We start from the raw sequence: 56482 nt of genomic DNA on the forward strand, positions 1-56482 counted from the left end.
CCCGGTGGCGCCGCCGGGACCGCGCAGGCGAAGCCATGCAGTGGGTTACCGCGGTGCGCCGTCTGGCGGCCCTGCTGCAGGCCGGCCGCTCGCCCTCCTCGGTGTTCGGGGAACTCGTGACGACCTCCCCGACGGCTGATCCCACGGGCCGTTGGATTGCGCGCCTGTGCCGCGACGTGCACGCCGCCGCCCGCGTGGGCGTTCCCGTCTCCACGGGCCTCGCCAGGTTCTCACACGGCTCCGTTCCCGTGGGGGACCGCCAGCTCGCCGGGACCGCCCGCTCGGTGTGCGCTCAGCTCACGGCCTGCTGGGAGATCTCGGAACGCTCCGGGGCTCCCCTGGGACAGACCCTCGGGGGAGTCGCCCGTTCCCTCGAGTCCCAGCTCGACGCCCAAGCCGCCCGGGACAGCGCCCTCGCCGGTCCCCGCGTCACGGTGCGAACCCTCTCGTGGCTGCCGGTTCTCGCGCTGGGTCTCGGGATGCTCATGGGCACCGACCCGGCGAGCACGCTGCTGACCACCACGTGGGGCAGGCTCGCGCTCGCTGCCGGGGCCGCCCTGAGCATCGCGGGGCGGCTGTGGACACGCGCCCTGCTGCACCGTGCCGAGTCGGTGACGGGAGCGTGATCGCCGCGCTGCTCGCCGGTGCCCTGGGCGCGTGCGGGATGCTGCTGTGGCTCTCTCCCGGGACACGGGTGCCGGGCCTCCGGGCGCGACGCCGCCCGGGTGGGTTCCTGCCGGTGCCGCGTGGTACTCGTCTCGTCGGCTCCACGGAGAGAACTGTCCTGGCAGGAGCACAGCGCTCGGCCCAGAGGTCTCACGGGCTGGCCGCGACCCCTGGGCAGAGACCGGAAACCGGTCACGGAAGTGCGTCCTCGCTCGGTGGGGTCACACCCGGAAACACCGGATCGGAATCTTCCCCGAGCGAGGCGCCTGCGCTGCCCGCCGCAGCCCTCGTGGAACTCACCGCCTGTCAGCTGGACGCTGGGTTGCCGCTCTCGGAGGCCGTCGGCATCCTCTCCGAGGGCTGCGCTGGCACCGCCCATCCGGGGCTCGCCCGGGTCACGGCCGCCCTGCGTCTTGGCCTGCCCTGGGACAAGGCCTGGCCCGCGGACCGCGAACTCTCCCGGGACCTGCGTGACTTCCGGGACGCGCTGGAGTTCACGGCGTCGTCGGCCACGGCGTCCGCGTCCGTGCTGAGGGGGCAGGCCGAACTCGTGCGACGTGCCCAGTACCGCCGTGCCGAGCGGGCGGCCGAAGCGCTCGCCGTGAAGCTCGTCCTGCCGCTGGGCCTGTGCTTCCTGCCCGCGTTCATGTGCTGGGGCGTGGTCCCCGTGCTCATGAGCCTGCTGCCCCGGGTGTTCGAGTCATGACCCGCCCGCGGAGGCACCCGACCGGGCTGGGGCGCGCCCCGCCCGGGTGGCAGCCCAGCTCGCGGTCCTGTCCGCGGCCCGCCCCGTCGCACGTCCCGCACCAACCACACACACCTCACCACGCTAGGAGAACCACCATGTCAACGCTCACCCTTCCCGCCGTCCGCACCGGCCGTCCCGTTCCCGCCGCTGGGACCGAGATCCCGATGGAGACCATCGACCTGCGGCTGCTCGACGCGGTCACGGAGACCGAGGCGTGCACCGTCACCGCGCTCGCGGGACCCGCCACTGCCTCTGTCCCCGTACGCGGTGGAGCACCCGGCCCCGCGTGCGGCCCCGCATCCGGCGGCACCGCACTGGTGCGGGTACCGCAGGCCCTGTCCTGCGACGACCCGGACCTGGGCGCATCGACCGCGGAGTACGCGGTCATCGTGCTGGCTGCCGCGGCGTTCGGCGGGGTCATGGCTGCCGTGCTGTCCTCGGACTCCGTCTCTGGACTGCTGCTCGGCATCATCCAGAAGGCGCTATCGTTCTGAGCCCGACGACGTCGTTGCCCGGGCATCCGTCGCGCGGTCCCCACCCACGGATGGCGGGCCGCGCGACGGTTCAGGGAAGCCGTTCACCTGGTGGCTGCTCCGTCAGTGCAGGGGCAGGACCGCCGTTCCACGGAAGGAAGACCATGGACCATCCACCACCGGCGCGACGGGGCAACCCGGCGGGTGACGCGGACCGCGCGTCCGGAGGCCGCCTCGGCCACCGCGGCAAGCCCGATCCGTCTCACGGCTCCGACCGCACCTTCGGCCGCGGCCCGGACCGCGGGGCGGTGACGGTGGAGACCGCCGTCATCATGCCCGCGCTGATCCTCCTGCTCGCCGTTCTGCTCGCCGCGGCAGCCGCCGGCACCACGACCGTCCGCTTCGAGGAGGCGGCCCGAGCGTCAGCCCGGGCCGCCGCGCGCGGCGAGGACACCGCCGCAGTGGAGGGCGCGGCGCGCAGCGTTGCCGGGAACGACGCCGCGGTGCAGGTCTTCGCGGGCGGGAACCGGGTCACGGTGTCCGTGAGTGGACCCGCCCCGGGTGTCCTGGGGCAGTGGAGCTCCTGGCGGTTGCACGCGGAGGCGACGGCCGCCGTCGAGAACCACGGGGGCGACAGTGCCGGGCCGTGAGGACGGTGCTGCGGGGGCCGGGCAGCCACTCCTGGCTCGGGGAGGCCAGTGCGGCGCCTGCGACGGCGGAGGTCCGCACGGCTGGCACCGCGAAGCATGCGGGCCGCGGCCGGGCGATCCCGACGCGGGATCCGGCACCGTTCACGGCACGACCATGGCGGGGGCGCTGTGCTTCCTGCTCATCGCCCTGCTGCTCGTCGCACAGGCGGGGATCCTCACCCACCGCGCGGCGAAGGCGGCGGACCTCTCGGCGCTCGCCGCGGCGGACGTCGCCAGGGGCCTGAGCTCCGGCATCCCGTGCGACGTCGCCGCGCGGGTGGCGGAGGAGAACGGCGCCCAGCTCGCGGACTGTTCGGTGGTGGCACCGGAGAACACCTCGGTGGACGTCACCGCGACCATCGAGCTGCCGCAGCCGATCACGGGTCTGGGACCGGCCACGGGAGTCTCCCGCGCGGGACCGCCGGCGGGCGAGCCGTGACGGCGTCGTCAGTCCGCCGGGCCCTCGCGGGGCGGCTCTTCGGTGGGCGCGAAGCGCAGCACCCCGTTGAGCAGCTTCAGCGCCCCGGCCTTGTCCAGCGGGTTGTTGCGGTTGCCGCACTTGGGCGACTGCACGCAGGAGGGGCACCCGGACTCGCACTCGCACTGGGCGACCGCGTCCCGGGTGGCGGTGATCCAGCGCCGGAACATGTCGTAACCTCGCTCGGCGAAGCCTGCACCGCCGGGGTGGCCGTCGTGCACGAAGATCGTGGGCAGCTCGGTGTCCACGTGCAGCGCCGTGGAGAGTCCCCCCACGTCCCAGCGGTCGCACGAGGCGAGCAGCGGAAGGAGCCCGATCATCGCGTGCTCAGCGGCGTGCAGCGCCCCGGGGATCTCTGGCTCCTCGATGCCCATCGAGGCCAGCTGGGCGCCGGAGACCGTGAACCACGTGGCCACGGTGGACAGCTGCCGCGGAGGGAGCTCGAGCGGCTCCTCCCCGGCCACCTCGTTGGAGGCGGTGAGCTTGCGCTGGTAGCTGACCACCTGCGTCGTCACGTCCACCTCTCCTCGGTGGATGGTCACAGGACCCCAGGACACCGTGTCCGCCACGGAGCGCACGCGCACCTCGGTGACGTCGCGGGCCACCGTGTAGAAGTCCGGGAACGCGCGCCGCACTGCGGCCACGTTCAGCTCCTCGTCCAGCTCGTCCACCAGGTACGTGCGGCCCTGGTGCACGTACACCGCGCCGGGGTGCGCCTGGTAGTGCGACTGTGGAGCACCCATGGTCCCCAGCACGGATCCGGTGTCCGTGTCGATGATCTGCACGGGCCCGCCGTCCCCGGAGCGGATGGAGACCATTGCGGCAGGCTGCTCGGAGCGGGTCCAGAACCAGCCGGAGGGCCGACGTCGCAGGTGACCGGCGTTCGTGAGGGAGTCCACGACGTCGTGCGCCGTGGGGCCGAAGCGCGCCAGCTCGTCCGGGCGCAGCGGGAGTTCGGCGGCCGCCGCGCACAGGTGGGGGGCGAGCACGTAGGGGTTGGACGCCTCGAAGACCGTGGCCTCCACCGGGACGTCGAAGATCGCCTCCGGGTGGTTGACCAGGTAGCCGTCCAGGGGGTCGTCCGCCGCGATCAGCGCCGCGAGCGCGCGCTGTCCGGAGCGCCCGGCGCGACCGATCTGCTGCAGGAAGGAGGCCCGGGTGCCGGGCCACCCGGCGACCAGCACGGCGTCGAGCCCCGCGATGTCGATGCCGAGCTCCAGTGCGGAGGTGCTCGCCACGGCGAGCAGGCGTCCGTCCCGCAGCTGCTGCTCGAGCTCCCGGCGCTCCTCCGGCAGGAACCCCGAGCGGTAGGCCGCCACGCGGTGACCGAGGGAGGCGTCCACCTCCTCGAGCTGCCGGCGGGCGTTCTGGGCAATGGTCTCCGCACCGCGGCGGGAGCGGATGAACGCAATGGTGCGGATCTGGCGCAGCACCAGGTCGGTGAGCATGTCCGAGGCCTCGGCGGTGACCGTGCGACGCCGCGGGGCGCCGTTGTCCGAGCCGCCGGGGGACTGCTCCGGCTCCCACAGCACCACGGTGCGGGAACCGCGCGGGGAGGTGTCCTGCTCCACCGCGGTGACGTCCGCGGGATCCGCGCCGATGAGCTTGGCGAAGGACTCCTGCGGGGAGGCGCTGGTGGCGGAGGCCCCGATGAAAGTCGGAGAAGCACCGAAGTGCGCGGCGATCCTCGTGAGGCGGCGCAGCAGGACCGCCACGTGGGAGCCGAAGACCCCGCGGTAGGAGTGTGCCTCGTCCACGATCACGTACCGCAGCCGGCGGAAGAACCGGGACCAGCCCGCGTGGTGCGGCAGGATCGCGTGATGCAGCATGTCCGGGTTGCACAGGATCACGTCCGCATGCTCACGGATCCAGCGCCGCTCGGAGGGGTCGGTGTCCCCGTCGTAGGTGGCGGTGCGCACGTCCTCGAAACGCAGCGAGCGCAGGGAGGAGAGCTGGTCCGCCGCGAGCGCCTTGGTGGGGGAGATGTACAGCGCGGTGGCCTCGTCCGGGTGGTGCAGCATCCCGGGGCGCTGGGCCACGGCCAGTTTCCCGCGGTGGACGGCGTCGAGCACGAGCGACTGGTAGACCAGCGATTTGCCGGAGGCCGTTCCCGTGGCCACGATCGCGTGGCGGGGTGCGTCCAGCGCGGCTACCTGGTGCGCGTAGGGCTCGTGGATGCCAAGCCGTTCGTAGGCGGCGACGACGTCCGGGTGCAGCCATGCGGGCCACGGCGCGTGGGTGGCCTGCCGCTCCGGAATCTCGCGCACGTGGCGCACCTGCTCGGGGCGCGGACCGCGGCCGAGCAGGTCCACCATCTCCTGCGACGTCGTCATCCCCTCATTGTCCCCCAGCGCACCTGCCGGATCCGCGCCTCCCGCGCCCGCAGCGCCCTCGTCCGCGGCGGGCGAAGAGCGGAATGCTGTGCACCGCCCGCTCGGGGTCGGTGCGTGGAATCATGGAACCATGGACAACACCGAGCACCCCATGAACATCGCCCACGAGCAGGACGACTCCCGGCAGGAGCCGCCCGTGACCGAGCTGAGCGAAGCGGAGAGCTGGGAGCTGCTCAAGCAGTCCCGTTTCGCGCGCCTGGCCACCCGGGACGGGGACGAGATCGACATCACCCCGCTGAACATCGTCACGGACGGTGAGAAGCTGTTCTTCCGCTCGGCCAAGGGCACCAAGGTGCTGCACCTGCAGCTGAACCCCAACGTCACGGTGGAGATCGACCGCGCCGCTGGCTCGCAGGCGCACTCCGTGGTGGTCCGCGGAACCGCGGCCATGGTCACGGACACGGAGCAGATCAAGCATGTGGAGGAGCTCGGGCTGCGGCCGTGGCTGGAGACGGAGAAGATCGAGTTCGTGGAGATCACCCCCACGCGCATCACTGGCCGCAAGTTCCGCCTGGGACACTGAGGGTGGCGGACACGCAGCACGGCAGCGCCCAGCGCGGCACGGGGCTCCCCGATTCCGGCGGGCTCTCCGACGTCGGCGCCCGCCCCGATGCCAGCGCTCTCCCTGACTCCGGGGCTGTGCTCGATCCCGGGTTCAGGCCCGAGTTCAGTACCGTTCCGGGCGCTCCGCGTTCCGACGACCCCGCGGCGCTGCGGGAGCTGCACACGGACCTCACGGCCGCGGGGTTCACCGTGGACGGGGTCACCGAGCTGGTCGGCGAGCAGGCCATGTCCGCGTGGTCGCGGGACGAGGCCGTCCCTGCCCGACGGGCGCTGGAGCGTCACTGCCACGCGGCTCCGGCGCTGGCGACCCTCGCCTCCTTCTTCCTGCTGGGGGATCCCGTCCCGGCCGCGGCGCTCGACGCCGCCCTGCCCACCGTGGGCGCGGCGGGCCTGCGCGCCCTGGGACTTGTCGAGGACGGCCCCTCCGACGACGCCCTGCTGGCGACGATGGATCTGCGCCCCTACGCCACGGACGCCTCGGACGAGTGGTTCGTGGCGAGCGACCTCGGTGCCTTCCAGCGCCCGGGGGTGCTGCGCCACGACCACGTGCTGGGCATCGGCGGGGCCTCCACCACGCTCGTGCAGTCGACGCCGCGCCGCGCGGTGGACCGCGCCCTGGACCTCGGCACCGGCTGCGGGATCCAGACCTTCCACCTGCTCTCCCACGCCCACCACGTCACGGCCACGGACATCTCCGACCGCGCCCTGGCCACGGCGCGCTTCAACCTGCTCCTCAACGCGGAGGCCCTCGGCCTGGACGCGGAGGACCTCGATGCCCGTGTGAGCCTGCGGCGCGGCAGCCTGCTCGAGCCCGTGGCCGGGGAGAGCTTCGACATGGTGGTCTCCAACCCGCCGTTCGTCATCACGCCGCGTACCCCCGGCGACGACGCCGAGCGCTACACCTACCGCGACGGCGGCCTGCCCGGGGACCGCCTCGTCAGCGACCTGCTCGGCTCGCTTCCGGACGTGCTGAACCCGGGCGCCACGGCGCACATGCTCGCGAACTGGGAGATCCCCGAAGATCCCGACGCTGGCCCGGAGGAGACGTGGTCCCGCCGGCCGGCGTCCTGGATCGCCCCCGGAATCGGTGCGTGGTTCATCCAGCGCGAGCTGCAGGACCCGTGCGAGTACGCGGAGACGTGGTTGCGCGACGCTTCGCAGCAGCGGGACCTCGCACACTACGAGGCCGCCTACCGCGCCTACCTGGAGGACTTCGACTCCCGCGGCGTCGTGGCGGTGGGCTTCGGCATGGTGTGGCTCTACCGCCCCGCCGCGCAGGACGCCGCCCCCGCGCCGCGCATCTTCGAGAGCATTCCGCACCCCCTCCAGCAGCCGATTGCCCCGGCCCTGGGTGCCGAGTGGGACCGGATGCTGCGCCTGGCGGCCGATGGCGGCGGAAGCGGCAGCGACGGCGAGCTGGGTGCAACAGCCGGGCACGACCTCGTCGGGACCGCCCACGACGGCTGGCAGGACCGGCACTACACGGTCGCGCAGGACGTGACCGAGGAGCGCCACGGCGCGCCCGGCGCGGAGGACCCAGCCCTCATCCTGCTGCGCCAGGGCGCGGGGCTGCGGCGCACCGCGATCCTCTCGAGCGAGGCCGCCGGTTTCACCGGGGTGTGCGACGGGGAGCTCAGCGCCCGTCAAATCCTCACGGCGCTCGGCTCGCTGCTCGGCTGGGAGGTCGGCCCGGCGCCCCAGCTGCTGCGCGAAATCAAAGCCCTGATCGGGCACGGCTTCCTGGTGGAGGTGTAAGACTGATCCCATGAGTGAGAATGCGAATCCCGTTCAGACCATGGACTCCCAGCGCGTGTGGGAGCTGCTGAGCGAGTTGCCGTACGGCCGTCTGGCCGTGCAGGCGGCGGGATTGGTGGACATCTTCCCGGTCAACCACGTGGTCAGCCACCGCAGGTTGTTCTTCCGCACCGCGCAGGGCACCAAGCTCGCGAGCCTCGTGGTGAACAACCACGTGGCGTTCGAGGTGGACCGGGTGCGCGACGGCCACGTGGAGTCCGCGGTGGTCCACGGCCGGGCCCGCCGGCTGGAGACGCGCGCAGAGCTGGAGGCGGCCGAGCAGCTGCCCCTGCAGCAGTGGGCGCCCACCGAGAAGTTCCACTTCGTGGTCCTTGAGCCGGACGACGCCACGGGACGAGAGTTCACCCTGGGCTCTGACCCGGCGTGACGGTGCGTACCGTACGCTGACGGTTCGGGAGCGGCACGGCACCGGCCCCGGGAAGGACCCGGGCGCCGTCGTGGGGCACCGAGCGCGAGGAACAGGAACAGACCCGGCGAGGACGCGCGGGTCATGACGAGGAGCACTATTGGCATCCAAGGCCACCAAGAACGCCGGTACGGGCAAGAGCCTGCTGATCGTGGAGTCACCGTCCAAGGTGAAGACGATCGCGGGGTACCTCGGGGACGCCTACGAGGTGGAGTCCTCCATGGGCCACATCCGCGACCTGCCCCAGCCCTCGGAGCTGCCCACGGACATGAAGAAGGGTCCGTACGGCAAGTTCGCCGTGGATGTGGAGCACGAGTTCGACCCGTACTACGTGGTCAACCCGGACAAGAAGAAGAAGGTCACGGAACTCAAGCGCAAGCTCAAGGACGCGGACGCGCTCTACCTCGCCACGGATGGTGATCGCGAGGGCGAGGCCATCGCGTGGCACCTGCTCCAGGTGCTCAAGCCGAAGGTCCCGGTCTACCGGCTCACGTTCCCGGAGATCACCAAGGAGGCCATCGAGCGCGGCTTCGGCCAGCTGCGCGACATCGACCAGGACCTTGTGGACGCCCAGGAGACCCGCCGCATCCTGGACCGCCTCTACGGTTACGAGATCTCGCCCGTGCTGTGGCGCAAGGTCTCCTCCGGGCTCTCCGCGGGACGCGTGCAGTCCGTGGCTACGCGACTCGTGGTCCAGCGCGAGCGGGAGCGGATCGCGTTCGTCCCCGCCGACTACTGGGACCTCACGGGCCAGTTCGCCCGCCCGGAGGGCCAGGACGCCGGGCGCCCGTTCAGCGCGCGCCTGAGCTCCCTCAACGCTCGCCGCGTGGCCACTGGCAAGGACTTCAACGACCGCGGAGAGCTGAAGTCCTCCGCCGCGGACGGGCCGGTCGCGCTCGACGAGACGGTGGCGACGGCGCTCGCGGCCGGGTTGCAGGACGCCGCCTTCGCGGTCCGCTCCCTGGAGACCAAGCCCTACACCCGCCGCCCGGCGGCCCCGTTCACCACCTCGACACTGCAACAGGAGGCGGCCCGCAAGCTGCGGTTCACCTCCCGCACCACCATGCGCGTGGCGCAGCGGCTGTACGAGAACGGCTACATCACCTACATGCGAACGGACTCGGTGGCGCTGTCCGACCAGGCCGTCAACGCGGCTCGGGCGCAGGCCAAGGAGCTCTACGGGGCCGAGTTCGTGCCCGCCTCCAAGCGCGTGTACGCCTCCAAGTCCAAGAACGCCCAGGAGGCCCACGAGGCCGTGCGCCCCGCCGGGGACCGCTTCCGCACGCCGTCGCAGGTGCGCTCTCAGCTGTCCGTGGACGAGTTCAAGCTCTACGAGCTGATCTGGAAGCGCACTGTGGCCTCGCAGATGGAGGACGCCAAGGGCAGCACTGCCACCGTGCGCCTGGGTGCCGAGGCCACCGCCGCCGCGGGAGACCACGCCGGGGACGACGCCGAGTTCTCGGCCTCCGGAACCGTCATCACCTTCCGCGGGTTCCTGGCCGCGTACGAGGAAGGCCGGGATGTGAACCCGGAGCTCGCGCAGGACTCCGGGAAGAAGTCGCAGAAGGACGAGGACAAGCGCCTGCCCGTGATGTCCGAGGGGGACGCGCTGGACGCCTCCGAGGTCACCGCGGACGGGCACACGACCACCCCTCCGGCGCGCTACACCGAGGCGTCCCTGGTGAAGACGCTGGACGAGCTCGGCATCGGGCGCCCGTCCACGTACGCCGCCACGATCTCCACGATCATGGACCGCGGCTACGTGCAGGTGCGCGGCTCGGCGCTGATCCCGTCCTGGCTCGCGTTCTCCGTGGTGCGTCTGCTCGAGGACCACTTCTCGGACTACGTGGACTACGACTTCACGGCGGAGCTCGAGGACGACCTGGACCGGATCGCCCGCGGCGAGGCCGAGCGCGTGAAGTGGCTCTCTGGCTTCTACTTCGGGGAGAACCCGTCCGAGCCCGGGCTCAAGCCCATCGTGGACGACCTCGGGGAGATCGACGCCCGCGCGGTGAACTCCATCCCCATTACGGACGAGATCACCCTGCGCGTGGGCAAGTACGGCCCCTACCTGGAGGCCGGCGGCACCGTGGACCCGGAGACGGGCGAGATCAGCGACCCCGTGCGGGCGAACGTCCCCCTGGACCTCGCCCCGGACGAGCTCACACCGCAGAAGGCGCGGGAGCTCATGGAGATCGGCAAGGCGGACGGCCGCGAGCTGGGGGTGAACCCGGAGAACGGTCGGACGATCGTGGCCAAGGACGGCCGCTACGGACCGTACGTCACCGAGATCGTGCCCGAGCCCACCCAGGAGGAGCTCGACGCGATCCCCACGGAGTACTACAAGAACGGCAAGCCCAAGCCCAAGAAGATCGAGAAGCCCAAGCCCAGCACGGCGTCGCTGTTCTCGTCCATGAACCTTCAGGACATCACGCTCGACGACGCCCTGAAGCTGCTGTCCCTGCCGCGTGAACTCGGCCAGGACACGGACGGCGAGACGATCACCGTGCAGAACGGCCGCTACGGCCCCTACCTGAAGAAGGGCTCGGACTCGCGCTCCCTCTCCTCCGAGGACCAGATCTTCACGATCACCCTGGACGAGGCGAAGACCATCTACGCCCAGCCGAAGCAGCGGGGGCGCCAGGCCGCCAGGCCGCCGCTCGCGGACCTCGGCGCGGATCCGCTCACCGAGAAGCGGATGGTCATCAAGGAGGGCCGCTTCGGTGCGTACATCACGGACGGGGAGACCAATGTGACGGTCCCGCGCGCGGAGGCGATCGAGCAGATCACCGCCGCCCGTGCGTCCCAGCTGCTCGCGGAGAAGCGTGCGAAGGGCCCCGCCCCGGCGAAGTCAGGCTCGCGACCCCGCGCGAAGAGCACGACCGCCAAGAAGCCCGCAGCCAAGAAACCTGCCGCCTCGAAGGCGACGGCGAAGAAGTAGCACCCTGCTCCATCGGGGTCCGTCGCACGGCGGGCCCCGACATGGCCGCTCACGGGAGCGTCCGCACGCCCTCGACCGAAGCGAAGGAACAGCATGAGGCTCTCCGTCCTGGACGTCGGCTCGAACACGGTGCACCTGCTGCTGCTGGACGTCTATCCCGGGTCCCGCCCGGAGCCGTACGCGTCCCACAAGGTGGCGCTGCGCCTGGTGGACCACCAGGACGAGTTGGGTCGGATCACGGACGAGGGCCGGGACCTGCTGACCGCGTTCGTGGTGGAGGCGCGGGACTTCGCCGTGGAGCACCGGGCGCAGGACCTGCTGGCCTTCGCCACCTCCGCCATCCGTGAGGCCGCCAACGGTGCCGAGGTGCTGGAGCACGTGCAGTCGGTCTCCGGCGTCACGCTCACGGAGCTCTCCGGGGACCAGGAGGCGGCCATCACGTTCTCCGCGGTGCGCCGCTGGTTCGGCTGGAGCGCGGGGCGGGTCCTGGACCTGGACATCGGCGGCGGCTCCTTCGAGATGGCCATCGGCACGAACGCGCTGCCCAGTGTGGCCACCTCAGTGCCGCTGGGGGCCGGCCGGCTGTACCGCGCGTACCTCGCGGGGGCGGACGTGGCCTCTCCCGCTCAGTTCAAGGCGCTGCGCAAGCACGTGCGGACCACGCTGCGCCCGGCGGCGGACCGGATCGCGGCCGGGGGACACCCCAACCTGGTGGCGGGCACGTCCAAGACGTTCCGCTCCCTCGCCCGGATCTGCGGTGCGGCACCGTCGGCCCAAGGTCCGTACGTGCAGCGCGTGATGCACCTGGAGGACCTCCGGCTGTGGACGCGGCGCATGGAGGCCATGTCCGTGACCGAGCGTGCTGACCTGCCCGGGGTCTCCGTGCAGCGCGCCGCACAGGTGGTCGCGGGCGCGATCGTGGCGGAGACCGCCATGGACGTGCTCAAGATCGAGACCCTGCAGATCTCCCCGTGGGCCCTGCGGGAGGGGCTGATCCTGCGTCGCATGGACCGGCTGGTGCGGGACTCCGCCAGCGAGACCGTCGACCCGAAGGACCTGGTGACCAGTTCATGAGCGAGAAGAACGTCGAGTACCGTCCGCACGTGGCGCTGTCCACGAGCTCTCTCTACCCGCAGGGCGTGCCCGAGACCTTCGAGGTGGCCCAGCGGCTGGGCTACGACAGCGTGGAGGTGCTCGTGACGCACGAGCGCATGAGCCAGCTGACGCACCAGCTGCTGGACAACGTCCAGAAGTACCAGATCCCCATCTCCACGATCCACGCGCCCACGCTGCTGTTCACGCAGCAGGTGTGGGGCAAGGCCTGGACCAAGGTGCAGATGGCCGCGAAGCTCACCCACCAGGTGGGCGCCGAGGTGGTGGTGGTGCACCCGCCCTTCCGGTGGCAGCGCAAGTACGCCAAGAACTTCGTGGCGGGCGTCCGGGAGGTCTCGCGCATGACGGACACGAAGATCTCCGTGGAGAACATGTACCCGTGGCGCGTGGCCGGGCGGGAGGCAGTGGTCTACTCACCGCACTACAGCCCGCTGGGCCAGGACTACGAGTGGGTCACGTGGGACTTCTCCCACGCAGCCACCGCGAAGATGGACTCCCTCGCGGCGGTCAAGGAGATCGGCCCGCGGCTGGGCCACGTGCACCTCACGGACGGCTCTGGCGAGACGCTCGCGGACGAGCACCTGCTGCCGGGCCACGGTGTGCAGCCGGTTGCCGAGACGCTGCAGTACCTGCGCGACCAGCGCTGGCAGGGCGTGGTGGGTGTGGAGGTCTCTACGCGCAAGTCCCGGGACACGGACCAGCGCGACAAGTGGCTCGCGGAGTCCCTCGACTTCGCGCGGCGGCACATGACGGTGGAAGGAACCGCGTCGTGACATCAGATTCCTCAGCGGACGCGGACCGGGACGAGACCGCCTCCCATCTCCAGGGGGAGTACTTCCCTGTCGTTCATCTCACGGTGGCCGAGCGGGACGGCACGCCCGTGGGGTACTCGAGAACCCTCGACGGCGGGCTGGAGATGCTCTTCGTCGATGCATCCCAGCGGGGCAGCGGCGTGGACGGCGCCCTGCTCACGCACGTCCTCGCCACCCAGGGCGTGACCCGGGTGGACGTCAACGGGCAGCACCCCGGGGCACGCGGCTTCTACGAGCACCACGGCTTCTGTCCGGTCGGCCGCGACGAGACCGACGACGCCGGGCGCCCCTATCCGGTCGTGCACCTGGCGCTGGAGGCCGGAGAGGAAGAGAACCTAGGTCGCGGCGGGGCGCGCCGCGCGATAGCGTCATGGACGAGACCGCGAGCATGACGGCCCCAGGCCCACCGGCCGGTCACGAAAGGTGGGCCCTGGAGTGCGCGTCGCGCACCGAGAGGATTGTTGAGATGAGCGAGACCACCCTGGCCTTCCTGGGCACAGGATCCATGAACGGCGCCATCCTTCGGGGCGTGCTGGCGGGCGGCACGGACGCCGCGCAGGTGCGGGCGACGACCCGTTCGATGTCGTCAGCCGAGAAACTGCGCGAGGAGACCGGAGTGACCGTCTTCGCGGGCGAGGAGAACGAGGACGCGAACACACAGGCCGTGCAGGGCGCGGACATCGTGCTGCTCGGCGTGAAGCCGTACGCGATCCTGGACCTCGCCCGGGAGGTCGCCCCCGCGCTGGATCCGGAGACCGTGGTGGTCTCGGTGGCCGCAGGCGTCACCGTGGACGCGCTGCAGAAGGCACTGCCCGAGGGCCAGCCGGTGGTGCGCTCGATGCCCAACACGCCGTCGAGCGTGGGGCGCGGCGCGCTGTCCGTCACGGCGGGGGAGCACACCTCGGACGAGCAGCTCGCGGGCGTCAAGGACGTCCTGTCTGCCGTGGGCACCGTGGTGGAGGTCCCCGAGAACCTGATCCGCGCGGTCACGGGTGTCTCGGGCTCCGGCCCGGCGTACGTGTTCTACCTCGCGGAGGCCATGCAGCAGGCGGGTGAGGCCCTCGGGCTGGACCCGGAGACCGCGCGCGTGCTCGCCAAGGAGACGGTCTCCGGCGCCGGTGTGCTCCTGGCCCCGCAGGACGCCGATCCCGCGGCACTGCGCCAGGCGGTCACGAGTCCGGGCGGCACCACGGAACAGGCGATCACCACGTTCGACGAGAAGGGGCTGCGCGACATCATCCGGGCGGGGGCGGAGGCGTCGGCCGCCAAGGGGGATGATATGGAGAAGGAGTACGGCGGCGAGTGAGTCGGCTGCCACGGCCCATCCCACGAGAGAAGGCGGCAGCACCGTGAGCACGTTCGGCATCGAGGAGGAGTTCCTCCTCATGGACGGGCAGGACCACCTGCCCGCGCGGCCCACCCAGCAGCAGTCTGTGCAGCTGACCACGCTGGAGGCCGGAGGGGCGTCCGCGACCCCCGAGTGGCTCGCGTGTCAGGTCGAGGAGACCTCCCCGATCTTTCACGACTCGGCCACTGCCATGGACTCGCTGGTGGAGTTCCGCACGGCCCTGAAGGACGCCGCCGCACCCATGGGGATGGACGTCGTGGGCCTGGCCTCCGCCCCGCAGATCCGCGCCGAGCCCGCGGACCCCTCCTGGAACGAGCGCTACCAGCGCCACTCGCTCCAGACCCCGGCGATCGCCGCGGACCAGTACATCAGCGGTCTGCACGTGCACCTGGGCTTTCCTGACCTCGAGGTTGCGGTGCAGGCGCTCAACGGCCTGCGCGGCTGGCTGCCCGCGCTCGTGGCGCTCGGAGCCAACTCACCCCTGTGGCGCGGTGCGGAGTCCGGGTTCGAGAGCTGGCGCTCCATCCACTACCGCCGCTGGATGGCCAACGGCGTGCCCCCGCACTTCACGGACCTCGAGGACCACGAGGTGCGCGTGGCCATGCTCAGCGCGTTCGACGTGATCGAGAACCCGTCGAGCCTCAGCTGGCTGGCCCGGCTCTCGCACCGCCACGGCACCTTGGAGATCCGGGCGTGCGACGTCCAGCTCGAGGCCCGCGACTCTGTGTCGATCGCTGTGCTGATCCGCGCGCTCGGCAACTACGCGCTGGAGAATCCCCCGGAGATTCAGTTCACGCAGGAGTACCTGGACATCGCCCTGTGGCAGGCCGCCCGCTGGGGCCTGGGCGGGCGGGTCCTGGACCCGGAGTCCGCCGGTCCCGTGCCCGTGGACGCACTCATCGAGTCCCTGCTGAAGCGGGTCCGCGGGTACTACACCAGCGAAACGGACCGCGATTTCGCGGAGTCCGGGATCCACCGCATCCTCAGGAACGGCAACGGCGCCATCCGCCAGCGCCGCGCCTTCTCGCAGGGCGAGCTGCCGGGCCTGATGGCCATGGCCTCGGAGGCGATGACGGCGCGCAGCTGAGCGCAGCGGCGCGGTGTGGGATGACGACGCGCGGCCACTCCTCGGAGTGCGTCGCTGTGCGCTCGGCCGCGAGGAGCCCGGTGCCCCCGCGAACCGTCCGGGCCCCGGGGAAGGCGGCCACGCGGCGTCGTCGGGCGGGGCTACGGGCGCGCCGCGAAGCGTTCGATGAGGTCCACGTGGCCCGAGACGATCAGCAGGTCCCGGGAGCTCACGGTGGTGTCCGGGCGGGCGTAGGTGAAGTCCTCGCCCGGGGACTTCACGCCCACCACGGTCACGCCGTACTTGGAGCGGATGTCCGACTCACCCAGCGTGAAGCCCTGGGTCTCGCGGGGCGGGTACATCTTGACGATCGCGAAGTCGTCGTCGAACTCGATGTAGTCCAGCAGGCGCCCGGAGACCAGGTGTGCGGTGCGCCGCCCCGCGTCCGCCTCCGGGTAGATCACGTGGTGTGCGCCGATGCGCGAGAGGATCTTGCCGTGCGCCGGGGAGATGGCCTTGGCCCAGATCCGGTCGATGCCCAGGTCCACCAGGTTGGCGGTGATCAGCACGGAGGACTCGATGGACGTGCCCACGCCCACCACCGCGGAGGAGAACTCCGCCGCGCCGATCTGGCGCAGTGCGTCCGTGTCCGTGGCCTCGGCCTCCACCACGTGGGTGAGCTGCCCGGACATCTTCTGCACCAGCCCGGCGTCCCGTTCCACGCCCAGCACCTCGCGGCCCTGCTGGATGAGCTGCAGGGCGGTGGCGGCGCCAAAGCGGCCGAGCCCCACGACCAGGACGGGCGCGGAGTGGGAGGAGTTCTTAGCCAATGATCGGCCTCTCTTCCGGGTAGGAGTACAGCCGGCGCCGCGAGCGCAGCGCCAGGGCGGTGGCCACCGTGTTGGTGCCGATGCGCCCCACGAGCATGATGACGGACAGCACGATCTTGCCGGCGTCCGGGGACGCCGCCGAGACCCCCGTGCTCAGCCCGCACGTGGCGTAGGCGGAGATCACCTCGAAGAGCACGTGGTCCAGCGGCAGGTGCGTCAGTGCCACCATCACGGCCGAGCCCAGCAGCACCACCGAGGCCCCCATCATGATCACGGAAATCGCGATGCGCAGGACGGAGTCGGGGATGGTGCGGAAGAAGGCGATCACGGACTGGTCGCCGCGCGCCTCGGCCAGGATGGCCAGGAAGACGACGGCGAGCGTGGTCACCTTGATCCCGCCGGCCGTGGACGCCGAGCCGCCCCCGGCGAACATCATGGCGTCCGAGAGCAGCAGCGTGACCTGTGAGGTGTCCGGCATGTCCACCAGGTTGAAGCCCCCCGAGCGCATCATCACGGAGGCGAAGAACCCCTGGAACAGGCGTTCCGGTGTGGACATCCTGCCCAGAGTGGCCGGGTTGCTCCACTCGACGAGCGTGAACAGCAGCCACGCGAGCACCAGCAGGATGCTCGTGGTGACCACGGTGAGCTTGGCGTTGAGGTTCCACCGGTTGAACCGGAAACCCACCTGTCGCAGCACGAGGATCACGGGGAATCCCAGGGAGCCCACGATCACCCCGATGCACACGGGCAGCAGGATCAGCCAAGCGGTGGGCCCCGCGTGGTCGTAGGGCACCAGGCCGTCCGTGTGGGGGGTGAACCCGGCGTTGTTGAAGCTGGAGATCGCGTAGAAGACGCCGTGCCACAGGGCCGTGCCCAGGGGCTCACCCTCCGCGAGGAAGCCGATGGAGAGCACCGCGGCCAGTGCGGCCTCGATGCTGATGGAGGTGATCACGATGATCTGCAGTAGCGAGCCAACCTCTCCGAGGCGCCCGATGTTCAGGGCCTCCTGAGTGATGAGCTTGGACTTCAGCCCGAGTTTGCGCCCGATGGCGAGAGCCAGGATCGAGGTCAGCGTCAGGGTGCCCAGGCCACCCACCTGGATGGCCACGAGGATCACGACCTGGCCGAACAGGGACCACTGCGCCGCGGTGGACACGGTCGTCAGCCCGGTGACGGTCACGGCGGAGGTCGCGGTGAAGACGGCGTCCACGAAGTCAGTGTCCTGCCCGTGCTTGGCGGCCACCGGGAGCCACAGCAGCAGTGCGAAACCGAGGTCCACGATGACGAAGACGATGACGGCGAGACGGGCTGGGGAGGAGTTCGCGATCTGGTCGACGAAGTCGCGGACACCGCGTGCGGCGCGCGTGGTGAAGGGTTCCGCATCGGGGGCCTGCGAGGAGGACTCGTCGACGGCGTGCGGCTGCTCGAGCTCGCTCACTGCACCTCCTCAGTGGAATCGTCACTGTGCTCCGGCCTCACTGGTCGTGCGGACCGGGAGGGTTGCGGGACGCAACATGTGCCAGTATCCCCCGATGTGGCGCGCTGCCACGACACCCCCGGTTCCCGAGTGTTCTAATGGGTTTGTGACCTCTGCAACATCTGGCAAAGACGCCGCCGTCCCCACCAGTGTCTACTGGGATCCCCAGCTGCTCAGCTACAACTTCGGGGACTACCACCCCATGAGCCCCACGCGTCTGGACGCCACCATGCGCCTGGTGCAGAGCCTGGGCCTGGACACCGCGGAGAACGTCAGGGTCACGGTGCCGGAGGTCCCGGATGACAGCGTCCTGGAGCTCGTGCACACCAAGAAGTACGTGCAGTCCGTGCGCGCGGTCTCGGAGGACCCCACGCGGCAGATCCCGGAGAGCGGTTTGGGAACCGAGGACACACCGGGCTACGAGGGCATCCACGAGTCCAGTGCCCGTCTGGTGGGCGGCAGCTACCAGGGCGCGATGGACCTGCTCAGCGGAAAGGCCGTGCACGCCGTGAACTTCAGCGGTGGCATGCACCACGCGGCCGCGGACAGGGCCTCCGGCTTCTGCGTGTACAACGACTGCGCGGTGGCCATCCAGTACCTGCTGGACAGCGGGGTGAACCGGGTGCTCTACGTGGACGTGGACGGCCACCACGGGGACGGCACCCAGTCGATCTTCTACGACGACCCCCGGGTCATGACCATCTCCCTGCACGAGACGGGTCTCGCCCTGTTCCCCGGCTCCGGCTTCGCCAACGAGATCGGCACGGGGGAGGCCGCCGGCACCTCGGTGAACGTGGCCATGCCCACGCGCTCGGACGACTCCCAGTGGCTGCGGGCGTTCGACGCCGTGGTGCCGCCGATCGCCCGGGAGTTCCGTCCGGAGGTGATCGTCTCCCAGCACGGTTGCGACTCCCACTTCCATGACGAGCTGACCCACCTGCGCGTGAGCGTGGACGGTCAGCGGCAGATCGCCCTGGCCATGTCGGAACTGGCCGCCGAGCTGTGCGAAGGGCGGTGGATCGCCACGGGCGGGGGCGGGTACGACTGCCACGACGCCGTTCCCCGGGGCTGGGCGCACCTCGTAGGCGTGGCCGCGGGTCACCCGGTGGCGGTCACCACACCCGTGCCGCAGGACTGGCGCAGCTACATGGTGGAGAAGTACGGCGGGAACCCTCCGGAAATCATGGGGGACGAGGTGGACCTGTGGTGGCGCTCGTGGGAGATCGGCTACGACCCCAACGACGAGACCGACCGCAGCATCATGGCCACCCGCAGGGAGGTCTTCCCGCACTGGGGATTGGACCCCTGGTACGACTGATTCCTGCCACCGCTGACCCCGGTGGGACCGAGCTCCGGAAGGACGGGCCCGAGGCCCGGGGCCGCCGCGGATTGGGGCCTGACCAGGCCACCCGTCTAAGGTGTTTCCTATGTCCCACGACGCATATTCCGCTCTGTCCGACGTCACGCGGCGGCGCATCCTCGAGGCCCTGCGCGGTGGTCCGCGACCCGTGGGCGAGCTGGTCACCGAGCTGCAGGTCTCCCAGCCCACGGTCTCCAAGCACCTGAAGGTGCTGCGCGACGCCGGGATGGTCGGAACGCGCCCGCAAGGGCAGAAGCGCTTCTACAGCCTGACGGCGCAGCCGCTCACCGAGGTCGTGGACTGGGTTGAGACCCTGATCGCCGCAGCCGCCACCGGGCCGGCGGAGCAGGACCCGCAGGTGGAGCAGGCTCAGCAGACGGAACCCGCAGCGCCGCGCCCCACCGCAGCTCCTGCCGCGGAGATGGATCCGGGGGCCCCGGAGGGCGACGACGACGCGGCCGGTGTCGAGGACGTCGCGCACGATCCGGAGGCGGATGGCTCCGCCCCCGAGACCGAGCCGGTGGCCGCCCAATCGGCCGAGAGCGACGACGACGCGGTCGCCGCCTCTGCCAACGAGGCCTCCCGTGCCGGGACCACCGACGCCGCCCCGCTCCGGGCGGAACCGGACGAGCGAGCGCTGCCCTGGTTCACCGCGCGGGTGACGGAAATCACGGAAAAGGACGAGGGCGACGTCGTCGAGCCTGACGGCAAGGAGGCCGCCGAGGATGCCGGGACGGGGGAAACCGCCCGGGATTCCGCGGCGGCGGACGAGGCGCGGGATGCCGTCGACGCGGCGGAGGCCGAGAGCGGAGAGGGCTCCCCGGGACCGGAGGAGGAGGTTGAGCAGGGAGAGTCGCAGGTCACAGGGGATACCCTGGACACTGATGTCCACGCCGCGCCGGCCGCCCAGCTCGAGGCTGCGGACGGTGCCGAACCCCGCGACGTCGCGCCCCGCACCACCTCCCCGGAGGTGTTCACGAGTGAGAACGCCGAGCAGCTTCGGCCGCGCGGGGGAGCGCACCGCCGTCAGAGCGGTCTGCTGTCCACCCTGACGGGACTCCGGCGCCGTGGTCGTGGCACACGCCGCGACTGAGTGGTCATCCGCGAGAGATTCCAAGACGGCAGGAGAGACATGCACGAGAAACTGATCCCCATCCGACAGATCGTCACGGCGCGCAACCCGGGTGAGGCCGAGTTCCACCAGGCCGTGGACGAGGTCTTCGAGTCGCTGGGACCGGTGGTGGCCCGCTACCCGGACCTGCTGGACTCCGCCATCGTGGAGCGCATCTGCGAGCCCGAGCGCCAGATCATCTTCCGGGTGCCGTGGACGGACGACAAGGGCAAGGTGCACATCAACCGGGGCTTCCGCGTGGAGTTCAACTCCGCTCTGGGTCCGTACAAGGGCGGGTTGCGCTTCCACCCCTCCGTGTACCTGGGCATCGTGAAGTTCCTGGGCTTCGAGCAGATCTTCAAGAATGCCCTCACGGGCATGCCCATCGGCGGCGGCAAGGGCGGCTCGGACTTCGACCCGTCGGGTCGCAGCGACGCGGAGATCATGCGCTTCTGCCAGTCCTTCATGACGGAGCTGTACCGCCACATCGGCGAGTACACGGACGTCCCTGCCGGCGACATCGGCGTGGGCGGGCGTGAGATCGGCTACCTCTTCGGCCAGTACAAGCGGATCACCAACCGCTACGAGTCCGGTGTGCTCACCGGCAAGGGGCTGTCCTGGGGCGGTTCGCTCGTGCGCACCGAGGCCACCGGCTACGGCGCCGTGATGTTCGCCGAGGAGATGCTCAAGACCCGCGGTCTGGACCTTGAGGGCCGGGACGTGATCGTCTCCGGCTCCGGCAACGTAGCGATCTACGCGATCGAGCGCGCGCAGGCACTGGGCGCCAAGGCGCTGACCGCCTCGGACTCCAGCGGCTACGTGGTGGACTCCAAGGGCATCGACCTCGAGCTGCTCAAGCAGGTCAAGGAGGTGGAGCGCGCCCGCATCAGCGAGTACGCCGAGCGCCGGGGCCCCAGTGCCCGCCTGGTCACGGACGGCTCCGTGTGGGACGTCCCCGCAACGGTCGCGCTGCCGTGCGCCACCCAGAACGAACTCAACGGCCGCCAGGCCAAGCGGCTGCTGGAGAACGGTGTGGTGGCCGTGGCGGAGGGTGCCAACATGCCCAGCACCACGGAGGCCGTGCACCTGTTCCAGGAGTCTGACGTGCTCTTCGCGCCAGGCAAGGCCGCCAACGCCGGCGGTGTGGCCACCTCCGCGCTGGAGATGCAGCAGAACGCGTCCCGGGACTCGTGGAGCTTCGACTACACGCAGCAGCGGCTGCAGGAGATCATGCGCGGCATCCACGACCGCTGCGCCGGGACGGCCGACGAGTTCGGCATGCCCGGCAACTACGTGGCCGGTGCGAACATCTCGGGGTTCATCAAGGTTGCCCGCGCCATGGTGGCGCAGGGGATCATCTGAGGAAACATTCGTCCCCACAGCGGGGCTCTACGGCGGTTCGGCGGCGCCATGACGCCGTCGGACCGCCCCCGAGTTTAGGGTAGGGATCATGGCAACGCATCGAGAGGTTCTGCAGTGGCTCGAGAACGAGCTGTTCGACGGACACCTGGTACTGGGTCAGCGGCTGCCCACTGACAAGGACCTGGCCGCGATCTTCCGCGTCTCTCGCAGCTCCATGCGCGAGACGCTGAAGATCCTGGAGGCCCAGGGCATCGTCAAGCTCTTCGAGGGCCAGCACCGCAGTATCCTGCCCATCCTGGTGCGTGAACCGGCTGCCTCCGCGGGCCCGGCGCTGCAGCTGCACATGGCCACGTCCGAGCACCCGCTGCGGGACATCGTGCGCACGCGGGTGCTCCTGGAGACGGCGTCGCTGGAGAACGCCGAGCAGCGCAGCGTGCCCCGCGAGGAGCTGCTGGGGATCATGGAACAGATGGACCGGGAGGACCTCGGTCTCAAGCAGTTCCACGACCTCTACGTGAGCTTCCACATCGCACTCGTGAAGTCATCAGGCAACGCGGTGAACGTGGCCCTGTTCACAGCGCTACGGGACTCCATCTACGAGTACACGATGGCTCTGGTGGGCCACGTGCCGCTGTGGTCCACCACGTCCAGCCGCATCCGGGCGGAGCACCGCGCGATCGTGTGTGCGCTGGAGGCGGGGGACCGTACGCTCGCGGCGCGGCTCGTGGCGGAGCACATCGCCTACCAGTACGAGGAGGCGGGGGTGGATCCGGGGGACGCCCGGGCGACTCCGGCCGAGCCCCGCCCGCTCGAGCGCAAGGGCCGTTCGCGCCGCAGGCCTGCGACGATCCGCGGGACCAAGGCGACGGCCGAGCCCGGCGACCCGGACGACGTCGGCGGCCTTGACGACACCCACCGCGCCAGCGCCTGAGGTGCCCGTTTTCCAGCGGAACGGGGTCAGGCGGTAGGGTGGGGCGATAGTTTGCCGTTCATCGGAAGTTGCCCCTGAGTTCCAGGGGCGGTGCGGTGCTCCGGCGCCGCTCCACGCAAACACCACTGTCCAGACAACTGTGAGGGATCCTATGGGTTCGGTCATCAAGAAGCGCCGCAAGCGCATGTCCAAGAAGAAGCACCGCAAGCTGCTTCGCAAGACTCGTCACCAGCGCCGCAACAAGAAGTAGTCGCGCGCCTCGTGACAGGCCCCGTTCCTCGCCGGGAACGGGGCCTTCGTCGTGCCTGGGTGTGCAGGGCGAGGTCCGGGCACGACGCCGCCCGCGCCCTGCCCGCGGTGCGTAGCATGGGCGCCATGTCCTCAGAACACCCCGCCCCCTCAGAACTCGTGCGGCGTCGGGCTCCGCTGCTGTCCGGCGTCGACTGGACCCGGAAGCCCCCCGCGCACACTGTGACCCTGCTGGGCAGGCCGGGCTGCCACCTGTGCGAGGACGCGCGAGAGATCGTGGTGGCCGTGTGCGCGGAGACGGGCAGCGGCTACGAGGAGCGGGACGTCACGGGAGACCCGGAGCTGCTGCGGGACTACGGGGAGCACGTGCCCGTGGTCTTCGTGGACGGTGTGGCGTGGGACCGCCTCCGGGTGGACGCCGACCGGTTGCGCGCCGTCCTCTCCTGAACCGTTCAGCGGTCTCACGGATTGGGGCGTTCCCGGGGGTTTTGAGACACTGGGGACATGCCTTCAGCGACCGTCCACCTCCTGCGCCACGGCGAGGTCCACAATCCCGAGCACGTGGTCTACGGACGACTGCCGGACTACCACCTCTCCGAGAAGGGCGCGCGGATGGCCGAGGCCGCCGCGGCCGAGCTGGCCCGGCGCGTCCAGGGCGGGGAGAAGATCGTGCACCTCGCGGCGTCGCCCCTGACCCGCACCCGCGAGACGGCCGCCCCGGTGGCCCGCGAGCTCGGCCTGGACGTGCACACGGACGAGCGGCTGATCGAGCCGGCCAACCACTTCGAGGGTCTGCACGTGACCGGGCGCGAGCTGGCCAAGCCGCAGCACTGGCCGTTCCTGCTCAACCCGCTGCGCCCCTCCTGGGGCGAGCCCTACCGCAGCCAGGTGCAGCGCATGACCGAGGCCGTCCGCGAGATCGCGCGGGAGGCCGCGCGCCGCGGGGGCGACGGCGCCCAGGCAGTGGCTGTCTCCCACCAGCTGCCGATCTGGCTCACCCGGCTCTGCGCGGAAGGTCGTCCGCTGCCCCACGACCCGCGCCGCCGGGAATGCAACCTGGCCTCGCTGACGTCCCTGACCTTCGACGACGTCGACCGCCCCGGGGTGCCCGGCGTGTCCTACAGCGAGCCCGCAGCACATCTGTATCCAGGCGTCAATCAGCTTCCCGGCTCATAATCGGTGTCCCATCCCTCGACCTCTCCTCAGGTGCTGTCCCCATGAATCCTCTGTTCCGCTCGCCCTCCCGCCCTGCCGCACGAGCCCGTGCGCGCACGGGGCTGGTGGCCGTGGTGGCCGCGCTGGGCCTCGCGCTCGCGGGCTGCTCCACGACCGACGACAACCTGGCGCAGCAGGCGAACGCCGGGGGCGACAAGGGCTACGTGGCCGGGGACGGCTCCGTGAGCGAGTACGCGCCCGCGGACCGCGGTGAGCCGGTGGCCTTCGACGCCGAGATGTTCGACGGCAGTTCGGTGACGGCCGAGAGCCTGCGGGGCAGGCCCGCCGTCGTGAACTTCTGGTACGCCGGGTGCGCGCCGTGCCGCGCTGAGGCCCCGGACCTCGTGGCCCTGCACGGCAAGTACAAGGACCAGGCACAGTTCCTGGGTGTGAACCTGCGCGACCAGCAGGCCACCGCGGAGGCGTTCGAGCGCAACTTCGGGGTGGACTACCCCTCCGCGAGCGACCTCAACGGGGCGGTGCTGCTCGCCCTGAGCGACTACGTCCCGCCGCAGGCCGTGCCCACCACGCTGGTGCTCGACTCCAAGGGCCGGGTAGCCGCCCGCGTGCTGGGCAAGGCGGACAAGTCCACGCTGGACGCGCTGATCAAGGACACGGTGGCCGAGACCGCATGAACGGCAATCCCTTCGCCGAGGTCATCCTCGACGGCTCCCTGATTGCCGCGTTGCCCGTGGCACTGCTCGCGGGCTTCGTCTCCTTCGCCTCACCGTGTGTGCTGCCCCTGGTTCCCGGCTACCTGGGCTACGTCACCGGTCTCACCGGCGCGGACCTGCGGAAGCAGCGGCGCGGGCGGGTGCTCACGGGCGTGGTGCTCTTCGTGCTGGGGTTCTCGCTGGTCTTCGTGGTGATGTCCGTCGTGCTCGCCCAACTCGGTGCGTTTGCATGGTTCCTGGGGCAGCGCTGGATCATGGTGGTGCTCGGGCTGCTCGTGGTGCTCATGGGCATCGTCTTCCTGGGCGGCCTCTCCTGGTTCCAGCGGGACCGCAAGATCGAGCGCCGCCCGCCGCCGGGACTGTGGGGTGCGCCCCTGCTGGGCATGACCTTCGGCCTCGGCTGGGCGCCGTGCATCGGCCCCACGTTCGCGGCCGTGCAGGCCCTGGCCTACGTGGACGGCGCCTCGACCGGCAAAGCTGTGGTCCTCACTGCCGCCTACTGCCTGGGTCTCGGAGTCCCCTTCGTGCTCATCGCCCTCGCGCTGCGCCACGGGATGGGCGCCATGTCCTTCTTCCGCCGCCACCGCCTCACCCTGCAGCGCATCGGTGGCGGGGTGCTCGTCCTCATCGGGCTGGCCATGGCCACGGGTGTGTGGTCGGCGCTGGTGTCCTGGGTCCAGTCCGAATTCGTAACCGATTGGGTGATGCCGATATGACCAAGGCGCCAACACCGCGTGAGCGGAAGGAGCATCGCGCGTCCGTGGAGGTTCCCGCACTGGGGCCCGTGGGCATGGCGCGCTGGGCGTGGCGGCAGCTGACCAAGATGTCCACGGCACTCGTGCTGCTGCTGCTGCTCGCGATCGCGGCGGTCCCGGGCTCGCTCTTCCCGCAGCGCGTGCAGGATCCGGGCGCCGTGGCCGACTACATCAAGGCGAACCCCGTGATGGGGCCCTGGCTCGACCGGTTCCAGCTCTTCGACGTCTTCTCCTCCTACTGGTTCTCCGCGATCTACCTGCTGCTGTTCATCTCCCTGGTGGGCTGCGTGATCCCGCGGGCGTTGCAGCACTTCAAGGCGTGGCGCTCCAAGCCGCCGCGCACTCCGCGCCGGATCTCGCGGCTGCCCCAGTACCGCAGGGTCATGCTGGGCGGGCGTGACGGCGCCGAGGCACCCACCCCGGACAACGCGATCGAGCAGGCTGCGGCCGCCCTGAAGAAGCGCGGCTACCGGGTGCAGGTGCAGGACCTCGGCACCGGGGCGCCGTCGGTCGCGGCCGAGCGGGGGATGCTCAAGGAAGTGGGCAACATCCTCTTCCACGTGGCGCTGCTGGGCGTGCTGATCTCCGTGGCCGCCGGCTCGCTGTTCGGGTACAAGGGGCAGAAGGTGATCGTGGAGGGGGAGTCCTTCGTGAACACCCTCGTGGACTACGACTCCTTCAACCCGGGCACCAACTTCAACGCGGACTGGCTCAACCCGTTCTCGGTCACCCTGAACTCGTTCGAGGCCACCTTCAACCGGGACACCGCGGACCCGGACCTCTACGGCCAGCCCACCGACTTCAACGCGGACCTCACCGTCAGGGACTCGCCCGGGGCCACCCCGCAGGACGTGAACCTCGCGGTCAACAAGCCGCTGAACGTGGACGGCACCAAGGTGTACCTGGTGGGCAACGGCTACGCCCCGGTGATCCGGGTGAAGGACGGCAAGGGAGACGTCGCCTACGAGGGTCCCGTGGTCACGGTCCCCTCCGACTCCGTCTACACGTCCTCCCTGACGCTGAAGGTCCCGGACGCGCGCCCGGACCAGCTCGGCTTCGTGGGGCTGCTGCTTCCCACCGCTGTGTCCCAGGACGGCTCGATCCCCAAGTCCGTGGACCCCGGTCTGAACAACCCCGCGCTGATCCTCTCCTCCTACACCGGGGACCTGGGACTGGACGGCGGCCAGCCGCAGAACGTCTACGTGCTGGACACCCAGGGGCTCACGGAGCTGAACTCGATGTCCAACTCCAACGGACCCATCCTGCTGGACGGCGAGCACCGGAAGGTGGACCTCCCGGACGGCAACGGCAGCATCGAGTTCCTGGACGTCAAGCGCTACGTGGGCCTGGACGTGCACAGTGATCCCGGGCGGATCCCCGCGTTCGTCTCCTTCCTGGTGGCGTTCGGCGGGCTCATCATGAGCCTGTTCATCGCCCGCCGCAGGGCCTGGGTGAGGGCCACGGAGACCGAGGACGCCCAGGGTGTCCGGTGTACTGTTCTGGAGTACGGACTTCTGGCGCGCGGCGAGGACCATCGCCTCGGCGCGGAGGCGGAGAAACTGACGGCTCTGTGGACGTCACTGTGGGAGGACCGCGGAGTGCGGGAGTACCACCTGAAATCGTCGGATAAGGCGTGAGGCAATGGGCAGCGACATCAATGTGACCTTGGGCAACTGGAGCGAGTGGTTCATGCTCCTGGCCGCGATGACCTACATGGTGGTCTTCGTGGCGTTCGTGTGGGACATGGCCTCCCACTCCAAGACCCTCGGGCTGAGGGAGGAGGAGCGCGCCCGGAAGCGGGCCGCCGCCGAGCAGGACTCCCGCGAGCTCGTGGGGGTTGGCGCGTCGAGCAAGGCTGCGGCCTCCGCTGGTGCGGGGTCCTCGGCCACCGTGAGTGGTTCCGCCGAAGAAGGCGCCGCGTCCGCTCGCACTGCCGAGCTGGGCGCCCCGGGCGAGTTCCGCACCTCTGGGGAGAGCTCCACGAAGGGTGCGGGCGAGTTCGAGGCCCTGAACTACACGAAGGGCGCGCGTCGCCCGGCGGCCCGCGTGGCTGTGATGCTCATGGTCATCGCCTTCGCGCTGCACGTCTTCGCGGTGGTCTCCCGCGGCGTGGCCGCGGACCGCGTGCCGTGGGCCAACATGTACGAGTTCTGCAGCACCGGCGCCATGGTGGTGGCGGGCGTGTACCTGGTGACGCTGATCTTCAAGGACCTGCGCTTCGTGGGCCCCATGGTCTCCGGCCTGGTGCTCATCATGCTGTGCCTGGCGACGATCGCGTTCCCCACCCCGGTCTCTCCGCTGCAGCCGGCGCTGCAGTCCTACTGGCTCATCATCCACGTCTCCATTGCCGTGGCCGCCTCTGGCATCTTCACCATCACGTTCGCCATGGCCGTGCTGCAGCTGCTGCAGTCCCGCCGCGAGAAGCGCCTGGCGCTCGGGCAGGAGTCCCGCATGGGCTTCCTGCGCGCGGTTCCCAGCTCCGTGACGCTCGAGAACTTCGCGTTCCGGCTGAACTCCGTGGGCTTCGTGTTCTGGACCTTCACCCTGGCGGCCGGTGCCATCTGGGCGGACCAGGCCTGGGGCCGGTTCTGGGGCTGGGACACCAAAGAGGTCTGGACCTTCGTGGTGTGGACCGTCTACGCGGCCTACATGCACGCGCGCGTGACCCGCGGCTGGAACGGTAACCGCTCCGCGTGGCTCGCGATCGCCGGGTACATGTGCGTGGTCTTCAACTTCACCGTGGTCAACACGCTGTTCCCGGGCCTGCACTCCTACTCGGGGCTGTGAGTCCTCGCGGCCTGTGACCGCCGGGCGCCCGGCGCGTCCTTGCGAGGACGACGCCGCCCGCGTCCGTCACACACACGGAGAGCCCGCTTCCGCACACTGTTGCGGAGGCGGGCTCTCCCACGTGGTGGGACGGTGCCGGGGACTACTTCTCCGGCGCTCCCGGGGCCGGGTCCTGCGGATCCGGAGGGGTGCCGTCTGTTCCTCCGTAGCGGGGGTCCATGGGGTCCAGGGGCTCGTCCACCACGGGGCGGGCACCGGGGGCTCGGCCCGTGCGCTTGAGCTCGTTCTCCCAGTCCTGCAGTCGGCGGGCCTGCTCCTGCTGCCTGCGGCGCTCCTCGAGGTTGCGCAGGAACTGGGGGTCGTCATCGGGTCCGCGGCCGCGCTGGGCCTCGCGGACTGCTTCGTCCGCGCGGGGGCGGCCGAAGAGCAGCCAGAGGACGGCGCCGACCACCGGGAGCAGGAGGATCACCAGCATCCACGCCCACTTGGGCAGCGACCGCACGTCGTAACGCTGCGACTGCGCGCACCCGATGAGCGCGTAGATGATGACGCCCACGGCCAGTGCGCCCGCTCCGATGATCATAATTGCCCTGCCCATGCCGATCATCTTAGGGGAGTGGCCACCCGTGCACTCACCGGTGTCGCGGCCTCGGGGAGCATCCAGCGCGGCCGCCTAGACTGGGCCCGTGAACTTCTTGAAGTATTCCCTGTTGCGCCTGGGCATCCTGGTGGCGCTGTTCGTGCTGTGCCTCTACCTGGGCCTCGGGCTGGTCTTCTCCGGGATCGCGGCCGTGATTGCGGCGTTTGCTGTCTGCTACATCTTTTTTCCCAAGCTGCACTACGCGGCCGGTCAGGACTTCCACCGGTTCATCTCGCGCTCTCCCAAGCCGCAGAACCGCGTGGCGCTGGAGGACCAGGAGTACGAGGACTCCTACACGGACGCAGAGGCACGCAAGGACGTCTGAGAGGTCCGGGCCCGCAACACCTCGCCAGCTCCACCCTGCTTCGACACGCGTCGCCGTGTCACGGCAGAGGGGAGCGGCTGGCGCCGTCGTAGCTCTGCAGCGGCTCAGCCCACGTACTGGAAGACGAGCACCGCCACGGCGTACAGGACGGTGACGCCCAGGCTGATGAACCCGCACTGCTTGAGCATGGGGATCAGACCGCGCCGCTCGGTGCTCTTGAGCACGGTGATCGCGGCACCCACCGCCAGGGGGCTCATGGCGTAGACCAGCAGCACCCACGGGTTGTGGGGGACGGTCAGCAGGGGCAGGACCATGCCCACGAACAGCTCTGCGGTGAACGCGAGCCGGGCTCGGGGGTCGCCGAGCCGCACCGCCAGGGTCCGCTTGCCGACCACTTCGTCACCGGGGATGTCCCGGATGTTGTTGGCCATCAGCAGGGCGCACGCGAAGAGGCCCGTGGAGATGGCGAGCACCCAGGAGTCAAGGTTCAGGCGACCCGCCTGCGTGATCGTGGTGCCGAGGGTGGCCACGAGTCCGAAGAAGATGAAGACGAAGATGTCTCCCAGGCCCATGTACCCGTACGGTTTCTTGCCACCGGTGTAGCCCCACGCGGCGGCGATGGCCAGCACGCCGACGACGCCGAGCCACCACTGCCCCGAGAGCGCCACGAGGGCCGCTCCGGCCACCGCTGCGAGTCCGAAGCACACGAAGGCGGCACGCTTCACCTGCCGCGCAGTGGCCGCACCGGAGCCGGTGAGGCGGAGGGGACCCACGCGCTCGTCGTCGGTGCCGCGCACGCCGTCCGAGTAGTCGTTCGCGTAGTTCACGCCGATCTGCAGCAGCAGGGCCACGAGCAGTGCCAGAACCGCGGGGACGAGCTGTGCCGCGTGCAGCGCCTGCGCGGCGGCGGTGCCGGCGATGACCGGTGCCGCGGCCATGGGCAGCGTCCGCAGACGCGCACCCTCGACCCACTGAGCTGGTGTGGCCACGGTGCAACAACCTTTCGAGGACGGAAGACGAGTTCCCCTCATTGTTCCACGTGCTGTGCACGCGCACATGCCGAGGAGGGCTGGCGAGCGCCAGCGGCCATCGCGGGTGGCTGTGGGGTCGGAGAGCCTGGGGGAGCGCGCAGGGGGACTCAGGTGGGAGGTGGCCTCTGCTGCCCGGTGTGCGGGCCCGGGGTCAGGTCGCGAGGCCGTCCGTGAACAGCGCGGCGGCCGCGGCCCGGTCCGGCTTTCCGGTGGGCAGCATGGGCAGCTGCGCCACGTGACGCCAGAGCTTGGGGACCGCGGGAGCACCGAGCGACTTGCGCACGGCTGCGGAGAGCTCGCGTTCGAGCGCCGCCGCGTCCGTTCCGGGGCGGGAGGCGAGCACCGCCGCCACGCTCTGACCCCACTGCGGGTGCGGCACCCCGGTCACGAGGGCCTGGCGGACCCTCTCGTCCGCCTGCAGAGCGCGGGCGACCAGCCCGGCGGAGACCTTCACGCCTCCGGTGTTGACCACGTCGTCCGTGCGGCCGAGCACCGACAGTGTCCCGCGTTCGTCCACGGCACCGAGGTCGTCCGTGCGGTACCACCGGAGGCCGTCCATCACGCGGAAGTGGGCGGCGGTCTGCTCCGGGTCGTCCAGGTATCCCTCCGCGACGACGGCTCCGCCCAACCAGATCCGTCCCTCGCCGGCGGTGGCCGCGTCGTCGGGAAGCAGGCGGACGTCGACGGCGTCCAGGGGCGCGCCGTCGTACACGCACCCCCCGCACGTCTCGGACATGCCGTAGGTACGGATCACGCGCACACCGGCCGCCGCGGCGCGCGCGGCCAAGTCCGGGGAGAGCGCGGAGCCGCCCACGAGGACGGCGTCGAAGCGCGCGAGAGCGGCGACGGCGCGGGGGTCCGCCGGGCCGTCGGCCGGGTCCAGGATCCGCTGCAGCTGCGTCGGAACCACTGAGACGTAGCGGACCGGGTGGTCCATGTCCTCGGCGGCGTCCGCGAACGCGGCGGAGGTGAAGTGCTCACCGGCCATGACCACCGGGCTCGTCCCCGCGAGCACCGAGCGCGCCAGCACCTGCAGACCGGCGACGTAGTGGGCGGGCAGGCACAGCAGCCACTGGCCCGGCCCGGACGTCGCTCGCTCGGTGGCACGCCCGGAGGCATCGAGCGCCGCGGTGCTCAGGACCGTCTTCTTGGGACGGCCCGTGGATCCGGACGTCGCCACGACCACCGCGGGCCCAGGCCGGGACAGCACCGTCTCCAGGCGGGGCAGCAGGTCGAGCGGGTCGCCGGCCACGGGACCGTCGAGCAGGACGACGTCGTTGGGCAGGGACTCCCGCGGGGGTGCCGTCAGAGGGGTGCCGGGAAGCGGTGACACGGTGCGCCCCCTCAGAAGTAGTACGGGAACGCGGACCAGTCAGGGTCCCGCTTCTGGAGGAAAGCGTCGCGGCCCTCGACGGCCTCGTCCGTCATGTAGCCCATGCGGGTGGCCTCGCCGGCGAACACCTGCTGGCCCACCATGCCGTCGTCCGGGAGGTTGAACGCGTACTTGAGCATGCGCACGGCCTGCGGGGACTGCGAGGTGACCTTTCGGGCCCACTCCACGGACGTGGACTCGAGCTGCTCGTGCGGGACCACACGGTTCACGGCACCCATCCGGTGCATGTCCGCGGCGGAATACTCGTCCGCGAGGAAGAAGATCTCCCGGGCGAACTTCTGGCCCACCTGGCGCGCGAGCAGCGCTGAGCCGTAACCGGCGTCGAAGGAGCCCACGGTGGCGTCCGTCTGCTTGAACTTGCCGTGCTCCGCGGAGGCGATCGTGAGGTCGCACACCACGTGCAGGGAGTGCCCGCCGCCGGCGGCCCACCCGGACACCGCAGCGATGACCACCTTGGGCATCGTGCGGATCAGCCGCTGCACCTCCAGGATGTGCAGCCGGCCGGCGCGGGCGGGGTCGATCGAGTCCGCCGTCTCACCCCCGGCGTAGTGGTAGCCGTCCCGGCCGCGGATGCGCTGGTCGCCACCGGAGCAGAAGGCCCAGCCGCCGTCCTTCGAGGACGGCCCGTTGCCCGTGAGGATCACCGCGCCCACGTCCGAGGACATGCGGGCGTGGTCCAGCGTGCGATACAGCTCGTCCACGGTGCCGGGGCGGAACGCGTTGCGCACCTGCGGGCGGTCGAACGCGATGCGGACCCAGGGCAGGTCCCGCACCACGGAGCCGTCCGCGGCGCGCTCCACGCCGCGGTGGTAGGTGATGTCCTCGAGCTCGGCGAAGCCCTCCACGGGACGCCACTGCTGGGGGTCGAAGATCTCGGACACCCGGTCCGGAAGTTGCGCGTTGGTCATGGGTACCACTGTAGGACGGGGCAGGGGCACCGGAGGCTGCGGGGAGGGGTGAGGTGCCAGGGCCAGACCGTGAGTGACCCGCGGGTAGACCGATACGGGCACTATGTACTTACAATGAGACAAGTTAGTCGGGCTGATCCGGGAGAGTCATGTCGTTTCCATCCACCGTCACCATCGACAGAGCCTCGCCGGTGCCCCTATACCATCAGCTCGTCCACGGGATCGAGTCTGCGATCACTGAGGGCGAGCTGCAGCCGGGGACCATGCTCGAGAACGAGCTGTCCCTCGCGAAGACCCTGCACCTCTCCCGCCCCACGGTTCGCAAAGCCATGGATGAGCTGGTTCGCTCGGGGCTGCTCGTGCGCAAGCGCGGGGTGGGTACTCAGGTGGTGGCGTCCGAGGTGCGCCGCCCGGTACGGCTGACCTCCCTCTACGACGACCTCGCCCAGGACGCCTCCCGACCCTCCACCGAGGTGCTGTCCCTGAGGGAGGTCTCCGCCCCCGAGGAGATTGCCCGCACGCTGAACATCACGGAGGGTGCGCCGGTCTACCACCTGCGGCGGCTGCGCGGCCGCAACGGCAAGCCGCTCGCAATCATGGAGAACTGGGTGTCCCCGCAGATCGCTACCCTCGAGCGGGAGGAGCTCGAGCACAGCGGCCTCTACGAGATCCTGCGACGGGAGGGCGTGAACTTTCGGGTGGCCACCCAGAAGATCGGGGCTGCCGTGGCGTCCGCCGAGCAGGCGAAGCTGCTGGGCACCTCGGAGGGTTCTGCCCTGGTGACGATGTCCCGCACGGCCACGGACGACATCGGTCGCCGCGTGGAGACCGGACGGCACCTCTACCGTGGGGACTCCTACTCCTTCGAGCTTACCCTCTCCGCGTAGCCCGGTGCAGGCGTGCGGAGAGAGGTGTGCGGCGTCGTCGTCGCCCGCCGTGACTCGAACCTCGCCACCCGCGACCCGTGCGAACGCGGCGACCGCACCGAGACTTGTTCCACCCATGAAAGGAACGACCGATGACTGACTGGTTCTACCCCGCAGGAACCGCGGCCCAGGCGCCGTGGGATCTCTCGATCGGCGGGCACGACTCGCGGCTGGACGTGCCCGGCTGGGAGCACACCGGGCTGCGCACGGTGACGCTCGGTTCGGAGCCCGTGACACTGGAGGCCGCCGCGGAGGAGCGCATTGTGATCCCACTGGAGGGGGACGTGGCGGCGGTCGTGGCCGGTGAGAGCTACGAGCTCGACGGCCGTGAGTCCGTCTTCCACGGGCCCACGGACGTGCCCTACACGGGCGTGCAGAAGTCCCTGGAGCTGCGCGGTGAGCACGGCACCCGCGTGGCCGTGGCGAGCGCCCCGGCCAGCCAGGAGTACCCCACCCGGCTGGTCCGCAGGGACGAGGCTCCCCTGGAGCTTCGCGGTGCAGGCAACTGCTCGCGCGAGGTCCGCAACTTCGGCACTCCGGCCGCGCTGGAGGCGGACCGGTTCATCGTGTGCGAGGTGCTCACCCCGGCCGGCAACTGGTCCTCCTACCCTCCCCACAAGCACGACGAGGAGAAGGAAGGGCAGGAGACCCGGCTCGAGGAGATCTACTACTTCGAGACCCGCGTGACGCCGGACGCGCCTGCCGGGGCCACGGACGCCATCGGCTACCAGCGTGTCTACGCCTCCGACGAGCGGCCCATCGACGTCAACGCGGAGGTGCGCACCGGTGACGTTGTGCTGGTGCCTTACGGCTGGCACGGCCCGGCCATGGCCCCTCCCGGCTACGACATGTACTACCTGAACGTGATGGCGGGGCCGGGCCCGGTGCGCGAGTGGCTGATCAGCGACGACCCCCACCACGGCTGGGTGCGGCAGCAGTGGGCCGAGGCTGACGTGGACCCGCGTCTGCCCTTCGGCGGGTGGTCCCACAGTGCTTCCTGACCTGACGGTGCTCGCCTGGGCGGGGCTGGTCTGCGGGGCCCTGCTCGTGGGGTTCTCCAAGACCGCCCTGCCCGGAATCAATACCCTCGCGGTGGCGCTGTTCGCCGCGATCCTGCCCGCCAAGGCCTCGACCGGGGCGCTGCTCGTGCTGCTGCTCGTGGGCGACTGCTTTGCGCTGTGGAACTACCGCCGCCACGCGCACTGGCCCACGCTGGTGCGGATGATGCCCGCGGTGATCGTGGGCCTCGCGGTGGGCGGCGTGTTCCTCGCGTTCGCCGGGGACTCGCTGGTGCGGCGGGTCATCGGCATCCTGCTGATCCTGCTCATGGGGATCACGCTGTGGCAGCGCCGTGCGCGGCGGAAGGCGGAGGAGGCGGTGGCCGGTGACGCTGCGGGGGGCGACGGCGGTTCGTCCGGTTCCGGGGTGGCCCCGGGTTCCGGGGCAGCGTCCGGTTCGGGCGGGGCGTCCGGGGTGACGACCGGCTCGGGAGCCGGAGACGGCGAGGTCGTCGCATCGTCCGAGGAGTCCCAGGGTGCCACCCGCCTCGCCGCGGCCAGCTACGGGGCCCTCGGCGGGTTCACCACGATGGTCGCCAACGCGGGCGGGCCGGTGATGTCCATGTACTTCCTGGCCGCACGGTTCCCCAAGCACGCGTTCCTGGGGACCGCCGCGTGGTTCTTCGTGACCATGAACCTGCTCAAGGTCCCGGTCTCGGTGGGCCTGGGGCTCATCACCACCCGCACCTTCGTGCTGGACGCGGTCCTCGTGCCCGGCGTGGTGGTCGGAGCGCTGGTGGGCAAGTGGGCGCTCGCCCGGATCGCGCAGCACGTCTTCGACACCGCCGTGATCGCGGTGACCCTGCTGGGGGCGCTCTACCTGCTGGTGTGAGGGGGACGCCCTCGGAAGGAGAGCCCCGGCGACGTCGTGGAGAAGCTACTTGTTGTTCACGGTGAAGATCGCGCCGGTGGTCACGTCCTTCTCCACCGCCTCCAGTGAGCGCCCGCGGGTCTCCGGCAGGAACTTCCACATCACCAGCGCGGCCACCGCGTTCACAGCCGCGAAGCTGAAGAACGACCCGTTGATCCCGATGCCCGCGATCAGGGAGGGGAACGCCCAGCTGAGGAGGGCGTTCGTGGTCCACATGCAGAACACGGACACGCCCACGCCCACTGCGCGCATGTGCAGGGGGAAGATCTCCGAGAGCAGCACCCACGTGGCCACGTTCAGGAACGTCTGCATGGACCCCACGAAGCACACGATCAGCACCAGGATCACGAAGGGCCGGGCGGTGCTGCCCTCCGGGAAGTACATCGCGGACAGGCCGATCAGCACGTGGAAGATCGTGACGAGGCTGTAGCCGGTGATGACGGTCGTGCGGCGGTTGATCTTCTCCATCATCCACAGGGCGATGAACCCGCCGACGACCGCAATCACGCCCGGGGCGATGTTCGCGATCAGGGCGGCGTCGGCCCCGAAACCGGCATCCCGCAGGATGATCTGGCCGTAGTACATCACCGAGTTGATGCCGGTGAGCTGCTGGAAGACGGCGAGCGCGATGCCCACGAGCAGGATCCGGACCAGCCACTTGTTGGTGAGCACCGAGGAGATGCCGGTCTTGTGCTCCGTGGCCTCGAGCCTGCTGACGCGCTCCACCTCGTCCATCTCGGCCTCCGCGCGCTCCTCAGAGCGGACGGTCTTGAGCACCTCGAGGGCCTCGTCGTAGCGGCCCTTGGAGATCAGCCAGCGGGGGGACTCCGGCATGCGCAGCATGCCGAAGAACAGGAAGATCGCAGGAATGGCGCACACCGCAAGCATGATGCGCCACACGCCGTCGAGGTGGCCCAGCGTGTTGCCGAGGATGGCGTTGACGGTGAACGCCGCGAGCTGACCGATGACGATCATCAACTCGTTGCGACCCGAGAGGGATCCCCGGATTTCGTAGGGGGCGAGCTCGGCCAGGAAGACCGGAACCACGGTGGAGGCGCCGCCCACGGCCAGACCCAGGAGGAAGCGACCCACCAGCAGCGCGGCCAGGCCGGGGGCGAACACGCAGGCCAGCGTGCCGAGGAAGAACAGGACGGCTAGCAGCAGGATCGTCTTGCGGCGGCCCCAGCCGTCCGAAAGACGCCCGATCGACACGGCGCCGATGGCGGCCCCGATGAGCAGCGTGCTCGTCACCGTGCCCTCGGACTTCTCGTCAAGCCCCAGCTCCTCGGACATCGGCAGCAGCGCACCGTTGATCACGCCGGTGTCGTAGCCGAAGAGCAGCCCGCCGAAGGTGGCCACGAGGGCCACCATGCCGAGGCGCTTCGAGTGGGGGCCGGAGGTCAGAGGTGGGAGTTCCGCGGCCCCGGATCTCTCGGCCGCGGGGTTGGCCGGTGCGTTCGTCATGGTGACTCCTTCGTCCTGGTGAGCGGCTCAGCGCGCGCTGTGGGCCTGGTAGATCTTCTCCCGTAAGGCCCCCAAGCGGTAGCGGAGAAACCTCGGAGGCGTTCCTCGCGGACACGGTGACGCCACACGAGCGCGTCGGGGCCCTCCGCGATACTGGGGCCATGCCCTTCTTCGACCTGGACCGGATCGGCCGAGACCTGCCCTTCGCGCGGGCCGTCCCACAGCTGCGCCAGGCCCTGCACGGCGGCGTCGCGGTGGTGCAGGCCCCACCCGGCACAGGTAAGACCACGGTGGTCCCGCCTGTCGTTGCAGAGTTCGTGGCGGGCGACGCCGCCGCCGCACCCGGCCGCGTCGTCGTCGTCCAGCCCCGGCGGGTCGCCGCGCGGGCCGCCGCGCGCCGACTTGCCGCGCTGAGCGGCACCCGACCCGGCGACGTCGTCGGCTGGAGCGTGCGCGGCGAGCGCGAGGTGAGTGCGCGGACCCGCGTGGAGTTCGTGACGCCCGGCATCCTGCTGCGCCGCCTGCTCGCGGACCCCGAGCTGCCGGGCACCGCCGCCGTGGTGCTCGACGAGGTGCACGAGCGCGGCGTGGAGTCGGATCTGCTCGTGGGCATGCTCGCCGAGCTGCGGCAGCTGCGTGAGGACCTCACAGTGGTGGCGATGTCCGCGACCGTGGACGCAGCCCGCTTCGCCGCGCTGCTCGGCGGTGACGAGCCCGCTCCGGTGGCGGACTGCCCGTCCGCACTGCACCCGCTCGACGTCATGTGGCAGCCCGGCCCGCAGCGCCTTGACGAGCGCGGGGTCACGCCCGCGTTCCTCTCCCACGTGGCCCGCACGACGGCCGACGCGCACCGCCGGGCCCTGGCGCAGGACCCCGCCGTGGACGCCCTCGTCTTCCTGCCCGGGGCCCGTGAGGTCTCCCGGGTGGCCGCCGAGCTGCGCAGCCCCGGCGTCGAGGTCCTCGAGCTGCACGGCCAGCTCACCCCGCGCGAGCAGGACCGCGCGGTCGCGGGCCACGCCCCGGGGGATCCGCCGCGGATCGTGGTCAGCACATCCCTCGCGGAGTCCTCCCTGACGGTCTCGGGCGTGCGCCTCGTGGTGGACTCCGGCCTCGCGCGCCAGCCTCGCCGGGACGCCGGGCGGGGGATCTCCGGCCTCGTCACCGTCTCGGCCTCCAAGGCCTCGGCGGCACAGCGTGCCGGCCGCGCCGCGCGCCAGGGCCCGGGCACCGTGGTGCGCTGCTACGACGACGCCGCCTGGGGCGCGATGCCGGCCCACACGGTTCCCGAGGTGCGCACCGCGGACCTCACCTTCGCGTGCCTCGCGCTCGCCGTGTGGGGCGCGCCCGGGGGAGACGGGCTCGCCCTGCCGGACCCGTTGCCACCCCGTGCCTGGGCCGATGCCGAGGAGGTGCTGCGCGAGCTCGGCGCCGTGGCCGGGAACGGACGCGCCACGGCCCTCGGCCGCCTGCTCGTGACACTGCCCGTGGATCCGCGCTGGGGCCGTGCCCTGCTGGACGGCTCCGGTCTCGTGGGACCGCGCCTCACCGCTGAGGTGCTCGCGGCACTCTCCGAAGCCCCCAGGATCCAGGCGGCGGACATCCCCGCCCACCTGCGGGGGCTTCGCTCGGGCCGGGGGAGCGAGGCGCAGCGGTGGACGCGCGACGTCGCACGCCTGGAACGCATCGCCCGGCACCCTGGTGCCTCGGAGAGTGGGAGCGTCGAGAACCGGGATGCCGCGCACGGCAGCGTTGGGTACCGCAGCACCAGGGACCGTGGCGCTGGAGGCGGCCGTGCCGAACAGGTCCCCGCCGCCCGGCGGGATACCGCGCGCGGCCACGCCGGGAAACGCCCCGTACCTGCCGAGGGCCACGATCCGACTCTCAACTGCGCGCCGTCGGCGGCGGTGCCTCGCGAGTCCCGGGAGGGCGCCGTCGTCGCGCTCGCCCGGCCGGAGTGGATCGCCCACCGGGTGGACACGAGCGGCGACCAGTGGCTGCTGGCCTCCGGAACCCGCGCGGGGCTGGAGGCCGGGAGCCCGCTGCGCCACCACGAGTGGCTGGCCGCCGCGGAGCTGGGCCGGGCCGAGGGCCGTGCGGCGGCGGGAACCGGCGCTGTCATCCGCGCCGCCGCGCCCCTGGACCGGGACACCGCACTGCTGGTGGCCGGAGCGCTGGCCCGGGAGGAGGTGCGGGCAAACTTCGCGGACGGTCGCGTGGTTACCCGCAAGGTGCGCGCGGTGGGCGTCATCGAGCTGTCCTCGACCCCCGTCCGCGCGGACGCGGAGACCGCAGGACCCGCCGTCCGGGACGCGCTGGCCCGGGAGGGCCTCGACCTGCTGCCGTGGAACGACGCCGCCCTCGCCCTGCGCGCCCGCCTCGCCCTGCTCCACCGCCACCTCGGAGCCCCGTGGCCTGCCGTGGACGACACCGCTCTCACCGCAGGGCTGGACGAGTGGCTCGGCCCCGAGCTGCGCGAGGTCACCCGCGGGGCCTCCCTGCGCTCCGTCCGCGTGGCCGACGCCCTGCGGCGACTGCTGCCCTGGCCGGACGCGGCCCGCTTCGACGAACTCGTGCCCCCGCGCCTGCCTGTGCCCAGCGGGAACACCGCCCGCATCGACTACCCGCCGGTTTTCTCCGCCGAGGACCCCGCCCAGCCCCCGGTGGTCGCGGTGAAGCTGCAGGAGTGCTTCGGCTGGGCGCAGACCCCGCGGGTGGTGGACGGGCGCGTCCCCGTGCAGTTCCACCTGCTCTCTCCGGGCCGGCACACCCTCGCGATCACCGATGATCTCGCGTCCTTCTGGTCCGGGCCGTACGCCCAGGTCCGTGCGGACATGCGGGGTCGCTACCCCAAGCACCCCTGGCCCGAGGACCCGTGGAACGCGGTGGCCACGGCCAAGACCTCGCGCGCCCTGCGGCGGGACGGGTGACGACGGCGCGTGGCGCGGCGTCGTCGTGCCGCCCGCCATGTCGAGGGGCCGCCTGCCGTGCTGAGGAACCACCCTCCTTGTCGAGGACCCGCGGGGCGGGTGCCCCCACCGGAAATCCGCGCGGCGGGCGGGGCCGAGGGGGCCCGACGGCGGGCGTTTGAGTTCGCCGTGTGACCTGCGTTACGGTGGGCTCACCGCTACTGCCCGAGCGCGTCATCGTGCGCGCGACGACTCCACCCGTCCATCCGGTGACATCCACTCGACGACGTGGGGACGTGGGGCACCACGACTGGCGGCCGAACCCGCGCCAACCGTTCCAAACCCACGGCTGGCCCGGCGCGCAGGCCGACCCGCGCCACCCCGTCCCCCACGCTCGGACCGGCAGCTCCGATGTCGTGCGGCACCACCCGGAGGTCCACTCCGGGACCGCCGCACGGCACCCGCCGCGAGAGCGCACCAGGACCGCGGGGGCGTGTCCGTTCTCAGACACAGATCGCGAAGTGACACCATGACCACCACGTTTGCCGACACCGAAGCCGACACCATGACCATCGACCCGTCCGAGATGCCCACCGTGGGCCCGGAGCTCGCCCGTTCGTGGCTGCTCGTCAACGGCTCACACACCGCCCGTTTCGACGCCGCTGCGCAGAGCGCCGCGGACGCCGTGGTCCTGGACGTCGAGGACTCCGTGGCGCCCGCAGACAAGGCTCAGGCCCGGGAGAACGTGATCCAGTGGCTCGGCCGCCGCGGCAAGGACGGCCAGTACAACCGCGCGTGGGTGCGCATCAACGGCTTCGGCACCGCGTGGTGGGAGGACGACCTGCGCGCACTGCGGGACGTCTCCGGCCTGGACGGGGTGATGCTCGCGATGACGGAGTCCCCCGAGCACGTGACCCGCACCGCGGAGATGCTGCGGGGCACGCGCATCGTGGCGCTCGTGGAGACCGCTCGCGGCGTGCAGAACCTCCAGGACATCGCCACCGCGCGCTCCACCTACCGCCTGGCGTTCGGCATCGGCGACTACCGCCGTGACACCGGTTTCGGCGAGAACCCCATGGCGCTGGCCTACACGCGCTCGCAGTTCACCATCGCGTCCCGCGCGGCCAATCTGCCCGGTCCCATCGACGGCCCCGCCGTGGGTGCGCTGGGTGCCAAGCTCGCGGAGGCCACCGGGGTGACCGACGAGTTCGGCATGACCGGCAAGCTGTGCCTGATGCCCGAGCAGACCACCACCGTGAACGAGGGCCTCTCGCCCTCCCTGAGCGAGCTGTCCTGGGCCACCGAGTTCCTGCAGGAGTTCGAGGCCGAGGGCGGGCAGATCCGCAACGGCTCCGACCTGCCGCGACTGGCCCGTGCCCGCAAGGTGCTCGGTCTGGCCACGGCGTTCGGCATGCGCCTGCCCGAGGGCTACGACATGCACTTCGAGGCCCCCACGGACACCTACCACTGCTGAGACGCAGCTGATGCAGTGACGACGCCGCGCCGGGATCCCAGCGCGGCGTCGTCGTTGTCTCCCACCCGGACGACGGCGCTGTCCCCGCCCACGCGGGTGACGCCGTCGTCCCCGTCCGTCCCACCCGGCCCACGCGCAACACGCGTGCCCTGCATGGGGCGCATCATTGCCGGAACCCAGCGGGGCGGAGGAAAATACCTGGTGGGAGCGCGCTGCGCACCACCACCGAGGATGGAGGCGGGGTCGGCGGTTCCCGCCAACTGCGACGGCCCGGGGCGGAACCTTCGGGCCGGTGCAGGTCGCCGGAATCGAACGGAGATGACACCCGTGAACGCATCGATCGAAACCACTGTCCGTCGCACGAAGATCGGTGTCGTGGGGGCGGGGTCCGTGGGGACCTCGCTGGCCTACGCCGCCATGATCCGGGGTGTGTCCACGGACATCGCCCTCTACGACCTGCAGACCGCGAAGGTCGAGGCCGAGGCCCTGGACCTCTCCCACGGGCAGATGTTCGCCCCGGGAGTGCGGGTGGAGGGCTCGGACGACGTCGCCGTGCTCAAGGACTCGGACATCATCCTCGTGACCGCCGGCGCCAAGCAGAAGCCCGGTCAGACCCGCCTGGACCTGGCCGGTGCGAACACCGCGATCCTCAAGTCCCTCATGCCGCAGCTGGTCGAGCAGGCACCGCAGGCCGTGTACGTGCTCGTGACCAACCCGTGCGACGTGCTCACGGTGGTGGCCCAGCGGATCACGGGTCTGCCGTACCAGCGGGTGCTCAGCTCCGGCACCGTGCTGGACACCTCCCGGCTGCGCTGGCTGATCGGCAACGAGGCGCAGGTGAACACGAGCAGCGTGCACGCCTACATCATCGGCGAGCACGGTGACACGGAGTTCCCGGTCTGGTCCTCGGCGACCATCGGTCAGGTGCCTCTGCGGGAGTGGGAGGTGGACGGGCGCCGTCCCTTCACCGAGGAGCGTCTCGAGGTGCTGCGCGCAGAGGTGGTCAACGCCGCCTACCGCGTGATTCAGGGCAAGGGCGCCACCAACTACGCAATCGGTCTCTCGGGGGCGCGGATCGCCGAGGCCGTTCTCAAGGACCAGCACGCGGTGATGAGCGTGTCCACGGTGCTCGAGGACTACCGGGGCATCAGCGGGGTCGCACTGTCCGTGCCCTCCGTGGTGGGTGGCACCGGCGTGGGCCAGCGGCTGCAGATCCCCATGGGCGAGCGGGAGGAGCAGCAGCTGCACGCCTCCGCGGACGCGATGCGCAAGACCCTGAGCGACCTCGGCTTCTGAGCCGCAGCTGACAGACGACGATCCCCGCACCTTCCGGTTGGAGGGTGCGGGGATCGTTCGTTGTCGACGACGACGCCACTGCGGAGCCTGTGCCGTGACGGCCACCGCCCGTGCGGGGCCGCACGTCTCAGCCGGCGGTGGCCCGCGGGAGATGACCGGACCGCGGGGCTCAGGCGGTGACGGTCACCCGGCCGCGGTCAGAGCGTTCCGGCGGGGGCGTCACCTGCGGCTGCGGCCTGTGCGGCCGCGGCGGGGTCCGCCTGCTCGGGGTGGCGCACGAGGCGCAGGGTCTCGTCGAACTCACGGTCGATCTCGGGGTTCTCACGGTGGGTCAGCAGGGACACCACGATGCCCACCAGCCCGCCCAGGACGAACCCGGGGACAATCTCGTAGAGGTCGCTCCACGGGGTGTACTGCCACGTGAAGACCACGATGGCACCCACCGCCATGGCGCTGATGGCACCGGCGTGGGTGAGCTTGCGCCAGAACAGGCTCATGAGCACCACGGGACCGAAGGCGGCGCCGAAGCCGGCCCACGCGAAGCTCACGAGGTCCAGGATGGTGGAGTTCTGCTGCCATGCGAGGCCCGCGGCCACCACGGCGACCAGCAGCACGCCGCCGCGACCCAGCCACACTTGCGTCTTGGGATTGGGGGTGCGCTTGACGGCCAGGTTGTAGAGGTCTTCCACGAGCGCTGAGGAGGAGACGATCAGCTGCGAAGAGATCGTGGACATGATCGCCGCCAGCACGGCAGCGAGCACCAGGCCCGCGATCAGGGGATGGAAGAGCACCTGGGACATGTCCAGGAAGATCGCCTCGGGGTCCGTGGGCTGCTCGCCCGGACGGTTGCCGTAGTAGGCCAGGCCCACCAGTGCCGTGCCCACGGCGCCCAGCACGGTGAGCAGCATCCAGGTGATGCCGATGCGGCGTCCGGGCTTGGCGTCCGCCGGGGTGCGCATGGCCATGAAGCGCACGATGATGTGCGGCTGGCCGAAGTAGCCCAGGCCCCACGCCACGGCGGAGATGACACCGATCACGGTGCCACCGGCCACCAGGGACAGCGCGTCCGGGTTCACGTTCTGCACGCGGCGGACCATCTCACCGGGTCCACCCACCAGGAAGACACCCACCACGGGGACCATGATGAGCGCGGCGAGCATCAGCAGCCCCTGGAACAGGTCCGTGTAGGACGCGCCGAGGAAGCCGCCGAAGAACGTGTAGAGCACGGTCACGCCGGCCACCAGGAGCATGCCGGTGAGGTAGCTCGTGCCGAACGAGGACTGGAAGAACACGCCACCGGCCACCATGCCGGAGGACACGTAGAACGTGAAGAACGCCAGGATGATGAGCCCGGAGACCACGCGCAGGATCCGGTTGTTGCCCTTTAGGCGGTTGTCCAGGAAGGACGGAATGGTGATGGAGTTGTTGGAGACCTCCGTGTAGGCGCGCAGTCGCGGGGCCACGATCTTCCAGTTGACCCATGCGCCCACGGTGAGACCGATGGCCATCCAGGCACCGACGAGCCCGGACACGTAGACCGCGCCGGGCAGGCCCATGAGCAGCCACCCGGACATGTCCGAGGCGCCGGCGGAGAGCGCCGCCACCCCGGGTTTGAGGTTGCGTCCGCCCAGCATGTAGTCGTCGAGGTCCTTCGTCTTGCTGTTGGCCCAGAGGCCGATGCAGATCATGGCGACGAAGTACGCCAGGATCGCGATGAGTTGGTACGCCTGATCGGACATGCGCGTGCCTTCCGGTGCGGGAACGGGAGACTGCGCCCGGTGCAGGGATGCGTGCGTGTGGGCGCGGCCGGGGTGGGTGAGGCAACTCACTAGGCTACCCGCTGCGGGACGGGCCCCGTAGCAGGGGTGGGAACGTGGCGCGTCGGGCGCCCTCGAACGGTGCCACGGCGCCGGCGAATCCGACGCCACCTGGCTGTTCGACCGAGCCGGTGCTGCGGCGTTGGTGGACACTTCCGGGACCGGCCCCGGCCCCGCCGTTGAGCGGTCGCTGCGCCGTCGGAGGGACGACGAGAACCAGGGCGTCAGCCCGTCCGCCTCTCCGGCCACGGCTGGAACGCGGTGGGTTCCCGCAGCCATGCCGAGGGATCCCAGTGCTCCAGCACGTCCGCGGTGGTGCGCACGGGCTGCTCGATCCCCAGGGAGGTGGCCAGCCACGTGAGCACATCCCCCGTGGAGTACCCGAGCTCCCGCAGCTCGCGCAGGGTCACCGCACCGTCGCGCTTGGCCAGCCGTTCGCCGCTCGGGCCGAGCACGAGCGGCACGTGTGCGTAGGACGGCGCCGGGTGGCCCAGCAGTGCGGCGAGGTACGCCTGGCGCGGTGCGGAGGGGAGCAGGTCGTCCCCGCGCACCACCTGGTCCACGCCCTGCTCGGCGTCGTCCACCACCACGGCGAGGTTGTAGGCGGGGGTGCCGTCGTTGCGCACGAGCACCATGTCGTCCACCGCTCCCGTGAACGGCCCGGCCAGCTCGTCCCGGACCGCGAACTCGGTGACCTCCGCGCGCAGCCGCAGGGCGGGGGGCCGCTGCGCACGACGGCGTTCGCGCTCGGCCGCGCTCAGCTCCCGGCAGGTGCCGGGGTAGGCCCCCGGGATGCCGTGCGGTGCGGAGGCCGCCGCGTGGATCTCCCGGCGCGTGCAGTAGCACTCGTAGGTGAGCCCGGCGTCCGTGAGGGTGCGGACACGGTCCAGGAGCAGCGGGATGCGCTCGGACTGCAGCGCCACGGGCCCGTCCCAGTCCAGGCCGAGCTCTCGCAGGTCCGCCACGTTGCGCTCCGCGGCACCCTGCTTGACCCGGTCGAGGTCCTCCACACGCAGCAGGAAGCGGCGGCCGGTGGCCCGCGCGAAACCCCACGCGGCCAGGGCCGTGCGCAGGTTCCCGAGGTGCAGGTCCCCGGAGGGGGAGGGTGCGAAGCGACCAGCCGGGCTCAGGGCGTTCTCTGGCGTGGGGGCGGACATGCGGCACACAGTAGCACCGGGCCCAGTCTGACCTTTCCCACCTGCGGCTGGGATGCGGGGAGCCGGTGCCCAGCCGATAGAATGGCTCCATGGCACGCACCCAGGAGCTGCGCCGCGGCGTCTACGTGATCGGCACCGAGAACTGGAGACTGAACTCCGGTCTCGTGGTTGGCACTCAGCGCGCCCTGGTGATCGACACGGGCGCCGGGCCGCGGCAGGGGCGGGAGATCCTGGCCGCCGTGCGGGACATCACCACGCTGCCGCTGACCGTGGTCAACACCCACGCCCACTACGACCACTACATGGGCAACGCCGTGTTCGCGCGCGCCGGTGCCACCGAGTTCTGGGCCCACAAGGCGTGCGCCACCGCCATGGGTGTGGTGGGCGAGTTCCAGCGCAGCATCGTGAGCACTCAGGAGCCGGAGATGGGCGAGGGCTCCGGGATCGACACCCAGCTCGTGCTGCCCACCAACACGCTTCCCGGCAACGGCCGCAGGCCCTCGCTGACGCGCATCGACCTGGGCGAGCGCCCGGTCACCCTGTTCTTCCTGGGCCCGGGCCACACGGACAACGACGTCTGCGTGGGTGTGGAGGACGTCGTCTTCTGCGGTGACCTGGTGGAGGAGGGGGCTGACCCCAATTTCGAGGACGCCTACCCGCAGCGCTGGGCGGAGTCGCTGCGCGCGCTCGCCACCCTGGAGCGCTACACCGCCTTCGTGCCGGGCCACGGCACGCCGGTGACCGCGAACTTCGTGGCCCAGCAGGCAGACACCATGGAGCTGGCGGTGCGCCGCGCCCAGGACGTCCTGGACTCGGGCGAGGGCCCGTCCACCGCGGCGATGTACCGCCTGCCCTACCAGGCTGGCGTAGCCCGCGTGTTCCTGGACCGGCTGGCGCTCATCGAATCGGAGACCGCAGGCGCGCAGCCACCGCAGCCCACCCCAGAGCCGCCGCCGCAGCAATACCCAGGTACCCCGCCAGCACCGTGATGCGCCCGGCGAGCGTCCCGGCCACGGTCGGGTAGGGCCACCACACGGCTGCCGCGAGCAGGACCGCAGTGAGCACCACCAGGATCAACGCCGTGGCCGTGCGCGGACGGGCCGGGAACCACGGGCTGCCGTCCTCCGCCTCGCGGCTCGGTGACTGCCGGTCCCACGACGCCGCCCGCTGGCCGCCGCCGTTCGACGCGGCGTGACTCTGCGCGGCGTCGTTCCACTCCCCGCTGTTTCGTGTGCCACCGCGCGGATCTTCGCGCCCGGTCGACGACGCCGCCCACTCGCGCTCCTCCGCCTGCCGTTCGTGGGCGGGCGGCACGTAGGCGCTGTCCCCGCGGTCCTCACGCCACGAGAGACGGCGGCGTCGGCGGGAGCGGTCCTCCCGGTAGCGGCGCAGCCCGGCACCCGCGGAACCGCGGCGGGCCCGCCCGGTGCGCGCGAGGGCGAAACCGATCAGCCGTTCCGCGAGCGCCGCCACGAGACCCCATCCGGCCACCACGAGCACGGCGGCGGCGGCGTCCGAGGGGCGGTGCCAGCCGTTGACCACGGTGAGCATGCCCACGACCGCCGCGAGGAAGGCCCCCCAGCGCCCCGCGCGGGCGCGGCGGTGCGGGGGTGCGACCAGCAGCAGCGCCATGAGGAAGGACGCCGCGGCGGTGGTGTGGCCCGAGGGGAACGAGTTGGACGCGATCTGCTGGATGCCCAGGTCCGGCTTGTCCAGCAGGCCGTGCTTGAGGAACTGGGTGGTGACGTTCGCCGCGATCACCGCACCGGCCGCGCACAGGGCGGCCGTCCAGCGGCGGTAGCGCACCGCCCACACGAGCGCCAGGATCCCCGCGAGCAGTGCGATGACCTCCGGGGCGTACTGCGCAAGCACGAGCACCGGGCGGGGGAAGTACGCGTTGCGGTCCGCCTTCGCCTGCGCGAGGGCCACCTCGTCCAGGGCCTGGCCCGTGACGGTCTGCAGCCCGGCGTGGGCGACGACCAGCACCAGGCCCCACAGCAGCGCGAGCACCACCAGGGTGCCCACCACCGAGCGCGCCCGCACGCGGCGGGGTGCTCCGGGAGCCGGCGCACCGGGGGCGGGGTACGAGGCGTGGGGACCAGGGGGGAAGGACGCGTAGGACACGGAAGGACTACCTCACCGGACTGAGAGGGGGACGGCACGGGCGGCCCGCCCTGCAGTGCAGTGGGCCGGACACCATGGTGGCACGTTCCGCTATGCCGGGGCTGTGAGGTGGGACGGCGGTCGCGCCCGCCACCCCGCGCGGGGGGGTGACGGGCGTGCAAGGGTGCGGGAGCGGCGGCGTCGTAACCCGGTCGGTGGCCCAGCCCGTCGCCAGCCCGTGACTCAACGGCGGGTGCGGGTGAAGGCCGAGACTCCCGTGATCGCGCGGCCCACGATGAGCGCCTGGACGGAGTCGGTGCCCTCGTAGGTGGAGACCACCTCCATGTCCGTGAGGTGACGGCCGATGTGGTTCTCGAGCAGCAGACCGTTGCCGCCAAGCATGTCCCGGGCGGTGCGGCACATCTCCAGGGCCTTGCGGGAGGTGGTCATCTTCACGAGCGAGGCCATGGCGTCCGTGAGCTGGTCGGTCTCCTGCAGGTGCGCCATGCGCGTGCACAGCAGCTGCATGGAGGTCAGGTCCGAGAGCATGGTGGCCAGCCGCTCCTGCACCAGCTGGTAGTTGGCGATGGGCAGCCCGAACTGCTCGCGCTCCAGGGCGTACTTCGCCGCGATCTCGAATGCCGCCATGCCGTGGCCCACGGCCTCCCAGGACGCACCGCCCCGAGTGGCTTTGAGGACCTTGTTGACGTCCTTGAAGCTGTTGCAGTGCTCCAGGCGGTTCTCGTCCGGGATCCGCAGGTTCTCGATCACGATGTCCGCCTGGTTGATGGCGCGCTTGCCCACCTTGCCCTCGATCACGGTGGGCTCGTAGCCCTGCGGGTAGCTGCCGTCCTGCTGCTTCTGCACGACGAAGCACTTGACCTGCCCGTCTGCCTCGTCGCGGGCGTAGAGCACGGTCACGTCCGCGGCGTGGCCGTTGCCGATCCAGCGCTTGTGGCCGTTGAGCACCCAGTGGTCGCCGTCCCGGCGGGCGGAGGTCTCCAAGGAGACGGAGTCCGAGCCGTGGTCCGGCTCGGTCAGCGCGAACGCCCCGGTCTTCTCGACCTCCGCCATGGCGGGCAGCCAGCGCTGACGCTGCTCCTCGTTGCCGAGCATGTAGATGCTGCCCATGCACAGGTTGGAGTGCACGCCGAAGAACGTGTTCACGGAGCCGTCGACCCGGCCCATCTCCCGGGCCACCAGCCCCGCCGCCTGGCGGGAGAGCCCCGGGCAGCCGTAGCCCTGGATGAAGGTGCCCACGATGCCCAGCTCCGCGAGCCCCGCGAACACCGGCTCGGGGTGCTCCCCCCGTTCCCAGTACTCGTTGATCACGGGCAGGATGCGCTCGCGGCCGAACGCGCGGACGCGGTCCCGCAGGGCGGTCTCCTCCGCGGAGAGGTCCTGGTCCAGGAGGAAGAAGTCGGGGTTCTCGAGCAGCTCGCTCATGACGGGTCCTTTCGGTGGGTGCGCAGCCACTGCCTGACGTCCTCGGTGTCCGCGCCGAGCGCCGGCGGGGCCTTGTCGTAGGACACGGGGGTGCGGCTGTAGCTGACGGGGTTCTTGATGAGCGGCACCGTCTCGTCCCCCTGGCCCACCTGCACGACCGGGTCCAGGCCGAGCGACGCCGCGTACTGCACGCCCTCCGGGATACTGAGGATCGGAGCGCACGGCACGCCGGCGGCCTGCAGCCTGCTCGCCCAGGTCTCGGCGGTCTCGGTGCGCAGCGCGCCGTTGAGCAGCACCCGCAGCTCCTCCCGGTTGGTGTTCCGGTGCTCCACGCTGTCGAAGCGGGGGTCCCGGACGAGGTCCGGCATTCCCAGAACGGTGGAGAAGCGGGTGAACTGGGAGTTGTTGGCCACCGTGATGATCAGTTCCTTGTCCGCGGTGGGGAACGGGCCGTACGGGAACAGGCTCGGGTGCTCGTTGCCGAGACGCTGGGGGTCGTTGCCGCATGCCGCGTAGCCCGTGGTCTGGTTGACCAGACCGGACAGCGCCGCCGAGAGCAGGTCCAGTTCCACGTGCTGGCCCTTCCCGGAGACGCCGCGCTCGTTCAGGGCCCCGAGGACGGCCACGGCGGCATGCAGGCCGGTGATGACGTCGAACAACGCGACGCCGCCGCGCTGCGGGGGTCCGTCCGGGGAGCCCGTCACGGACATGAACCCGGAGACCCCCTGGATCAGCAGGTCGTAGCCCGGCAGGTGGCTGCCGCCCTTGGTGCCGAAGCCGGTGATGCTCGCGTGCACGAGCTGCGGCCAGCGCTCGGCCACGGACTCGGCGTCGAGGCCGAACTGCGCCAGTCCACCGGGCTTGAAGTTCTCGATGAACACGTCCGCGGCGTCGATGATCTCGTACGCGGTCTCCAGATCCTGCGGGTCCTTCAGGTCCAGCACGATCGAGTGCTTGTTGCGGTTCACGGAGAGGTAGTACGTGCCGATCCCGTTGACGCTCGGCGGCTTGTACAGCCGGGTGTCGTCCCCCTCGGGGCCCTCCACCTTGATCACCGTGGCCCCCATGTCCGCGAGCAGCATGGTGCAGTACGGTCCGGCGAGGATCCGGGAGAAGTCGGCGACGACGACACCGCTGAGCGGGCCCGTGCCGGGGGTGTTGCTGGTCAGGGACATGTGGACTCCCTAGGGGGACGAGGATGTGTCTTGCACCACATAAGCACTGGCATTATGTTCTGTCCAATACAGAACGAGGCAGTCATTGATGCCCTGAGGACAACAGTGACCGGGCCGTGGGCCGCGCGTCCCCTGGGTGGCGACGACGTCGAACGCCCGCGGCGGTGAGGTCACGACGGCGCGGCGGGGACGACGTCGTGCCGACCGGGCGGCGTCGACAGCGCACGAGGAAAGGCAGGTCCACCATGGAGGTGCACGAGGCGAGGGCGTTCCTCGCAGTGGCGCAGGAGCTGCACTTCGGACGGGCGGCGGCCCAGCTGCGGATCGCGCAACCGCCCCTGAGCAGGCTCATCAAGAGCATCGAGAAGTCCCTGGGGACCGCGCTGTTCGAGCGCAGCACCCGCCAGGTGGCACTGACCCCGGCCGGCGCGGCGCTCGTGGAGCCCGCGAAGGCACTCGTGGCAGCGTCCGAGAACGCGCGCGCTGCCGTGGCGAAGTCGGTGACCGGTGAGACCGGGCGGGTGCGGCTGGGCTTTGCCGGTGCGTCGATCAACAGGACCGTGGGCGAGCTCGCCCGGCACGTGCGCGTGCACCGCCCCGGCATCCACCTGGAGCTGCACGGCTCGCAGTTCTCGCACCTGGCCATGCAGAAGGTGCTGGACGGCACGCTGGACACCGCGATCGGGCGGTGGGACTTCATCCCGGCGGAGCTGCGCTCCAGCGTGCTGGGCTACGAGGAGCTCATGGTGGTGCTGCCCGCGGACCACCCGCTGGCCGGGGAGCAGCGCGTGAGCATGGCGCAGCTCGCGGAGGAGTCCTGGGTGATCCTGCCCACCGGGCCCGGCGCGGCCCTGCAGAACCGGCTGACCTCCATGGCGATGGCGGCGGGCTTCATGCCCAGGATCGCCCAGGTGGCGCCGGACTCCTGGACCCTGCTGGTGCTGGTGGCGGCACAGATCGGGTGCGCGCTCAGCCTGGACACCGTGCGGGACAACGTGTCCTCGGACGGGGTGGTGTTCCTGCCGCTCGCGGAGGAGCAGCGACCGCTCGAGGTGCAGATCCTGTGGCGCGGGGCGGACCCGAACCCGGCGCTGCGGGCGGTCGTGCACATGGCGCAGAGCTTGTACGGCGGCCCCCGCCGTGCGCAGGTGGCGGGGGACCGCCCGGCATCCTACTCGTAGTCGTACCAGCCCCTGCCGGACTTGCGGCCGTACTCGCCGGCCTCGTACTTCTCCCTGATGGACTCTGCGGGCAGGGAGGCGGGATCGCCCGTCTGCTCGTACTCGGCCAGGCGGATCAGGTAGACGACGTCGATGCCGACCATGTCCATGAGCTCGAACGGCCCCATGGGGTGGTTCAGTGCGGTCCTCGCGGCGACGTCGATGTCCTGGTAGTCCGCCACGCCGTCCTCGTAGAGCTTCAGCGCCTCGGTGCGCAGCGCGCCGAGCAGGCGGTTGGCGACAAAGCCCGGGACCTCCTTCTTCAGCTGCACGGGCTCCTTGCCGATCGACCGGGCCAGCGCCATGGCGGTCTCCACGGTCTCCGGCGAGGTGGCCGGGTTGGGGACCACCTCCACGCACTTCATCACGAGTGCCGGGTTGAAGAAGTGGACGTTGCACACCTTCTCCGGGCGGTTCGTGGCGTCGGCCACGCGGGAGGAGACGATGTTCGAGGAGTTCGTGGCCAGGATGGTGTGCTCCGGGCACACCGCGTCCAGCTCCGCGAAGACCTGGCGCTTGATGGTCAGGTCCTCCACCGCGGCCTCGATCACGAAGTCGGCCTGAGCCGCGCACTCGTCCCGGTCCGTGGAGAAGGTCATCCGCTCGAACGCGGCGTCCACGTCCTCCCGGGTGCGGCGGCCCTTGCTGACGTCCCGGTCCATGCGGGAGCGCAGCTGCTCGGCCGCCCTGTCCACGGCTTCCTGGGCGATGTCCACGACGTCCGTGTCGTACCCGGCCAGCGCGCACACCATGGCAATCTGCGATCCCATGGCACCCGCACCGATCACGGTCACGTGCTTGATGTCCTGCAACGGGTTCTCGCTCACTTGTTCACGTCCTTCTGTGCCGCGCCCCGGAAATCCGGGCTGCGCTTCTCCAGGAACGCGTTCGTCCCCTCGGTCTTCTCCGCGCTGCTGTAGAGCACGGACTGGGCCAGTCGCTCCAGCAGGATCCCGGTCTGGTGGTCCACGTCGAAGCCGTGGCGGACCACGGTCTTGGCGAGCTGGATGGCCAGCGGGCCCTTGGACATGATGGCGTTCGCGGTCTCGCGGGCGGTGTCCAGCAGCTCGCCCGGCTCCACGACGTCTGTCACGAGACCCATGGCCAGGGCATCGTTGGCCTTCACTCGGCGCCCGGTGAGGATGATCTCCGTGGCGCGGCCCAGGCCCACCAGCTTGGCGAGGCGCTGCGTGCCGCCCGCGGCGGGCATGATGCCCAGCCCGGTCTCTGGCAGCGCGAACTGCGCGTTCGTGGAGGCCACGCGGATGTCGCACGCCAGGGCCAGCTCGTGGCCGCCGCCGAACGCGTACCCGTTCACCGCGGCGATCGTGGGCTTGGGGAACTGCTCCACCTTCTCGTACACGCTCTGCATGGTGGCCTTCAGACCGTCCCGGGGCGTGCGCACGGCGAGCTCGTTGATGTCCGCGCCCGCCACGAACGCCTTGTCCCCGGCGCCCGTGAAGATCAGCACCTGGACGTCCTCGTCCGCGGCGAGCTCCTCGAGGGTGCGGGTCAGCGCCTGCAGCACGGTCGCGTTGATCGCGTTGCGGACCTCCGGGCGGTTGACGGTCACCAGGGCGGTCCCGCCCGCCACCTCCACGGTGAGGACGTCGCTGGGGTCTGGGCTCATGGTGTGCGCTCCATTCGTGGTCGTGCGTTCTCCCGCAGCTTTTCCTTCGGGATGGCTCGTTCCATTCATACCGCTCAAAGGGTGAACCACTCCACACGGCCGGAGAATTGATGCGCAACGGGTATTGATTGTGGGTGGGTGAGGCAACAGCGGCCAGGGTGGGGTCCGGAGCACTGGCGGGGAGGGTGCGATGCGGGGCGACGGCGGCCTGGGCGTGGTGCGGGCGACTGCGGGGCGGGATGCGGCGTCGAGCATCCGGGCCCGCCGCGATTCTGAGGAGTAGCACTGCCCGCCTGGCGTGCGGTGCTGTGGGCAGTGCTACACCTCAGATGCCGCCTACCGGTGCGGCGGGGTCGCGGAGGCTGCGGCGTCGTCCGCGGCATGGTCCCGCGGGTCGTGGGCGCCCCGCGGCACACGGGTGATCTGTCCCGTCTCGGGGTCGACGACGGCGCGCGGCCGGCTCAGGCGCGCCGCGACTGCCGCTGCGGCGACCAGTGCGAGGCCGATCAGCGTGACCAGCACCCCCGGCAGGAACATCATGAAGCCGCCCACGGCGAGCACGACCCGCAGGGGAACGGGCAGCTGCCGTTCCACGAAGGTGAGCCACCCGCCCATGGCCGCGGCGATCGCGTAGACCGCCACGAGGCTGGAGAGGAACGCCAGCGCGATGTGCACCGGCTCGCCCTGGGCCACCAGCGCGGGGTTGAGCGCGAAGCCGAACGGCACCACGTACTTCACCGCGCCGAGCTTCATGGCGGAGAAGCACGTGGCCATGGGGGAGGCCTTGGAGATGCCCGCCGCCGCGAAGGCCGCGAGCCCCACGGGCGGGGTGATGTAGGAGACCGAGGCCCAGTAGATGACGAACAGGTGCGCGGCGATCGGGTCCACGCCGAGCGCGGTGACCGCCGGGACCATCACGATGGCGAGGAAGACGTAGGCCGCGGAGATGGTCAGACCCATGCCGAGCACGAAGCAGACCACGGCGCCGGCGATCAGGATCAGCACCACGTTGTCACCCACCAGGGCCACCAGGTCGCGAGACAGGGACAGTGCGACGCCCGTGGCGGTCAAGCCGCCGAGGATCAGGCCCACACCCGCGATGATGCCGACGATCTGGGCGAGCGTCTTGCCCACGTCCACGCCCATGTCCACCCACTGCCGGGGGCCGAAGGTCACGCTCGGCGTGACAAGGGCGATCAGCAGCAGGAGGCCCACCACCCAGTACGGCACCTGCGCCTCGGAGTCCGTGGTGAACAGCAGCACCGTGAGCACCGCGAGCGCCCCCAGGTACGGCCAGCCCTGCGCCAGGGCGTGACGGGCCCGCGGAAGGAGGTTCTTCGGGGTGCCCCTCAGGCCACGCTGGGCGGCGTAGCCGTCGATCTGCAGGAAGATGCCCAGGTAGTACAGGATCGCGGGGATCGTGGCCGCCACCAGGATGGAGGTGTACGGCACGCCCACGAAGGAGACCATGAGGAACGCGGCGGTTCCCATGATGGGCGGGGTGATGGAACCACCGGAGGACGCGGTCGCCTCCACGGCACCCGCCACCCGTGCGCTGAACCCCGAGCGCTTCATGGCGGGGATAGTCATGGGGCCCGTGGTGAGCACGTTGGAGACCGCCGAGCCGCTCATCATGCCCATGGCCGCAGAGCTGGCCACGGCCACCTTGGCGGAGCCGCCACGGTAGCGGCCGAAAACCGCCATGGACAGCTCGTGGAAGAAGTCCGCGCCGCCGGTGTGCTGCAGCACCACGCCGAAGAGCAGGAAGCCCACCAGGATGGTGCCCGCGGTCTGCAGGGGCAGACCCAGGACGCTGTCCACGCCCATGGTGTGCACCGTGGCCAGGGTGGGGAGGTCGTAGGAGATGCCCTGCAGGAAGGACAGGGGGATCACACCGGCGAAGAGCGGGTACACCGAGAAGAGGAACGCGATCACCAGGACCACGAGTCCGGCGGCGCGGCGCAGCGTCTCCAGGATCAGGGCCCAGAACACGAAGCTCAGCCCGGTGGCCAGTGTGGGGGCCATGAACTGCCAGCCGTACTCCTGGATCTCGATGCCGTGGACCGCGAAGTACACGCTGGTGCCCACCACGGCCAGCACCAGGAGCACGTCGTACCACGGCACGCCCCGCCGCTGCCGAGCCGCGGACCCGGGGGCGTGCTTGCGGATGGGGGTCACGATGAACACGATCGGCACGAACACGGCGATCAGCAGGTACAGGAACGAGTTGGTGGGGATGGTCACCCCGCCCACGTTCCAGAAGAACACCTGGTTCATGGTCAGCAGCACGCCCACCACGGTCAGCACGATCACCAGGCTGCGCCAGAACGGCGTCAGCCGCGGGCTCGCGTCGTGCAGGGAGACGTCGGAGGGCATGGTGGGCTGGGCGGCGTCGTCGCCCCCGTGCGGGTGCGTGGCGGTGATCTCAGCGCCGGTGCGGGGGTCGATGGCCGGCCCGGGGGTGGTGACGGGGCCAGCGGTGCCAGCGGGAGCCGAGGCACTGGCGGGGCCGGCGGCGCCGCCGGTCTGGTACGGGGTGCTCATGCGTGGCCTCCGGAGGGTGCGGTGGTGGACGACGTGCCGGGCAGGGCACCGGGGGTGTCCGGGAGCTCGGGGAGGTTGGCCTTCTTCCAGTCCACCCACTCCTTGCGCGCGGACTTGGGGTCCTCGCGGTCCTTGTGGTCCTGCCAGAACGCGGGCCAGGCCTCGTGCATGCGGTGCTCGCGCTCCAGCAGGGCGTCCTGACGGGTCTGCAGGTCCTTGCTCCAGCGGCCCTTGCTGGTAAGGAACTCCACCATGGCGTCGTGGAACGGGATCACCAGGGGCGTGAGCTGGATCTGGTCCGTGCCGAAGCGGTGGGCGTCCGGGGTGGTGTCCTTGTAGTCCGGGTAGTAGCGGTCCATGTCCGCGACCAGCGCGGCCACCTCCTCCGCGGGGCGGTCCGCGCGGGCGACCACCGGGATGGTGTACTGCATGTTCACCGCCGTCTCGCCCTTGGCCAGACCCGCGCCCTTGGAGAACTCGCCGGGCTTAACCATGGGGGCCAGCTCCTTCCACGAGGCGTACTGGGAGGGTGTGCCGCCGCCCAGGTTCAGCCAGCGGATGGGGTACTGGGACGCGAGCTCAGAGACGTTGGCGCCCACCACGTTCTGGTACAGGGTGTCGATCTGCCCGGTCTTCAGCGCCTCGATCTGACCGCTGTAGGTCACGTCCACCATCTGGACGTCCTTGCCGGTGAGGCCGCCGAAGTTGAGGATCGCCTCCATCTTGCGGTTGATGGACGTGCTCGCGATCAGCTTGGGGAACTTCTTCCCCTTGAGGTCCGCCACGGTCTCGATGCCGCTGTCCTTGCGCACCAGCACCCCGTAGTTGCCCGGGG

General features: G+C 70.8%; 51 protein-coding genes (2 of these 51 only partly in view). 34 read left to right on the forward strand and 17 right to left on the reverse strand.

Features of this window, described 5'->3' with window-relative positions:
* From B3G12_RS04255 to B3G12_RS04275, 5 genes are all read left to right on the forward strand, one after another.
* On the forward strand, nucleotides 1-626 hold the 3' portion of the coding sequence (locus B3G12_RS04255) for a type II secretion system F family protein (RefSeq protein ID WP_145010036.1). Its footprint begins 145 nt before the window's first position; the window shows 626 of its 771 coding nt (coding positions 146-771); its start codon lies beyond the left edge, outside the window; it ends in the stop codon at nucleotides 624-626.
* A gap of 329 nt (nucleotides 627-955) precedes the next feature.
* Entirely contained in the window at nucleotides 956-1372 is a 417-nt protein-coding gene (locus B3G12_RS04260; protein WP_244944728.1) for a type II secretion system F family protein, read from the forward strand.
* A gap of 137 nt (nucleotides 1373-1509) precedes the next feature.
* On the forward strand, nucleotides 1510-1908 hold the full coding sequence (locus B3G12_RS04265; RefSeq protein WP_290499244.1) for a DUF4244 domain-containing protein: 399 nt from the start codon (nucleotides 1510-1512) through the stop codon (nucleotides 1906-1908).
* A gap of 143 nt (nucleotides 1909-2051) precedes the next feature.
* Entirely contained in the window at nucleotides 2052-2537 is a 486-nt protein-coding gene (locus B3G12_RS04270; RefSeq protein WP_244944726.1) for a TadE family type IV pilus minor pilin, read from the forward strand.
* On the forward strand, nucleotides 2524-3015 hold the full coding sequence (locus B3G12_RS04275; protein ID WP_344205129.1) for an Rv3654c family TadE-like protein: 492 nt from the start codon (nucleotides 2524-2526) through the stop codon (nucleotides 3013-3015). The genes B3G12_RS04270 and B3G12_RS04275 overlap by 14 nt, the downstream gene beginning before the upstream one ends.
* An 8-nt stretch (nucleotides 3016-3023) precedes the next feature.
* Here B3G12_RS04275 and B3G12_RS04280 read toward each other — a convergent pair whose 3' ends face one another.
* Nucleotides 3024-5387 carry a DEAD/DEAH box helicase gene (locus B3G12_RS04280; RefSeq protein ID WP_144940856.1) on the reverse strand — a complete coding sequence of 788 codons (2364 nt, stop codon included), beginning with the start codon at nucleotides 5385-5387 and terminating at the stop codon, nucleotides 3024-3026.
* 130 nt (nucleotides 5388-5517) lie between these two features.
* Between B3G12_RS04280 and B3G12_RS04285 the strand changes: the two genes are divergently transcribed.
* The 9 genes from B3G12_RS04285 (at nucleotide 5518) to B3G12_RS04325 (ending at nucleotide 15533) form a co-directional block, all read left to right on the forward strand.
* A complete protein-coding gene (locus tag B3G12_RS04285; RefSeq protein ID WP_244944725.1) occupies nucleotides 5518-5970 on the forward strand; it encodes a pyridoxamine 5'-phosphate oxidase family protein in 453 nt (150 codons plus the stop codon).
* A gap of 116 nt (nucleotides 5971-6086) precedes the next feature.
* Nucleotides 6087-7766, forward strand: coding sequence for a DUF7059 domain-containing protein (locus tag B3G12_RS04290; protein ID WP_290499673.1), 1680 nt, complete (start codon nucleotides 6087-6089; stop codon nucleotides 7764-7766).
* A 10-nt stretch (nucleotides 7767-7776) separates the two neighbouring features.
* Nucleotides 7777-8193 carry a pyridoxamine 5'-phosphate oxidase family protein gene (locus tag B3G12_RS04295; protein WP_055084392.1) on the forward strand — a complete coding sequence of 139 codons (417 nt, stop codon included), beginning with the start codon at nucleotides 7777-7779 and terminating at the stop codon, nucleotides 8191-8193.
* Nucleotides 8194-8332: 139 nt separating this feature from the next.
* On the forward strand, nucleotides 8333-11173 hold the full coding sequence (gene topA, locus B3G12_RS04300; protein ID WP_290499246.1) for a type I DNA topoisomerase: 2841 nt from the start codon (nucleotides 8333-8335) through the stop codon (nucleotides 11171-11173).
* 93 nt (nucleotides 11174-11266) lie between these two features.
* Nucleotides 11267-12247 carry a Ppx/GppA family phosphatase gene (locus B3G12_RS04305; protein WP_290499248.1) on the forward strand — a complete coding sequence of 327 codons (981 nt, stop codon included), beginning with the start codon at nucleotides 11267-11269 and terminating at the stop codon, nucleotides 12245-12247.
* A complete protein-coding gene (locus tag B3G12_RS04310; protein WP_290499249.1) occupies nucleotides 12244-13059 on the forward strand; it encodes a sugar phosphate isomerase/epimerase family protein in 816 nt (271 codons plus the stop codon). The genes B3G12_RS04305 and B3G12_RS04310 overlap by 4 nt, the downstream gene beginning before the upstream one ends.
* The gene (locus B3G12_RS04315) at nucleotides 13056-13490 is read left to right on the forward strand and encodes a GNAT family N-acetyltransferase (protein WP_290499250.1); all 435 of its coding nucleotides are present in this window, start codon (nucleotides 13056-13058) and stop codon (nucleotides 13488-13490) included. Before B3G12_RS04310 ends, B3G12_RS04315 begins: the two co-directional genes overlap by 4 nt.
* A 74-nt stretch (nucleotides 13491-13564) precedes the next feature.
* The gene (gene proC, locus B3G12_RS04320; RefSeq protein WP_144940843.1) at nucleotides 13565-14404 is read left to right on the forward strand and encodes a pyrroline-5-carboxylate reductase; all 840 of its coding nucleotides are present in this window, start codon (nucleotides 13565-13567) and stop codon (nucleotides 14402-14404) included.
* 43 nt (nucleotides 14405-14447) lie between these two features.
* Nucleotides 14448-15533 carry a carboxylate-amine ligase gene (locus tag B3G12_RS04325; protein ID WP_186367237.1) on the forward strand — a complete coding sequence of 362 codons (1086 nt, stop codon included), beginning with the start codon at nucleotides 14448-14450 and terminating at the stop codon, nucleotides 15531-15533.
* A 140-nt stretch (nucleotides 15534-15673) separates the two neighbouring features.
* Here B3G12_RS04325 and B3G12_RS04330 read toward each other — a convergent pair whose 3' ends face one another.
* Together B3G12_RS04330 and B3G12_RS04335 are read right to left on the reverse strand one after the other, a co-directional pair.
* Entirely contained in the window at nucleotides 15674-16342 is a 669-nt protein-coding gene (locus B3G12_RS04330; protein WP_144940837.1) for a potassium channel family protein, read from the reverse strand.
* Nucleotides 16335-17780, reverse strand: coding sequence for a TrkH family potassium uptake protein (locus B3G12_RS04335; RefSeq protein WP_144940834.1), 1446 nt, complete (start codon nucleotides 17778-17780; stop codon nucleotides 16335-16337). The genes B3G12_RS04330 and B3G12_RS04335 overlap by 8 nt, the downstream gene beginning before the upstream one ends.
* Nucleotides 17781-17925: 145 nt before the next feature.
* Here B3G12_RS04335 and B3G12_RS04340 point away from each other — a divergent pair, with 145 nt between their 5' ends.
* From B3G12_RS04340 to ccsB, 11 genes are all read left to right on the forward strand, one after another.
* On the forward strand, nucleotides 17926-19137 hold the full coding sequence (locus B3G12_RS04340) for an acetoin utilization protein AcuC (RefSeq protein ID WP_055084408.1): 1212 nt from the start codon (nucleotides 17926-17928) through the stop codon (nucleotides 19135-19137).
* Nucleotides 19138-19246: 109 nt separating this feature from the next.
* Entirely contained in the window at nucleotides 19247-20272 is a 1026-nt protein-coding gene (locus B3G12_RS04345) for an ArsR/SmtB family transcription factor (RefSeq protein ID WP_222128290.1), read from the forward strand.
* A 39-nt stretch (nucleotides 20273-20311) separates the two neighbouring features.
* On the forward strand, nucleotides 20312-21652 hold the full coding sequence (gene gdhA / locus B3G12_RS04350) for an NADP-specific glutamate dehydrogenase (protein WP_094395057.1): 1341 nt from the start codon (nucleotides 20312-20314) through the stop codon (nucleotides 21650-21652).
* Between the two features lie 88 nt (nucleotides 21653-21740).
* Nucleotides 21741-22583 carry a FadR/GntR family transcriptional regulator gene (locus B3G12_RS04355; protein WP_244944722.1) on the forward strand — a complete coding sequence of 281 codons (843 nt, stop codon included), beginning with the start codon at nucleotides 21741-21743 and terminating at the stop codon, nucleotides 22581-22583.
* A 151-nt stretch (nucleotides 22584-22734) separates the two neighbouring features.
* Nucleotides 22735-22833 carry a 30S ribosomal protein bS22 gene (locus B3G12_RS04360; RefSeq protein ID WP_005504750.1) on the forward strand — a complete coding sequence of 33 codons (99 nt, stop codon included), beginning with the start codon at nucleotides 22735-22737 and terminating at the stop codon, nucleotides 22831-22833.
* 125 nt (nucleotides 22834-22958) lie between these two features.
* Nucleotides 22959-23279, forward strand: coding sequence for a glutaredoxin family protein (locus B3G12_RS04365; RefSeq protein WP_145010010.1), 321 nt, complete (start codon nucleotides 22959-22961; stop codon nucleotides 23277-23279).
* 57 nt (nucleotides 23280-23336) lie between these two features.
* Nucleotides 23337-24008, forward strand: a complete 672-nt coding sequence (locus B3G12_RS04370) for a histidine phosphatase family protein (RefSeq protein WP_145010007.1) — start codon at nucleotides 23337-23339, stop codon at nucleotides 24006-24008.
* Nucleotides 24009-24049: 41 nt separating this feature from the next.
* Entirely contained in the window at nucleotides 24050-24682 is a 633-nt protein-coding gene (locus B3G12_RS04375) for a TlpA family protein disulfide reductase (RefSeq protein WP_145010004.1), read from the forward strand.
* Nucleotides 24679-25437 (forward strand): cytochrome c biogenesis CcdA family protein, encoded by a 759-nt coding sequence (locus B3G12_RS04380; protein ID WP_145010002.1) that lies wholly within the window; start codon nucleotides 24679-24681, stop codon nucleotides 25435-25437. The genes B3G12_RS04375 and B3G12_RS04380 overlap by 4 nt, the downstream gene beginning before the upstream one ends.
* A complete protein-coding gene (resB, locus tag B3G12_RS04385; protein ID WP_290499316.1) occupies nucleotides 25434-27113 on the forward strand; it encodes a cytochrome c biogenesis protein ResB in 1680 nt (559 codons plus the stop codon). The genes B3G12_RS04380 and resB overlap by 4 nt, the downstream gene beginning before the upstream one ends.
* Before the next feature lie 4 nt (nucleotides 27114-27117).
* Nucleotides 27118-28263 carry a c-type cytochrome biogenesis protein CcsB gene (ccsB, locus tag B3G12_RS04390; RefSeq protein WP_244944721.1) on the forward strand — a complete coding sequence of 382 codons (1146 nt, stop codon included), beginning with the start codon at nucleotides 27118-27120 and terminating at the stop codon, nucleotides 28261-28263.
* A 142-nt stretch (nucleotides 28264-28405) separates the two neighbouring features.
* On the opposite strand, the gene B3G12_RS04395 is transcribed toward ccsB, so the two are convergent.
* On the reverse strand, nucleotides 28406-28861 hold the full coding sequence (locus tag B3G12_RS04395) for a PLD nuclease N-terminal domain-containing protein (RefSeq protein WP_144940819.1): 456 nt from the start codon (nucleotides 28859-28861) through the stop codon (nucleotides 28406-28408).
* A gap of 88 nt (nucleotides 28862-28949) precedes the next feature.
* On the opposite strand from B3G12_RS04395, the gene B3G12_RS04400 reads away from it, so the two are divergent.
* A complete protein-coding gene (locus B3G12_RS04400; RefSeq protein ID WP_094395048.1) occupies nucleotides 28950-29228 on the forward strand; it encodes a DUF4229 domain-containing protein in 279 nt (92 codons plus the stop codon).
* 104 nt (nucleotides 29229-29332) lie between these two features.
* On the opposite strand, the gene B3G12_RS04405 is transcribed toward B3G12_RS04400, so the two are convergent.
* The 3 genes from B3G12_RS04405 to B3G12_RS04415 all read right to left on the reverse strand — a co-directional run bounded on the left by B3G12_RS04405 (nucleotide 29333) and on the right by B3G12_RS04415 (nucleotide 32560).
* A complete protein-coding gene (locus B3G12_RS04405) occupies nucleotides 29333-30217 on the reverse strand; it encodes a 1,4-dihydroxy-2-naphthoate polyprenyltransferase (RefSeq protein ID WP_290499318.1) in 885 nt (294 codons plus the stop codon).
* A gap of 193 nt (nucleotides 30218-30410) precedes the next feature.
* Nucleotides 30411-31592 (reverse strand): AMP-binding protein, encoded by a 1182-nt coding sequence (locus B3G12_RS04410; protein WP_244944720.1) that lies wholly within the window; start codon nucleotides 31590-31592, stop codon nucleotides 30411-30413.
* A gap of 11 nt (nucleotides 31593-31603) precedes the next feature.
* On the reverse strand, nucleotides 31604-32560 hold the full coding sequence (locus tag B3G12_RS04415) for a 1,4-dihydroxy-2-naphthoyl-CoA synthase (protein ID WP_144940810.1): 957 nt from the start codon (nucleotides 32558-32560) through the stop codon (nucleotides 31604-31606).
* A 149-nt stretch (nucleotides 32561-32709) separates the two neighbouring features.
* On the opposite strand from B3G12_RS04415, the gene B3G12_RS04420 reads away from it, so the two are divergent.
* The 3 genes from B3G12_RS04420 (at nucleotide 32710) to B3G12_RS04430 (ending at nucleotide 35376) form a co-directional block, all read left to right on the forward strand.
* On the forward strand, nucleotides 32710-33447 hold the full coding sequence (locus tag B3G12_RS04420) for a GntR family transcriptional regulator (RefSeq protein ID WP_144940806.1): 738 nt from the start codon (nucleotides 32710-32712) through the stop codon (nucleotides 33445-33447).
* A 131-nt stretch (nucleotides 33448-33578) separates the two neighbouring features.
* Nucleotides 33579-34487: a 5-deoxy-glucuronate isomerase gene (gene iolB / locus B3G12_RS04425; RefSeq protein ID WP_145009990.1), complete on the forward strand. Its 909-nt coding sequence runs from the start codon at nucleotides 33579-33581 to the stop codon at nucleotides 34485-34487.
* Entirely contained in the window at nucleotides 34477-35376 is a 900-nt protein-coding gene (locus B3G12_RS04430) for a sulfite exporter TauE/SafE family protein (protein WP_145009987.1), read from the forward strand. The genes iolB and B3G12_RS04430 overlap by 11 nt, the downstream gene beginning before the upstream one ends.
* Before the next feature lie 45 nt (nucleotides 35377-35421).
* On the opposite strand, the gene B3G12_RS04435 is transcribed toward B3G12_RS04430, so the two are convergent.
* The gene (locus tag B3G12_RS04435; RefSeq protein ID WP_290499322.1) at nucleotides 35422-36879 is read right to left on the reverse strand and encodes a sugar porter family MFS transporter; all 1458 of its coding nucleotides are present in this window, start codon (nucleotides 36877-36879) and stop codon (nucleotides 35422-35424) included.
* Nucleotides 36880-37040: 161 nt separating this feature from the next.
* Between B3G12_RS04435 and B3G12_RS04440 the strand changes: the two genes are divergently transcribed.
* From B3G12_RS04440 to B3G12_RS04450, 3 genes are all read left to right on the forward strand, one after another.
* Nucleotides 37041-39806, forward strand: coding sequence for an ATP-dependent RNA helicase (locus B3G12_RS04440; protein WP_290499323.1), 2766 nt, complete (start codon nucleotides 37041-37043; stop codon nucleotides 39804-39806).
* A gap of 508 nt (nucleotides 39807-40314) precedes the next feature.
* A complete protein-coding gene (locus B3G12_RS04445) occupies nucleotides 40315-41259 on the forward strand; it encodes an HpcH/HpaI aldolase/citrate lyase family protein (protein ID WP_144940791.1) in 945 nt (314 codons plus the stop codon).
* A 318-nt stretch (nucleotides 41260-41577) separates the two neighbouring features.
* A complete protein-coding gene (locus B3G12_RS04450; RefSeq protein ID WP_186366675.1) occupies nucleotides 41578-42555 on the forward strand; it encodes an L-lactate dehydrogenase in 978 nt (325 codons plus the stop codon).
* A 197-nt stretch (nucleotides 42556-42752) separates the two neighbouring features.
* Here B3G12_RS04450 and putP read toward each other — a convergent pair whose 3' ends face one another.
* Both putP and gluQRS read right to left on the reverse strand, forming a co-directional pair.
* Nucleotides 42753-44294 carry a sodium/proline symporter PutP gene (gene putP / locus B3G12_RS04455; RefSeq protein WP_290499324.1) on the reverse strand — a complete coding sequence of 514 codons (1542 nt, stop codon included), beginning with the start codon at nucleotides 44292-44294 and terminating at the stop codon, nucleotides 42753-42755.
* Nucleotides 44295-44596: 302 nt separating this feature from the next.
* Nucleotides 44597-45529: a tRNA glutamyl-Q(34) synthetase GluQRS gene (gene gluQRS, locus B3G12_RS04460; protein ID WP_144940780.1), complete on the reverse strand. Its 933-nt coding sequence runs from the start codon at nucleotides 45527-45529 to the stop codon at nucleotides 44597-44599.
* Nucleotides 45530-45618: 89 nt separating this feature from the next.
* Here gluQRS and B3G12_RS04465 point away from each other — a divergent pair, with 89 nt between their 5' ends.
* A complete protein-coding gene (locus B3G12_RS04465) occupies nucleotides 45619-46518 on the forward strand; it encodes an MBL fold metallo-hydrolase (protein ID WP_145009981.1) in 900 nt (299 codons plus the stop codon).
* Here the strand turns inward: B3G12_RS04465 and B3G12_RS04470 are convergent.
* From B3G12_RS04470 to B3G12_RS04480, 3 genes are all read right to left on the reverse strand, one after another.
* A complete protein-coding gene (locus B3G12_RS04470; protein WP_290499325.1) occupies nucleotides 46427-47653 on the reverse strand; it encodes a phosphatase PAP2 family protein in 1227 nt (408 codons plus the stop codon). The two genes, B3G12_RS04465 and B3G12_RS04470, sit on opposite strands and share 92 nt — an antisense overlap.
* Nucleotides 47654-47875: 222 nt before the next feature.
* A complete protein-coding gene (locus B3G12_RS04475) occupies nucleotides 47876-49078 on the reverse strand; it encodes an acyl-CoA dehydrogenase family protein (protein ID WP_144940774.1) in 1203 nt (400 codons plus the stop codon).
* Nucleotides 49075-50253 carry a CaiB/BaiF CoA transferase family protein gene (locus B3G12_RS04480; protein WP_145009978.1) on the reverse strand — a complete coding sequence of 393 codons (1179 nt, stop codon included), beginning with the start codon at nucleotides 50251-50253 and terminating at the stop codon, nucleotides 49075-49077. The genes B3G12_RS04475 and B3G12_RS04480 overlap by 4 nt, the downstream gene beginning before the upstream one ends.
* A gap of 245 nt (nucleotides 50254-50498) precedes the next feature.
* On the opposite strand from B3G12_RS04480, the gene B3G12_RS04485 reads away from it, so the two are divergent.
* Entirely contained in the window at nucleotides 50499-51434 is a 936-nt protein-coding gene (locus B3G12_RS04485) for a LysR substrate-binding domain-containing protein (protein ID WP_290499326.1), read from the forward strand.
* Here B3G12_RS04485 and B3G12_RS04490 read toward each other — a convergent pair.
* From B3G12_RS04490 to B3G12_RS04505, 4 genes are all read right to left on the reverse strand, one after another.
* Nucleotides 51425-52300, reverse strand: coding sequence for a 3-hydroxyacyl-CoA dehydrogenase family protein (locus tag B3G12_RS04490; RefSeq protein WP_290499327.1), 876 nt, complete (start codon nucleotides 52298-52300; stop codon nucleotides 51425-51427). The two genes, B3G12_RS04485 and B3G12_RS04490, sit on opposite strands and share 10 nt — an antisense overlap.
* Complete coding sequence (locus tag B3G12_RS04495; protein ID WP_290499328.1) at nucleotides 52297-53103, reverse strand: enoyl-CoA hydratase/isomerase family protein; 807 nt, start codon at nucleotides 53101-53103, stop codon at nucleotides 52297-52299. Before B3G12_RS04495 ends, B3G12_RS04490 begins: the two co-directional genes overlap by 4 nt.
* Before the next feature lie 336 nt (nucleotides 53104-53439).
* Nucleotides 53440-55647 (reverse strand): TRAP transporter permease, encoded by a 2208-nt coding sequence (locus B3G12_RS04500; protein WP_290499330.1) that lies wholly within the window; start codon nucleotides 55645-55647, stop codon nucleotides 53440-53442.
* Nucleotides 55644-56482: the 3' portion of a TAXI family TRAP transporter solute-binding subunit gene (locus B3G12_RS04505; RefSeq protein ID WP_290499331.1), read on the reverse strand. It continues 370 nt past the right edge of the window; 839 of the gene's 1209 nt are visible here — the last part of the coding sequence; its start codon lies beyond the right edge, outside the window; the stop codon is at nucleotides 55644-55646. Before B3G12_RS04505 ends, B3G12_RS04500 begins: the two co-directional genes overlap by 4 nt.

The sequence above is a fragment of the Kocuria sp. UBA5001 genome (genome assembly GCF_002398425.1).
GTDB lineage: Bacteria > Actinomycetota > Actinomycetes > Actinomycetales > Micrococcaceae > Kocuria > Kocuria salsicia.

What these genes read in the sequence shown, in the direction of transcription:
- proC (WP_144940843.1), top strand. Translation starts at nt 13,565, where the DNA reads ATGAGCGAGACCACCCTGGCCTTCCTGGGCACAGGATCCATGAACGGC.
- B3G12_RS04445 (WP_144940791.1), top strand. Translation starts at nt 40,315, where the DNA reads ATGACCACCACGTTTGCCGACACCGAAGCCGACACCATGACCATCGAC.
- B3G12_RS04500 (WP_290499330.1), bottom strand. Translation starts at nt 55,647, where the DNA reads ATGAGCACCCCGTACCAGACCGGCGGCGCCGCCGGCCCCGCCAGTGCC.
- gluQRS (WP_144940780.1), bottom strand. Translation starts at nt 45,529, where the DNA reads ATGTCCGCCCCCACGCCAGAGAACGCCCTGAGCCCGGCTGGTCGCTTC.
- B3G12_RS04265 (WP_290499244.1), top strand. Translation starts at nt 1,510, where the DNA reads ATGTCAACGCTCACCCTTCCCGCCGTCCGCACCGGCCGTCCCGTTCCC.
- B3G12_RS04270 (WP_244944726.1), top strand. Translation starts at nt 2,052, where the DNA reads ATGGACCATCCACCACCGGCGCGACGGGGCAACCCGGCGGGTGACGCG.
- B3G12_RS04380 (WP_145010002.1), top strand. Translation starts at nt 24,679, where the DNA reads ATGAACGGCAATCCCTTCGCCGAGGTCATCCTCGACGGCTCCCTGATT.
- ccsB (WP_244944721.1), top strand. Translation starts at nt 27,118, where the DNA reads ATGGGCAGCGACATCAATGTGACCTTGGGCAACTGGAGCGAGTGGTTC.
- gdhA (WP_094395057.1), top strand. Translation starts at nt 20,312, where the DNA reads ATGCACGAGAAACTGATCCCCATCCGACAGATCGTCACGGCGCGCAAC.
- B3G12_RS04345 (WP_222128290.1), top strand. Translation starts at nt 19,247, where the DNA reads ATGTCCCACGACGCATATTCCGCTCTGTCCGACGTCACGCGGCGGCGC.
- B3G12_RS04305 (WP_290499248.1), top strand. Translation starts at nt 11,267, where the DNA reads ATGAGGCTCTCCGTCCTGGACGTCGGCTCGAACACGGTGCACCTGCTG.
- B3G12_RS04450 (WP_186366675.1), top strand. Translation starts at nt 41,578, where the DNA reads ATGACACCCGTGAACGCATCGATCGAAACCACTGTCCGTCGCACGAAG.
- B3G12_RS04485 (WP_290499326.1), top strand. Translation starts at nt 50,499, where the DNA reads ATGGAGGTGCACGAGGCGAGGGCGTTCCTCGCAGTGGCGCAGGAGCTG.
- B3G12_RS04495 (WP_290499328.1), bottom strand. Translation starts at nt 53,103, where the DNA reads ATGAGCCCAGACCCCAGCGACGTCCTCACCGTGGAGGTGGCGGGCGGG.
- B3G12_RS04295 (WP_055084392.1), top strand. Translation starts at nt 7,777, where the DNA reads ATGAGTGAGAATGCGAATCCCGTTCAGACCATGGACTCCCAGCGCGTG.
- B3G12_RS04355 (WP_244944722.1), top strand. Translation starts at nt 21,741, where the DNA reads ATGGCAACGCATCGAGAGGTTCTGCAGTGGCTCGAGAACGAGCTGTTC.
- B3G12_RS04415 (WP_144940810.1), bottom strand. Translation starts at nt 32,560, where the DNA reads ATGACCAACGCGCAACTTCCGGACCGGGTGTCCGAGATCTTCGACCCC.
- B3G12_RS04360 (WP_005504750.1), top strand. Translation starts at nt 22,735, where the DNA reads ATGGGTTCGGTCATCAAGAAGCGCCGCAAGCGCATGTCCAAGAAGAAG.
- B3G12_RS04465 (WP_145009981.1), top strand. Translation starts at nt 45,619, where the DNA reads ATGGCACGCACCCAGGAGCTGCGCCGCGGCGTCTACGTGATCGGCACC.
- putP (WP_290499324.1), bottom strand. Translation starts at nt 44,294, where the DNA reads ATGTCCGATCAGGCGTACCAACTCATCGCGATCCTGGCGTACTTCGTC.
- B3G12_RS04280 (WP_144940856.1), bottom strand. Translation starts at nt 5,387, where the DNA reads ATGACGACGTCGCAGGAGATGGTGGACCTGCTCGGCCGCGGTCCGCGC.
- B3G12_RS04365 (WP_145010010.1), top strand. Translation starts at nt 22,959, where the DNA reads ATGTCCTCAGAACACCCCGCCCCCTCAGAACTCGTGCGGCGTCGGGCT.
- B3G12_RS04395 (WP_144940819.1), bottom strand. Translation starts at nt 28,861, where the DNA reads ATGGGCAGGGCAATTATGATCATCGGAGCGGGCGCACTGGCCGTGGGC.
- iolB (WP_145009990.1), top strand. Translation starts at nt 33,579, where the DNA reads ATGACTGACTGGTTCTACCCCGCAGGAACCGCGGCCCAGGCGCCGTGG.
- B3G12_RS04310 (WP_290499249.1), top strand. Translation starts at nt 12,244, where the DNA reads ATGAGCGAGAAGAACGTCGAGTACCGTCCGCACGTGGCGCTGTCCACG.
- B3G12_RS04475 (WP_144940774.1), bottom strand. Translation starts at nt 49,078, where the DNA reads ATGAGCGAGCTGCTCGAGAACCCCGACTTCTTCCTCCTGGACCAGGAC.
- resB (WP_290499316.1), top strand. Translation starts at nt 25,434, where the DNA reads ATGACCAAGGCGCCAACACCGCGTGAGCGGAAGGAGCATCGCGCGTCC.
- B3G12_RS04370 (WP_145010007.1), top strand. Translation starts at nt 23,337, where the DNA reads ATGCCTTCAGCGACCGTCCACCTCCTGCGCCACGGCGAGGTCCACAAT.
- B3G12_RS04420 (WP_144940806.1), top strand. Translation starts at nt 32,710, where the DNA reads ATGTCGTTTCCATCCACCGTCACCATCGACAGAGCCTCGCCGGTGCCC.
- B3G12_RS04440 (WP_290499323.1), top strand. Translation starts at nt 37,041, where the DNA reads ATGCCCTTCTTCGACCTGGACCGGATCGGCCGAGACCTGCCCTTCGCG.
- B3G12_RS04285 (WP_244944725.1), top strand. Translation starts at nt 5,518, where the DNA reads ATGGACAACACCGAGCACCCCATGAACATCGCCCACGAGCAGGACGAC.
- B3G12_RS04435 (WP_290499322.1), bottom strand. Translation starts at nt 36,879, where the DNA reads ATGACGAACGCACCGGCCAACCCCGCGGCCGAGAGATCCGGGGCCGCG.
- B3G12_RS04375 (WP_145010004.1), top strand. Translation starts at nt 24,050, where the DNA reads ATGAATCCTCTGTTCCGCTCGCCCTCCCGCCCTGCCGCACGAGCCCGT.
- B3G12_RS04480 (WP_145009978.1), bottom strand. Translation starts at nt 50,253, where the DNA reads ATGTCCCTGACCAGCAACACCCCCGGCACGGGCCCGCTCAGCGGTGTC.